This window comes from Synechococcus sp. ROS8604 (genome assembly GCF_014279655.1).
In the GTDB taxonomy this organism is placed as follows: Bacteria; Cyanobacteriota; Cyanobacteriia; order PCC-6307; family Cyanobiaceae; genus Synechococcus_C.
The window spans coordinates 829265-886935 of the sequence record NZ_CP047946.1; the positions used below are offsets into that span (position 1 = coordinate 829265).

Here is a 57671-nt window from a genome sequence, read left to right on the forward strand (position 1 = left end):
ATGGCGATCAGGTGCTGGAGCGTATTTGGTTCACCAAACCCAATTTGCGCCTGCGCAGCACCACGGCGGTTGGTGAGGATGGCCAGCCCAGGCAGGGCAGTTTCTGCTCGGAGATCAGGCGCGTCAGTCGTCCGCAGAACTGAGATCTGATGGCTTCCTATCGCCTCGATGTGATCAGCTTGGCGCCGCAGGCCTTTGCGCCATTGCTGGAGGTTGGGGTGATCGGTCGTGCCTTTGGGGCAGGTATTGCTGAGCTGTACCTTCACAATCCTCGCGACTACGCCATCGACCGTTACCGCAAGGTGGACGATCTGCCTTACGGGGGTGGGGCCGGCATGGTTCTGAAGCCGGAACCGGTGTTTGCCGCTTATGAGGCGGTGCCGGTTTGTCCACGCCGGCGAGTGCTGTTGATGTCGCCCCAGGGGCAACCCTTGCGTCAGGTGGATTTACAGCGCTGGTCGAAGGAGTACGACCAATTGGTGTTTCTGTGCGGCCACTACGAAGGCTTTGATGAACGCATCCGCTCTCTGGCTGATGAGGAAGTATCGATGGGGGATTTCGTGCTCACGGGCGGTGAACTTCCAGCGATGACAATCATTAATGGGGTGGTGCGCTTGCTGCCAGGCACGGTGGGCACGCCGGAATCCTTAGTGGAAGAAAGCCATAGCGATCTGTTGCTTGAGCATTCGCACTACACGCGCCCGGCGGATTTCCGCGGCATGACCGTGCCCGATGTATTGCGCAGCGGTGATCATGGAGCTGTGGCCCTTTGGCGTCAGCAGCAGCGTGAGCAGCGCACCCAGGAACGCCGGCCAGATCTATGGAAGCGTTGGCAGCAGATCCAAAATCCACCTGCGAAACCTTAGTGTTCTGGATCAGAAAAAATCTCTGCAGATGTGGATGCTGAGGTTTTGCAGGTTGAATTCATGTCATTCCATTCTTGTTGAAAAGATTGAATGCAATGAAGGGATGTAGGCCTTCAAGGCTAAAAATATAATTTGTAGGTTTTAACGCTTAAGGGTTTAGTCTTTATCCTCATTTTTACCATATTGATCTAGCTTTATAATCATTGTTGGATTCAGGTTTCTGATGCGTCAGTTGATTGCTGCGCTTGTGTTGATGTCATCGGTTGGTGCACCGGCCGCGCTTGCCCAACGCGAAATTCCTAAAGCCGAAGGACACGATCAATGCCCACTCGGCTACGTCAATACGTTGGGTAGTACCTGCGTGTCTCCGATTTATTACGAGGTGGCTCCAACCTATGGAAAAGCCTGTCTGTCTGGCTGGATGAATATCGGTGCTGGCTACTGCAGGAAAAAGAAAGGGCCCCTAGGGATTTTTTGATGAAGGCCCCTGAAATCTTCGGGTTCAAGCGTGTAGGGATGCTTGAAGTCAGCAAGCCAGACCATGGGCACGTCATTCCTAATTTCGGTGGTTTTCGCTGTGAAGGCAATGCGCCTTTACACCGATGGCAAGGGGGCGCTGCTGGCACAAACTATGGACATCGAGATCGGAGGCGCTTTTGACAGACGACACTCCACCTGAGTTATCAGCAGAAGCAAGCTGACTTCAGGTCCCTGCTCCAACAGTCTCAACAAGACGTGGGTTGTTCCTTTGGTAGGCAATGCCTTGCGCGCCACGCCAATCGATGCTCCAACTGCACCGTCTTAGGTGCCCTACGGAGAAAACGACCCCACACCTAGAGCCCCGGCCCCAGGTGATCCTGCAGACAGTCGCTTCGCACCAATCTTTCAGTTCACTGTTTTCGATACGAGGTTCAGACTTCAGCGATACAGGTTCACTGATTAATGGTTTGCGATATGCATAAACGAGCGAGTTAGGCCGTCTCTTCCATCCGGGAGGGGCGGCCTCTCTTTATGGGCTTGCAACTGGTCAAGGCGAGAACGTCGCTGCACAGCTACGGCAGAAGCGGATGGAAAAGCGCGATGCAATCAAAGAGCTAGAAGTCTGCTGGAAGCAGGTAATCAGACACGCTGTGATGAAGCTATCCGCAGATCAGATACGGAAGCTCTACCCCGCAGTCAGCACCCATTGCGACGAACTGCAAGAGCAGGTGGATTGGATCAGCCAGCACTAGACAGCAGCTGGACCACGCAAACGAGCCAAACTGCACCCATTGGCAGCAACAGCCTGATTACGCCCGATACAAGGAAAAGCTCAACGGTGAAGGCTGGCTGGTCAACAGGCAAGAAGGGATGCTCTTGCAGATCAAGCCCGATACAGCAACGCAACATGCGCAGTTTTTTTTGGTGAGCTACTGGCGCTTGTCAGCACGGCTTGGAAAACCCGTTAGGCAGCAAAGGATGCTCAGACAGCTCGGCATCAAGGTGTGGATCAACCTGCAGAAGATCGGTTGGCAACGCTGCACACCGCCTAACTGACTTCTTGCAAAGCTGAAACTGCATACCGCAGCTCGCAATAGCAGCACAAGCAAGGCATCGTCACGGCATCTAATCAACGCTCCATGCAGCATCGTCTCTCTTTGGGGCTGTTGGCTTCTGCCATCTCTGTTGCTTCCCTGCCTGCCATTGCTCAAGAGGACGGCAGTGCTGATGATCTTGGTGTGATGAGCATCAGTCTTAATGACGTGGTCAAACCAACCCTTGGTTTTCAAGGGGCATTGCAGGGCGCAGGCACACCAAACCAAGCAGGTATAGGCGGGTTCTTGCCTCTCTCTGCTGGAGACAACAGCGTCTGGTTCGTTGATGTCCTCGCTAACGCTAATTTCGCTGATTACGAGAGCTACAGCAGCATTGGACAAACGACCGTTGCTGGCACCACCATCTCGACCTCAACGCGCTTCGGCTACCGCTGGCTGAATGGTGACCGCTCTTGGATGTATGGCATCAATGCTGGCTATGACAGCAGACCGATGTCAACAGGTGCAACAACCAATGGCATCGAAGTCTTTAATTCACAAACACCGTTCTTTCAGCAGGTTGCTGTGAATGCAGAACTACAAAGCAACCAATGGGGTGCGAATGTCTATGGATTAATACCGGTTGGGGAATATGGCTATGGCTCAGACAATGTCGCGTTGATTAATAGTAGCTTTGGAGCAGAGCCGTTAACAACTGTCGGTCTTGATGTTAATTACAACATAAGCAATTCATTGTCTTTATTGGCAGGTTATTACTACCAAACATGTGAGAAAGAGCCAGAAGTATTTGAAAACTATGCTGAAGGATCTGGTGTTAAAGCACGGCTATAATATGACATCAGCAATCAACTACAGGCTGGTGTTGGTTATTCCTATGACGAAAATTTTGAATCCAGGGTGACTGCTGATTTGAAATTACGTTTTGGTGGACCCAAAACAACAGCAATGAGTAAAGAAGTTCAACAACAACCTGTGATTAAGGCTTTAACCGCAACGCCAAGCAACCGAGACGTAAGGGCGGGGAATTCGTTTATATATCTTAACGTTATTCGAATAGGCGAACAAGTTGAGTTTAGAGACAACTTTGGAGATAGGGACAATTGCGGCCCAAACTTCTTGATCCCGTTTGGGGTAACGACATGCCAAGCACAATAGTAGAAATCCTGTCAAGCACAACCGCATTACCTATGGCATTATCTGGCGCTTTCAACCCTTTATTCACGCCTAAATGCCATCCAATACCTGGCACTAATTAATACTTAGTTGAACCACTAGCGGCTTAACTACTGAACCAGTGCTATAACAGCTCCATTAGCTCCATTGGCACTTTTCCCATTTTAGAAGAGCAATTCAAAGCGTTCCTCGAAAAGGTTCAGAGCGACACCAGCCTTCAGGAGAAGCTCAAAGCAGCTGCTGATGCCAATGCTGTTGTTGACATTGTCAAGGAAGCAGGTTTCAGTATTTCTGCTGATGGCTTGAAGAACGCTCAATCAGCGATGACAGAACTTTCAGACGAAGAACTGGATGGCGTGGCTGGTGGAAATAGAATTCGGGCTTTAAATATCATAAGTCTGGACAAATAGTCATATTAAAAAATCCAACATCCCGATGGCGTCGGTAGTGTGATTCGGCGCCTAGGCTCTCATGATTGCAGGGCTTTTTTATTTCTTCAATAAGCCAACTGGTCAAATAAATCAGTTACTAATACCAGGCAGTAATCAAAGCTTTGCATCGCAGAAAGCGGCATAGCTACCAAAGTAGTGTTAGCAGTTACTGAAGTAATGTTAAAATGTTATTAATATTGTATCAACACTTGCCCACGCAGTAAAAAGAGCTACTCAAAACCTTCGAGGAAGCCATCAAAGCTGATACAGCTTTGCAAGAAAAACTCAAAGCTGCAGATGTTCCCAAAGGGAATACTACTTGGGCTGAATAGAAGGAAATGTCAATGGAATATTTAATTTAGGGAAGGCGTTGACTCTTTCCAGGTAATATACAAGTAGTGTAACATCACCATTGGCACGTCTTCCTAATTGAGAAAGTCTCAATGTTTTGCTGTCTATAAAATGAACATATCCTGAACCTCTCGTTCCTGGGGTCTGGCTTGCATAAGGAGCACGACGATCATCGGCTGATTTAGCCTCTTGGTAAGAAAGAATTTTCGGCGTAACTGAAGAAGCTAATGCATATTCTTTTACCCGAATTTTTGACTCTGGGTTCCACCATTCGAAACCAATCTTCCAACCACCTTTCTTGCCTACTTTGTCGAGACTCATGCAAGTATTACCGCTTGAAACGTAGTTCACATTTCCAAGATAGTTGATACTTGCAAGGGAGTTAGCTTTATCAAAAGTGCACCATTTACTTCCATCTAACTGCTCTGAAATATTTACTTGAGACAAAGCTTGATTAGGCCAAGCAGCTGCGATTAAAGCTGCTGAGATCAAAAGCCTGTTCATTAGGAGCTTAAATGATTTAACGGAACCATAGCTCAAGACACATGCCCGGGAAAGCTGTAATGAGCACTCCGGCTATCCCGCCAGAGCGCTCCCGACAACCGCCACTGTGGTGATCAGCCCCCCGCCAATCCGCAGCGCCCAAGGCCGTTCACCCAAGATGGCTTTCACCCCAAGGCGATGTTGCTGAATCACGGCTCCCATCACTTGCAACGGATGCAGTAATTAGCGCAGATTGCAAAGAAGTCTGGTTAAGGCGGCACGCTGAGATCACTAGACAATCGACAGCAACAACGTTTGATCAATTGGTGATGAGGCTGGACATTGTTCGACCCCAATGCCAGGTACCCAAGGCAGCAAAGTTATAGAGCAGCGAAACTAACAACATGGCTGGCATAACATCAATGGCTTGTCCAATACCTCCTATGAAGAGGCTGCCAAAGATTACGCCAATCGCCAGAGAACGACTTAAGATTTTTTTACAGAGCGAGAGCTCGCCATGTTGTTTAAGGGAATCGGTTAGATCTAATTCTATGCGGCTGATCGCAGCGCCTAGGGGAACAAAAACGATGACATCAAGTCAGAGTGGAACGTGTGGTAAAAACGCAATAAAAATCAGCGTAGAACATACAAAATAGAGAGTGACTCGAACTAGCCTAGGGAGAAGTCTGTTTGTGAATATTCGGCCAAGCATGAAAGCACCAACTACGAGGGAATAATCAATTGATGAACCCTTTTTGATACTGATCACCCATAATTGTACTAGAGCAGAAAGCGTGCCAAAGCAGAAGCCTTGCAGTAAGCACCAGCAGTCGATTGGAGGTGCTCGTTTATTCGCTTCAGTTTTTATTGAGAATTGTTCAATTGATTTCTGCATAAGGCTTTTATTCAGCAAAGTCGGTGCAAGTGCCAGCAGAGTTGCGGGCGGCAATCACTTGAAGTAGGGATAGGTAATTCCAGCGGCAATGGTGCCAATTGAGCTCCCAATATCTGAACTTTGCTGGAGAAACCGATTGGTTATATTGTTGCCTTTCAATACAATCTCTGTTATGGGTAATAGGCTGATAGTGGTACCATAAAAGGCCAGTAGAGAGACCCCAAGTTTTAATACAATGAGCAACCGGTTTGGCAGTAGATTAAAATAAAGGAAAACAACAAGCAACTCTAGAAGTATCGTGGCAAAAAAAATTTATTGATACCTTTGTTTGATCTCTGAAGTGGCAGAAAAGCTGGAAAATATTGGGCTGCGAACAACAAGCTATTAATGACTGGTGATAAAGATACTTCAGCCAGTAACCAGGCTGAAGTGATTACCACCGCCCTTCTTGAAGCCATCCAGCTTGCCCAGGTCAACACTTTTTGAGAGTTCAATTCACAGACTCAATCGATACTTTTTATTCTGTTCCTTTTGATGGAATTGTCAGCTGCAGTGCAGCCTTTTGGCTATGATGATTAGAAACTTTTCAGTTAGCTTAAAATGGGTTGCAGGCCCTTGCTCAGTCTTCGATCTTGTGGTTACCTTCGCGCTTGATGTTCTTTTTTTCATCTCGGGCTTGCTGACGTCGCGCTTATCCACGAGGTTCTTGGCGGAAGTACCGCCCTGGATATACGCGAGGATGAGCTTCACCTCCGCTTTGGTGTCGTCGGTGATCAGGCGAGGAGCATTCACGCAATAGACGTACTCGGCAGTGTTGTAGATCGTTTCGCGCATAGCGCAGACTCCCCTACACCATCAATTTCACGATCAGCCTCGCTTCTTCTTGCAGGCACTCGATGTAAGCCAGTTCAGGCTGGTATCCCGCTTCGTCCAGCGTCTCGAAGCCTTCTTTTACAAGCTCGGAGATGCGGCCACAGATCACGGGCTGTTCGCCGAAGAGGTCGGTTTCGGTCTCTTCCTTGAGGTTAGTTTCAAGGATCCCGGCGCGGGTGCCGCTTGTTAAATAGTGATCGCTTTTGGATGTACGAGCTGAATGCTTGCTATGACAGCAGTCCGATGAATAGTGGTGGTAGGGAAATAAGTATTCCTACATACGGAACGGAGCAGAGTGCTTTATTAAAATAGGTGGCAGTCAATGCAGAAAATAGTTCCAATAGCTGGGACTTCAATGCTTATGCCTTAGTTCCTGTTGGTGATACAGAGCAACAGCTGAATAGCGTTTATCAAGGCGGCGCGCTTGATACCTACGGGCTTGATGTTGGTTATTTCATCACTCCAGTGGTGAATGCTTCTGTTGGTTATTACTACCAAAGCGGTGACCTAGGAGAAGCAGATGGTTCTGGCGTGCTCGGACGCTTGGCTTATGAAATGACCAGTGGCGTCACAGCAGGAGTGAATATCTCCTACGACGAGGCATTCGATACAAGAGTTTCAGCTGATCTTAAAGTTCGTTTTGGTGGTGCAAGTACAACAGCGCAGCGACAGTTACAACAACAGCCTGTGATAAATGCCTTAACATCAACACCAAGCAAAAATCGAGACGAATGGAGATGATGTGAGAGTACGCGAAGATGTCGGAGACGACTTATAAACCCTGGATGCAACTTATCACTCAACGCCTCTGCGACCACAGGGGCTTTTTATTTCTTCAACCAACACCATAAACCCTTAAATCAGCCTCCAATACCTGGCACCATTGGAATTCAGAAAGCTGCCTTGATGGCTTATTTGGCAGGAGCCAATAAGAATTATTTTGCGTATTCATGACAAATATACCTCGACTAATTTGCTCTAACTCTATCTATATTCCCTAGTCTAATCACCACAGCTTGAGGATTTGATCGCCATCACGGATGCCATTTGCTCGTCTAAATCTCACCGCAACTTGATGCCAGTCTTCTGGCATTTGATTGAGCCGACAATCAAACGCAAACGGTAGTTGCTGCTGCCCTGGTGAGACCCGGTTCTTCCTGCTTTGACTGCTTCTGCCTTTTTCAACCAGTCGTTTCAGCATGCTTGAGCCCCAATGGCACTTAGGTGTTCCTTTGGCGTGATGGCGATACTTCTGGCAGAACCGTGCATATCGCCTGGAACAGCCTTTCAGGCTTGAAGCCAGTTGCAGAAAGCTGGGGTGCCACTCACTGATGCCATCACATTCCAATCTTCCGTAATGCCCATAATTGGAATAGGGGTCATAAAACCCTTTCCTGATTCTTGCTGCCTTTGGATTGGCGTGGATATACCGCAACGTATTCAGCACTCGCCTGTGGTCTCTAGGCGCAATCGCAATGGCGTAATACCTTGCCTCCCAAAAATGCCCGCAACGTCCAGAAAGACGATTCAGTGCCATCGCTGAGTACCAGCCAACCCAATGCATCAGCTTTGGCAGCTGTGATGCATCATTAGGACGCAGAAGCAGATGCAGGTGATTAGCCATCAGGCACACCGCATACAAGCGATGAGGTACTTTCTGCTTTGCCTTAGCGAGCACAGCAAGAAGCACATCCCTTCTCAAGCCCTTGGCAATCAAGAACTGACGGCTATTGCACCTGAGTGTGATGTGAAAGGAATGACCTGCTGGAAGCTTGCGTTGCGTACGTCCCATTCCATAAACGAACAGGTTCGCTGATTGTGGCTATCAATCTCCCGACTGAATATTCACTAGCCCCGCTACGAGCGGGGTTTGTTATTGCAACGGGGAATGCTTGGCGCTGGCTCTACTGCAGGAGCTACTGATGGCACTAAGGGCAAATGACGTTGATGGAACCAAAGATTGGCTGGCATTGGGCGTAAGGCTCTACCTCGTTAGGGGAATTGTTCATTGATTTGTTCTGTGCAGTTGGCGGTGCGAGTGGAGAGAATGGTTTGATCGACAACGTTGCGTTTTTGGAGTTGGTGATGTCTGGTCTTACATCACCTCAATCCTCCTCTTTGGGACGTTCAACGGGCAGTCTCAACATCACCTCAGCACTGGTTGTATCGGTTAACAGATGAGTAACGGCACCCCACAAACCCCAGTGACCAAAACCTCCTTTCGTATTGGCAACGGCTATGACATCCACCGTTTGGTGCCGGGCAGGCCTCTCATCCTTGGTGGTCAGCAGCTGGAGCATCCAGCAGGGCTAGGTCTTGATGGTCACAGCGATGCGGATGTGTTGGTGCACGCGATCATGGATGCTCTGTTGGGGGCGTTGTCTTTGGGGGACATCGGCAAATACTTTCCTCCCGACGACCCTCAATGGAAAGGTGCCGACAGCCTCGTGCTCTTGGAGCAGGTTGTCGCTTTGGTGAAGGCGCGTGGCTGGGGCGTGGTCAATGTGGATGCGGTGTTGATCGCCGAGCGGCCCAAGCTCAAGCCCCACATTGAGGAGATGCGATCGGCCATTGCCCTCAGGATTGGGATTGCTCCAGACCAGGTGGGTGTGAAAGCCACGACAAACGAACAGTTGGGCCCTGAAGGCCGGGAAGAGGGAATCTCATGTCAGGCCGTGGCCCTTTTGCAGTCGTTTTGATGCCAAGCCTTATGCAGCGATTCCAGCCGTTCATGATTAGGGTCATCAACCTGATATGCGTTTTTTTGGTGCTTGTGGGTCAAACGGCGAATGTGCGGTTTGCTGCGTTTGCGGATCCAGAGGGTGGTTACGACGTTGCGGTGATTGAGCACCTGCGCATTTCTGTTCCCTCCCATGGGCGCGAGGCTTGGCTGGAAGCCGAACGTGGCAGCTGGGAGCCTTGGTTGGCGCAACAGACGGGATTTCTCGGTCGTGATCTGCTTTGGGACCCTGAAACGGAAGAGGGCACCCTTTTGATTCGCTGGTCGAGTCGGCAGGCTTGGAAGGCCATCTCCAGCGGTCAGGTGGAAGAGGTTCAGGCTCGTTTTGAGCAGCTCGCGCGCGACGCCATGGCGCTGCCTCAGGCGATGGATAATCCCTTCCCTCTGGTCTTTGAGGGAGAGCTGTTGCCCCCATGAGCAGCGCTGACGTCCGTCTCGACTGGCAACGGAGCGATCGGCTTGGTATCAGCGAAGCGATCTGGGGTCTGCACAAAACGGTGGACCAGATCGTAGCCATTCTTGAAGCCTTTGTGGCCAGGGATCAGCCAGCACTGGTGACGCGAGTGGATGAGGCCAAGGCCGAGGCGGTTCTCAAGCGCTGCAACACAACGCTTGTCCGTTTTGAGGCCCGGGCCCGATGTTTAACGTCGGGGACTCCTCCGTCGTTGCGACCGGAGCTTGGGACAGTGACGGTGCTCAGTGGCGGCACCAGCGATCTCCCGGTCGCTGCAGAAGCGCAACTGGCCTTGAAGTGGCATGGCATTCAGTCAGAGCTGTTGCTGGATGTTGGAGTTGCTGGCTTGCATCGGCTCTTGGATCAACTCCCGAAACTTCAGCAGTCGTCGGTTTTGATTGCTTGCGCTGGTATGGAAGGAGCCTTGCCCACCGTGCTTGCGGGCCTGTTGCCCCAACCGGTGATCGGCGTTCCCGTGTCGGTGGGCTATGGCGTGAGTGCGGGGGGCCGGGCCGCTCTCGATGGAATGCTTGCGAGCTGTGCTCCAGGTCTTGCGGTGGTCAATATCGATAACGGTTACGGAGCTGCTATGGCGGCGTTGCGAATTTTGCAACGACGGGTCTGATCTAGATCAACTACTTCTGCGCGGGACAACGGTTTAGGGCTGTTGCTTGTGTTTATGCCCTAAGCGTGAAAGCTCATCACTGTGCTGGTCGCATTCCACATTGCGGAGGTGGCAAACCAATTCGATCAGGTCGCCTTGATCGAGCTCACCGTTGGTCTGCCACTGCATGGCCCTGGGATCTAAGCGTGGTGCAGTGGAGGTCAAGGCTCAACAAGGTAAGTAGTGATTTAAACCTATTGAGTTGAAACCCTGACCGCTTGTTTGATGTCGCGAAATGGGCGGAAGATTTTCTTAAATCAGACCTTAGAGGTGCTGAAGGTTTGGATAGGCCATCACCAGCTCATCGGCGCTGAGAACGTCGCCGCTTCCATCCGGTTGCCAAATCACCTCAAGAGCCATCAGGTCTGAGGAGGATGTGGAGCCAAGGATGCGCAGCGTTTCGCGCAGGTCTTCACCGCTATTGGCTTGCTTGAGCTTCACGCTTTGGCGGCTTGCTACGAGCACCGTCACCACGATGAATTCGTTGGTGGCATCGGCATCACCGCTGTTGCTCAATTCCGCGGCATTGCCATTGCGCACCCCGCCCACATTGGTGGTGATTTCAGCGCGCAACTTGCTGCGTTCGGTCATCGACAAACGGTTGAATGTCGACTCTGAAGCGTTGAAGGGAACGCTGCCCGATTCCACGTTGGCGTACACCCAGAGCTCGGGCTGGCGCAGGAGGGCGAGGGTTGTTTCCTGCAGCACCCGTTGCAGACCAGAGGAGGTGCTGGTGTCCGAGGATGCGGCGAGCTGACGCAGGTCGGTTTGCAGAGCTTTGGCACTGGCGAGCAGTCCGATCTGCATTTGCAGCATCGACACGGGTCCGGTGGACAGCTCCCGGGGGGCTCGATAACCCCCTCCGATCGCAGGGCCGCCTCCACCACCGCTGTTGCGCACGGCATTCACCAACACACCCACGATCGCCGCCAGCACTAAGAAGCCAAACAGGCCGCCGCCGCCAAATCCAAAGATCGGGATGATGAACGGAAAGCCCATCCCACCCCCATAGCCGCGACCATATCCACCGCCTCCGTAGCTGCGGCTATATCCCCCGCTTCTGGGCATGGACGGGGCGCGGAAGCTGCCACCCCCGATCCGACCACCGCGGGCGGCTTCGCTGGGTTGGGGATGAAGGACTAAAAGGCCAACAACCAGGACTGGCACCAGCAATCCCGAGAGCCAGCGTCTGATTTGACCAACCTGGGGGCGGAGTTTGGAGGAGGCCAAGACGGCATATCGCACTCCGGTAACTCTAGGAACCACCGCCCACGATGGTGACGATCTCGAGGTTGTCACCGTCTTGGACCTGCTGAGCTTCCCAGCGTTCCGGCGTCAGGATCAAGCCGTTGTATTCCACAACAACCAGCCGTGGGTGATGACCCAGCTGCTGGATCACTTGATCCAGACTTGCGGCGGATGGATCCAGGCTGTGCCGTTCGCCGTTCACCGTGAATTGCATGGCACCAAAGCAAGGGGGGTTACGTGAGGGTTTGGAGCAGGGTCCGGCTGGCTGCTTCCGGATCATTGGAGCCCATGATCGCGCTCACAACAGCGACGCGCTCCGCGCCAGCAGCGCGAACCGAGCGGATCGTTTCAGCATCGATGCCACCGATGGCAAACCAGGGCACGGTTGCGTGACGACTGGCTTCCGTCACCCAGCTCAGGCCTGCTGGGCTGCGATCGCGTTTGGTCTGGGTGGCAAACACGGGGCCAACGCCGAGATAATCAGCGCCCTCTTCTTGGGCCGTGAGCAGGTGCTCGAGGCGGTGGGTGCTGCGTCCCAGCAAGCGCTCTGGGCCGAGCAGCTGTCTCGCTTCTGAGAGGGGGAGGTCGTCCTGGCCGAGATGGACGCCATCGGCATCCACCAAAAGCGCCAGATCGATGCGGTCATTGATGATGAGCAGGGCATCAAAGCGCCTGCAAAGGGCTTTGAGGGCTTGCGCTTCCCGCAGGCGTTGTTGGTCATGGCCCTGTTTGCGGCGGTACTGAACCAGGCTGACGCCGGCCAGCAGAGCGGCTTCAACTCCCTGCAGCAACCGCTCAAGATCGTTGTCTCGATCGGGATCCGTAATCAGGCAAAGCTTGGCGGCCTCGAGGCGTTCCTGCCTGTGTTGACGCCCGCAGGCTTCGAGAATGCGCACCTCGAGGTCATAGAGCCCGTAGCGGATCTCGGCGGCGGTGCTGGCCAGGTCTGGATCGAGATTGCGAGCAAATTCTTCCAACACGCGTAGGGCTTCCTGCACCCGGCTGGCATTGGCTTTGACAATCGCTGGGGCAGAGCAACGACTCGCTTGAGCGGGATGGCCTAGGCCGGCGGCAACGTCTGTGGCGCTGGAGCGGGCCCGGCGGTAACGATCGTGATGCTGTTGCCCGAGGCGCTGCCTCCAGTCTTTCAGCGGCACGACGAGATCGTCCCGATCGAGTCCAAAGCGGCACCAGTCTTCAATGACACGCAGCCCTTCCCGTGCTCGATCGAGGTTGGCATCGATTAGCCGCGCCACTCGCAGGTTGGCGTCTGCTTCGACAACCATCGGCTCCATGGCAGTCTGTGAAGGATCGCATGCTCCCCGGCGGCCATGGACAACAGCGGATCCGAGAGCACCATGCACGTGTTGGTTTGGGGAATCATCCTCCTGGGCGGCATTGGTGTGTTCATCGTCTGGGGACTCTCGAATGCTTACCCCGCCGGGGCCTGAAGCCGTTGACGGGCTGCTTCGGCGTCCTGACCGATTTGTGCACTGAGCTCCTCGAGGCCTGAAAAGCGTTGCTGTCCGCGCAGCCGTTCCACCGGCTCCACGACCAGCTCCTGGCCCATCAGTTCGATGCGCCTATCGAGCAGGTGCACCTCAACGGCGGAAGGCGAGTTGGGGTCCACCGTGGGCTGGGGGCCGAGATTCATGACGGCCGGCAAGGCTTCGCTTTTTCCTTCGCCCTTTCCTTCGCCATCACGCTGTGTCCAGGCGCGGGCGGCATAGACGCCAAGACCTGGCAGAAATTTGCGCCCATCCACTTGCAGATTGGCGGTGGGCCAGCCCAAATCGCGACCCAAGCCGCGACCGCGCACCACCGTTCCCCGGAAGCGGTAGGGACGGCCGAGCAGTTCGCTGGCGCTTTGGAGGTCGCCATTCGAGAGCGCTGCGCGAATGCGGCTGCTGCTCATCCGTCCGCCGGCATCCTCCAAAATCGGCAACACCGACACCTGCACCCCAGCGGCTTCCGCTAGGGCCCGCAAGGTGTTGGTGTCGCCTTCCCGGCCCCGACCAAATCGGAAGTTGGCTCCCACGGCGATTTGGCGCGCCTTGAGGCAACCGAGCAGCACCTGCTCGACAAACTCGGCGGCGCTGAGCTGGGCCAGTTGGCGATTGAAGGGCACCAAGACCAGCTGCTGGATGCCGAGGGGCTCGAGGAGCTCGAGCTTTTCCTCGGGGAGATCGAGGCGCAGGCGGGGTTCACCATGCAGCACTTCGCGTGGATGGGGCCAGAAGCTCACCACCGTGGGAATGGCCTCAAGGTGATCCGTTTCGGTCACAGACGCGATCACCCGCCGATGGCCCGCATGCAGGCCATCGAAGCTCCCCAACGCCAGGGTGGTGGGGGTTTTGGCCTGCTGTGGGGAGCAGAGAGGAATCAACGGCGTTGTGCACGGATCTGTGGTTAATGGCAAGTTTGGACGACAGACCTCCTACATCGCATGGCCGATCGGCTCGATCTCCAACTGCTTGCCCTTGGCTTGCGCCGTTCCGCCTGGATCCGCTTTTGGACCCAAACCGGGCTTGGGATTGTGATTTTGGGAGTGTTGACGTTCAACAACATCGGCGGAAGTTTGAGCAGAAACGCCGATAAAGCCTTGGGATTGGGTCCGGGGCTGTCGCTGACCACGCTGTCGTTTTTGGTGTTGCTGTTCAGCCTTTGGCAGGGCTGGTTAGTGGTGCGGCTCGGTCGCGCTCTTGATAGTGGTGCGCGACCAAGTCGGGGGGAGGCGAGCCGCACGATCAAGCGCAGTTTGTTGGCGGATCTGTTGGGCTTGGTGCTCGCGGCTGTGGGGTATCAATCCCTCGCCGGGGCCTTGTTTGTGCAGGCGTCGCAGCAGACGCCAGGCATTGCCATTGGTGCCAGAGGGGCGAGTGAAAACATGGCGATCACCTCCCTGGAAATGCTCTCGGTGCTGAGCAACACGCAGGTGTTATTTGCCCACGTGATTGGCTTGATTTTTTCGCTGTGGATGCTGCAGAGGATTTATCGTACGTCTTGATAATTCATAAGGGATTGTCTCTGAAATCAAAACTATCAGCTTGCAGTTTTTAGGTATAATAATAGAGATCCCTGGCGTCATTTGATAAAAGGTTGGCAACATTTATGATGGTACGATTTGAATCCATCAATGACGGCATTTTTGTTGTAACTCAATCAATTTGGGCTTGTACATTGTGCAATAATAGTGATTTCTTGTTGACAATGAATAGATTCTTTTTGGGGAGAGTATATCGATTTTGCTGATTAGCCCTGCAGCTGGTACCTCCTAATTCGCCGCGCTTGTGTTTGGAGTAATGTTTCTCGCGTCTTAGTAAGAAAATTTGTGGCTGCCCGCTAATGAATCACTGAAGAATTGGTATATTTGTTGGATAGATTTAGTATATACTGGAGCATCAACCAATAATAAGAATCGACCAATCAATTTTTTTAGAAGCTAGCAGTACTTTTAAGCTACTAGTAATAGCCTTTTTAAGCTAAGTTGGAATACTGCCAAAAACTTGAGACGGCAGACGTAGCATGTTCCATTAGACCCTAATTGTAAGTTGTTGCGCGTTTAAAACTTTTATATTTGTAAAATCATCTCTCTAAATAATTTAAATCTATGGCCTGTACAGGCTTATCTATTTGCTGTTAGATATCGTATGAACGCAATCTTCAACGAAATTTTAAAAACGTTGATAAGACCAAAGCAGGAGTTAAAGGATTCCGTAAATATAAATAATCAAATGTTGGCTTTTGTTAGCTCTAAGAATAATATCTTTCGTGTTTTTGTCCAAGGCCAATAAGGAGCTCCTAAGTCGTCTTTGAGATAGCGAAGGGTTGAAGGTTCAATGTCACAATCGTAATTTTTCGCAAGAAGGCAAATTTCTTTAAAATTTTGACATATTTTTACTTTTCGTTGTATTGATGGTGATGTTGATATTAATTCGGTAAATGTACTTAAATTTTGAACCTGGCTTGATTCTAACATTGAATAAGGTATTCTGTTGTATATAATAAACTTATTTTTTCAATGGACTGTGAGACGTTTGTGTGAAGCTTGTGAGAATCCCCTGAGTGCTTCTGCCCGGCTGTTTGTAAAATAAATATTTCCTAGCAAGGAAAGCGGTTTGATCGAAAAGATCTCATAGGTAATTGAGGAGGCTGTTGAAAACTCATCCTGTCAATACTGGTTTAAGTGATGGTAAATTGTGAACTGTGGTTATGTGTGGCAAATAGGGGGGATTCCTGATTTTCCTGACCATGGCCACTAGCAACGTAGAGTATCCTGCGTGACAAGTTTCTATGTGAGGTGGAGGCGTAGTCACGTGGTGGGCGCTCCTCGATTTGATTGAGCCCCACCGCTTCAAAACGAGTAAGAAAACAGCCTGCCACCACTACCATTCGCATTAATGATGAGTACTCACTTTCTGCAAAAGTGTTATTCGCTCAGTGATCGAGCCGAGGAGGCGGTGTAAGGCGATGCCTGTTACAAGGGCATCGCCTAAACCTCCGAGATGAAAGCCAAGGAAATGGAATTGATGGTCGCGGTGCGACCTTGCAAACGCTGGGATCTACCGGGTATGCCAGAAGGCGGGCTGCTAGATCTGATCGAAACGGCCATAACCAAAATTCGTCCAGGGTTGAGCATCATTTCCAGCTTATCTAGACCCAGTCGAACAGAGGCAATAGCAGCAGTTCGGCTTTCAGAAGACCCGACATGAGCGTTCTGGCCAAATTGGCTACATCCGAACAAGTTTCTGGTGTGCTTAAACTTTTACACACATCCTTATAGCAAGCACAGAGAAGCTAAACGTAACAGCAAAAGTGATCAAAAAAGCCACAGAAGTAATTCAGAGAAAAAACAACTTTTCTTGCTCACAGCTGCTGCTCATCCCCAATTTCTCCAGATTTTCTGAGGCAAATGTATGTCATTTTTGTCTGGAGCGGGTCATTGGCCATGGTGATAGAGGGTAATGATATTTAATTGATAAAATTAATATTTTTTGGGTTGATCGTTGAAGGTTAAAGTTTATTGGTACGTGATGGATTATGGATGATTAGGCTTTAGTTCGTAAAATGCACTAGTGATCCCAACTCAATTAAAGAGTTGAGATGGCTGGAATATGTTACGCCTGCTAGTCAAAAAATCGTTTTTTCGTAAGTATCAACTAATTGATGGGTTCTAAAGATGGCAAGGAGGCTAAGCCTCCCCGCCAGAAGAGCTCAGGTTGAATCGGTGTGAGCGACGGTGCGTTCGCTTGGATTTGGGCCACATCCGTGGGCCAGTCGCGGGGGCCATCACCGCCCGACTCGAAATCTTCGACGGCTTCACCGGCCAACCAGTAATAGGTGCGGCCACGGGGGTCGACCCGAGGACTGAACTGTTCGTCGTAGCGTCGGATCGACAGGCGGGTCCAGCTCAGTTTCCCCATGGCCTCCGGCTTGCAGGGGGGGACGTTGAGATTGAGCAAGAGATTCTCTGGCCATCGATCGGCCAGGGCTGCTTCCGCCACCTCGATGGCCAAGTTGGCGGCGGCTTGGAATTCTCTCCACTGAAAACAGGCGCTGCTCACGGCCATCGCCGGCAGGCCCTCCAGCGTGCCCTCCATGGCCGCTGCCACGGTTCCGGAGCAAAACACATCGGTGCCGAGGTTGGGGCCGTGGTTGATCCCCGAAAGCACCAGATCGGGCTTTTCAGGCAACAGCTCAAACAGGGCCAATTTCATGCAATCGGCTGGGGTGCCGCTGCAGGCCCAGGCTTGGATTCCAGGCTCAAACAGTTCATCGGCGCGTTCGGCACGGATGGGGGTCTGAAGGGTTAATCCATGGCCCGTGGCGGAGCGCTCCTGGTCGGGGCAAACCACTGTGACCTGATGGCCAGCGGCGGCTGCCGCTGCCGCCAGGCTGCGGATGCCGTCGGCAAATACGCCGTCGTCGTTGCTGATCAGTATCCGCAGGGGAGCCATCCGAAGGGTTGGTAAGCGTTGGTTGGAACCTAGTCGTGATGGCTGCCTACAGTCATGGCCGCGAAACCAATGCCTTGAGCGCCACGATCTCCCTGCAGCAGCTCACTGATCAGCTCGATGCCCTCGAGGCGGAGGCGGCGGTTGAAATCCAGGCGGCCGCCGATGCCGCTGCCCTCGAGCAGCTTCGGGTGGGCCTGTTGGGCAAGAAGGGGCGGCTGTCAGCCGTGCTCGGGGCGATGGGCAAGCTGCCGGGAGATGAACGGCCGTTGGTGGGCCAGCGCGCCAATGTGCTGAAAACGTTGGTGCAGCAGCTGCTGTCTGAGCGCCTTGAGGCGGTGAACAGTGCTGCGATGGCCGCAAGAATGGCAGCGGAAACCCTGGATGTCACAGCGGCTCCGCTGGGCGTGCCGATGGGGCACCGGCATCCGTTGATCACCACCACGGAGGAGATTGTTGATCTGTTCTGTGGCCTTGGGTATCAGGTGGAGGAAGGTCCTGAGGTGGAGACGGATCACCACAACTTCACGGCCTTGAATATTCCTCCTGAGCACCCTGCTCGAGACATGCAGGACACGTTTTATCTGCAAGACAACTTGTTGTTGCGCACCCACACCTCGCCGGTGCAGATCCGACACCTGGAAATCAATCCACCACCGGTGCGGATTGTGGCTCCAGGCCGGGTGTATCGGCGGGATGCGGTGGATGCCACCCATTCGCCTGTGTTTCATCAGGTGGAGGTGCTGGCGATTGATGAGGGCTTGGATTTCAGCCACCTGCGCGGAACGGTGATGCAGTTCCTCAAGGCGTTCTTTGGCGACCTACCGGTGCGCTTTCGCGCCAGTTACTTCCCGTTCACAGAACCCTCTGCGGAGGTGGACGTCCAATGGCGAGGGCGTTGGTTGGAAGTGATGGGGTGCGGAATGGTGGATCCGGCGGTGCTGGAGGGGTTAGGCCTGGACCCCGATCGATGGAGCGGTTTTGCGGCCGGTTTGGGCGTGGAACGGTTCTGCATGGTGCGTCATGGCATTGACGACATCCGCCGCCTGTACACCAGTGATCTGCGCTTTCTCGATCAGTTTTGATGCAAATCATTCATTTTGTTGATCTGCAGATCACCCGTATCAAAACAAGAGTTGATCTCGATACCAATTGCAGAATTTGACCAAGATTTTTAAGCTAAGTATCTGTAAGTCCAGAAATATTGAATTTGCAATCTTAAATGGTTGAAGGGCATAGGAAGTTGATTAAGCCATCTGAGATGCCAATGCTTTTCGTGATTCAGAGGTGTTGCTGTTCCATACTCATAAAGCTGACAGTACTGATTTCTTGTGTGACGAGCATCGATGTTTTTTCTTTTGCGCGTTGACTCAAGGGCTTGATGAATATTCAGACTTTAAGGTGATTGAAAATAATAATTTTTTGCAAACCTGCTTGATTGCATGAACATTGAGCATCACTCAGCATTTGATTTATTACTCCATCAGACTGTCATGTAGTATTCGGATAAGCAATCTAATTCCATCGTCTTTTTTTAAATGATCGAATGAAGGGATGCCGCTTTCTTTGAATTCTCTCAGATCATCTCTTAATTCTGGATGGAATTGACAAGTAAACGATCTGCGTGTCTGCCGAGTGTCGTAGTCTCTGTAGTTGATGCATGTAGCGGCAACTTCTGTGCATAGCCTCCCTTCAGCAGTTGTTGAACACAGTATCTCAATACTGCTTGGAAGGTTGAACAGCCAAGATAGTTCAGATATTACAAGCTGGTTCCTAGCTGGCAGAAGCGTTTGATAGAGATTGCGATAGGCCCAATTAGCAAATAATATAGCTTCTTCGTTAACTTCATCGGTATGGAACATAACAATGTTTAGGTCCTTTTCGTGAGAGATTGATTCTTCAATTACGCCATCATATTCTTCTGCTGTTATTGCTTGAGCGGTCAGTAATTCGGATAGTTCAAGGTCAGGATGGGGATTGGATTTTTCATAGTGAACGATTTCACAGTGACCCGCCTCCGGAACCTCATTAATCCCTACGGCAAATTCTGGATGATCCCAGCCCTCCGCGACGATTTTGTCGTCTTTTACTATTCTAAGTTTTGCGCCTAGGGTCTGAATTCTATTGCAGACTTGCTTTAAAGCATTTCTAGAATTAGGTTGATTGATTAGGATTTCATCAATCGTTTCCATGATTTCATAAGTTGCTTTTTTGATTAACCGTATGTGTGCTTGAGCGGCAAGCTGATGCCCAAGGCATATGAATATAGAGGGAGCACTTCTAAGTCGCCTGGATAAAATAAGTTCTTCACTTAAATAGAGGAGATCGCTATGTGAGCAATTGGTATTTTTAAATGATTTGCTGTCGCGTACTGTTGGATGTCCGCCTTCAAATACAACAGCTAGAGAAGAAGTAAGAACATGAGCAAGTTTTTTTTATCCATTAGACCTGATTTCCACAAAGGGAAAACGATTGAGTCACAATCGGCAATTCTCTGAGCAAGCCATGCAACATTGATAGAAGCTCTCACGGGTTCGCCAATCGTGTTGAATCCAACATGATCAGCAGGTTCGACAATGCAAATGGATTGATTGAATGAGAATGGAGTATTGATTAGAGTATCAAGATCTTCTTGGGATGCAATCTCTTTTTCTAGTGGAGCAGAATCACCCCATCCATATTTTATTGAATCAGATGTATCATTGCTATAATGAGTTTGTAATAAGCTTGGAGAATGCCTATCTCTTAAGAATTCAGACAATAGGATCTGAATGGATTTGAAGCTTGACTTTCCAGGTCGGTAAAATCCAGGAAGCACTCGCCAGGATATTTTTTTATCCATCATCAAGTCAGCAATTTATATATCTAAATTCTATACCATTAGTTCATTCGCTTGCCTTGCAGAACTTGCCGCTATTTTCTTTGTATCTGTAGTTTTTGCTACATTCTTGCGAATAGGTTGGACGAATTCGTATTGAATCAGTGAGGTTCGACCTTTTGAATTGAGAAAAAGATGGAGTGATTCTGTTTTTCATGTACTCGCCCTTGTAATGCTTTTGTGATTGTCAGGTCTTTAGTATTTGTTTAGTGGCGCCAGCGAAGCAGCTCGCTGTCGATATTTTTTTATTAATAATGTGTACGTTTGCAGTATGTGCTTATTAGCTTGAGTCTGCATCTCTGTCTAGGTTCTGGTATTGAATTGAATTTATATCATCTATTTCTTGTTGCTGAGATTAAATGTGTTTAGGAACTGGATTGAATTGGAGCTCTTGGCTGAGATTGCTGAAAAGTCCGTTGATTTCAAGGTTGTGGTGGTTCAGACTTGCTTTGCCTATCAAGACTCCTCCAATGCAGGCTATGTCGATTCTTTGGGGGTATGGGGACCGCTTTTGCAAGTGTCGCTTGAGTGAAGGTCAATTGAAGTCTTCATACCCTCTGATGACTGCTCCAGTCCATTGATGCACCCAAGACTTTTGTTGTTTACCGCTGCTTAAATGTCAGTCCTCAGTGTGTTCGATGGTTCCTCACGAGCCTTGGAGATCGTTCGGATCGTCTCCCGCCATGAGTGGTCGTTTCTCTCTCAGCTCCTCAACCGAGGCGATGCTTCTGAAACGCGGCTGCCCCTGCCCTCGGTGCTGTGCAACATCCTCACGGAATTGGGCCCCGTTTACGTGAAGCTGGGCCAGCTGTTGAGCACACGCCCCGATCTCCTGGGGGACGACTACATCGCGGCGTTGAGCCAATTGCAGGCGGATGTTCCGGCTGTGCCCTGGGAGCAATTGAAACCCCAATTGGAGCAAGAGCTGGGCTGCTCGGTTGACGAGGCCTTCTCAACCTTCGATGAAACGCCGATTGCGGCTGGAAGTGTGGGGCAGGTATATAGGGCGAGCTTGCCTGAGCTGGGTGCCGTGGCGGTGAAGGCCTTGCGGCCCGGGATTGCTGCCCAGGTGGAAGAAGACGGTCGCTTGCTGCGCAAGATTGCCGCCCTTGCTGCAGCCACGTCTCTCGGCAGTTTGTATGACTTTGTCGGTCTTGCCGACCAGGTGCTGGAGGCCTTGGTGCGCGAGCTGGATTTCAGAATTGAGGCCTCCAACACGCTGCGGTTGCAGCGCAGTTTGGAGGAATCGAACTTTGTTCCAAACGGACAGATTCGCCTTCCTCAGGTGGTGAAGTCCTTGTCGGGCCGTAGCGTTTTGGTGCTCGAGTGGATCGAGGGCGCATCGATCCTCAGCCCTGCAGGTCGGGAGGCCCTCGAGGCTGGGCCGGGCTTGGTGGCCACCACCACGGCCCTGCTTGGCGCTTTTGTGCAGCAATACTTCGTGGATGGGTTCTTTCATGCCGATCCCCATCCCGGCAATCTCAAAGTGCTCGCCGATGGCAAGGTGATCCTGCTGGATGCGGGCATGGTGGGTCAGTTTGATCCGCGCACGCGCAGCAACCTGCTGGATCTTGTCTTGGCGCTGATCAATCAGGACGGTGCCCGTGCAACCGATGTGTTGGAGCAAATTGCGCCACCGGCACGGGGGGGGAAAGTGGATCGTCAGCATTTGCAGCGCCAGCTGGATCAGCTGATTGCTCTCAGTTTTTCCAAGCCGTTGGAGGAATTGAATTTCGCCCTGTTCCTCGCTTCCTTGCTGCAGCTGGCGAACCGCTCTGGGTTAAGGGTGCCGGGAACCCTGGGCCTGTTTGTGAAGTCCGTCACCAATTTGGAAGGGGTGGGCAATTCTTTGAACCCGGCCTTCAGTTTCACCGGGGAGATGCAGCCGTTGGTGGCCCAGCTCCTGGCCCGTGCCGTGATGCTGCCTCAAGAACGGCTGATGCAGTTTGGCCTCGATTTACGCAATCTCACGATTGATTCTCCGCGGCAGTTGAGTCAGCTGTTGCGGCGCTTTAGCAGTGATGAATTGGTGTTTGCCATTCAGCTGGAGGGGCTTGATGCCATGCGCGCCAGCTTGGACCGGATGTCGCAACGGGTGTCGTTGGCGATTCTTGTGGCATCGCTGCTGCTGAGTGCCACGGTGATGGCCACCTTGGCCCAACAACCTCTGCTGAGGGATGTCAGCGAGGGGTTATTTGTTGGGGCCACTCTGTTTGGCCTCTGGTTGATCGTCTCGTTGCTGCGCTCGAGTCGTCGATGAGTGCGATCAGGACAAGCCCATCAGCCAGGGGTATTTGAGTCCAAACAGATCCAGTTGATCCATCACGCGTTTGTTGATGCTGCGCCCGAGCACAACCTGTGGTTCGTCGGCGCGAATCGGGATCACAGGGTGTGGAAGGGCCTGAGATGGCGTTGTTCCGGAGATGATCTCGCGTCTGAGCAGTGAATTTCCGGCTTCTAAACCACAGACATAGGCACGCTCCTGGCAGAGCCCTTTGGCGCCGAATTCCCGATCTCCCATTCGCACCCAGTCGCCCGCGCAGACGATCGAGGCCACGGAGGTTTCCAGCGGTGGGCGCTGCTGGAAACTTCCCGGGGAAAACAGCGACACCGACCCCGGATAACGCTGCACCTCCTGATCCACCACCTGGGCTGTGCGGAAGGCCGGCTGCACCATCGGCAACAACTCCTGCATCAGGGAATCGACAATCCCCTGATCGCTGAGTTCAGCTATCGCTGTGGCGTTATAGAAGTCGCTTGCGACCACAGACCCTTGCACGGGATCAGCACCCCAGAGCTCCTGCTGACTGTCCGCTTGCAGCTGATCCAGCATGAAGAAGGTGGCGCCGGATCCTTGCAGGGCCGGACAACGCGACAACACATTGGCGGGATCGGCAACCGGCACCTTGCGATCAAGCCACAAGCGCACGGACACCACGTCAATGGCGTTGAGATGGCCGGCTTGCACCAGCTCCGGGGATAGAGCCGCACACTCCGGTGAGTTGGCCATCAGGGCCCCCATCCCCTTGGCGCCCACCGCCAGCACCACGGCATCCACAGCCTTGATCACAGCGCTGCGGCCGCTGCTGACCGAGAGGGTCTCCACCGAGCTCACCGATCTGCCATTGGGGGAGACGTTCAGGCGTGATGCCAACGTTCCGCCGAGGACTTCCAGATGATGTTGGTGGCGCAAGCGCTGACTGAGTGGAGCCAACAGTTGCTCTGCGATGCTCTTGCGCTTGATCCAGCGCACATCAAAAGAATCCTGATGGGCCAAGGCGTAGTAGTACAGCAACTCCATCGTCACCGCCGCTGAGAGCTCTTCCGGTGGCTTGAACAGCCCCACCAGCAGGATTGGCCGCAGGAACTCATTGATCATCCGATCGCTGATCCGCAACTGCTTGAACAGCGTGAGGGCATCGATGCCGTCGTACTGCTGGTACACCGCGTCGTTGCGGTTTAAATCGAGCATGGCGACCAGCAGCCCGGCGATGCTGAGTCGATCGGAGACCGGCAACCGCTTGAAGTTGTTGAAGGTGGCGAAGGCCTGGCCCAGAGGGCTGGGTAGCTGAGGGCCATCACCAAACACCGGCGCTGTGGCTTCTAAGCCATCGGGAGACCAGAAGGCGCTGGTGGTGAACTCGGTGAAAATCTCGCCGAGCTGGAGCTCTTCCGTGAGGGCGTTGATGTTGGGATAGTCCTTCCAAAATCCCCGCGTCCCGGCCTCGAAGGGTTTGCCGCTTGGGGTGGTGAGCGGCGTGCTGCCGGTGGGATCACTGATCCCGTCGATCAAGGTCACGCGCACCCCGGCCTGGCAGAGGGATTTGGCGGCACCCCAGCCGGCCCATCCCGCTCCGATCACAACCACATGGGACGGGGTGTTGCTTGGCATCGCTTGGGTTCGCCTCAGGGGGTGACTGAAACGCTACGCAGGGCCGGCTCTTAGGGGAGGGGCTGAGGGGAGGGGCTGGATTCAAAAAACAACCCGACGCTGCTGGGCGCCGATTTTTCTCATAAAGTGGTGCCGTTCTTTTGAAGCGCGATCGGTGCCCAGGGTCGGACTGATCGTGAATGACGGGAAGTCACTTGCCGTTGAGACCGCTCAAACGATTCAGGAGCGGCTGGAACTCGCCGGCCATGAGGTGGTGCGGGCAAGCAGTTCTGGAGGAATGGTGGGTTTCGCCAACCCAGACCAGCACCTGCGCATGCTCGGGTACAACGCCTGTGTGCCCGAGGGATTTGATCCTTCGATGGTGCTGGCGATTGTGTTGGGAGGCGATGGCACCGTGCTGTCAGCAGCCCGCCAAACAGCACCGATTGGGGTGCCGATTTTAACGATCAACACCGGTCATCTCGGCTTTCTTGCGGAGGCTTACCTCGGTGATCTCGACAAGGCTCTCGAGCAGATTCTCACCGAGCGCTGGACGATCGAAGAGCGCGCCAACATGGTGGTGAGCGTGATGCGCGGAGATCAAAGGCGCTGGGAAGCCTTGTCTCTCAACGAGATGGCGTTGCACCGAGAGCCGCTCACCAGCATGTGCCATTTCGAAATTGCGATTGGCCGGCATGCACCTGTTGATATTTCTGCTGATGGAGTGATCCTGTCGACCCCGACAGGATCGACGGCCTATGCCCTTAGCGCTGGCGGCCCTGTGATCACCCCCGAATGCCCGGTGTTGCAACTCACGCCGATTGCGGCCCATTCCTTGGCATCGCGTGCGCTCGTTTTTAGCGATCAGGAACCCGTCACCGTCTTTCCAGCCACGCCGGAGCGCCTGATGATGGTGGTGGATGGAAGCGCAGGTTGTTACGTGTGGCCTGAGGACAGGGTTTTGATCCGGCGAAGTGACCATCCCGTGCGTTTTGTGCGCCTGTCGGACCATGAGTTTTTCCAGGTGTTGCGCAACAAGCTGGGCTGGGGCTTGCCCCATGTGGCGAAGCCTGATCGTCCATGAACGATCAGGGGGTGTTGTTGTTGGTTGGTTCTGAGGCCTTGCAGCTCAAAGATCGCCTAGAAGCCTCGGGCTACACAGCTTTGGAGTGGAGGGCTGGGGATCGAGCCATTGCCTCTGATGGCCAGCAGCCGATGGCTGCGCTTGTATCGCCGGGCCAGCTGCCTCAAGTGGGGCAGCTCCGCCAGTGGTTTGGAGCGCTGCCGATTTTGTTTGGTGTGAGCGAAGACAGCATTGAGGCGCGAGAGCTCTGCTTCAGTTCCGGGGCGGATGATTTCTGGTTGTCCAGAAGTGCACCAAGCGATCTCTTGCAACGCTTGCGCCTCCATCTGTCTCTTCAGAAACGCAGGGAAGAGCACTGTTCTGTGGTGGTGGTGGGTGATTTGCAGCTTGAAACCGCTAGCGGCCTCGTGCGTCGTGGCACGCGGCTGATTGGCCTAACGGAGCGCGAATCGTCGTTGCTGCTGTTGCTGTTCAAGCAGCGGGGCAAGGTGGTGAGTCGTGAGCAAATCCTGCGCGAGGTTTGGAACGATGAGCAGGGGATGTCGAGCAATGTGGTGGAGGTGTACATCCGCTATCTCCGCCAAAAGCTTGAGGAGGGTGGTGACACCCGCTTGATTCACACCATTCGTGGCCGTGGTTATTGCCTGAACCATGGCGTTCCTTTCCTGAAGAGCTCCTGATGGATGTATCTCCCCCGCAGCAATTGCCCCTTGAGGCGCAATGGTGCGTTCGCCCCGACACCTGTGTGCTCTTGGAAGTGGCAGATCAGCCCAACGAGCAACGGTTGGGTTTGATGCAGCGCCCGGCCTTGCCACCGCTGAGGGGAATGTGGTTTCCGTTTAAGCCGGCACGGCCGTTGCGCTTTTGGATGCTGAACACGCTTGCGCCACTCGACATGGTGTTTGTGCACCAGGATGAGGTGATTGCGATCGAGGCTGAGGTGCCGACCTGTCCGGCGTTGCCTTGCAAGAGCTTTGGACCGATGGCTGATGCGGACAGCGTGATTGAGCTAGGGGCAGGAGAGGCCAAGCGCCTGGGGCTTGCGATCGGAGACGCGGTGGTGATCGAAACGATCCAACCGGCAATGTCAGCCAATGAAGCAGAGATGGTACGTCCTAGAGACTAAAGTGTTACGTATAGGTAACACAAAAGTGTCTAGCTGAAGAATCCTTTGGATTGGAGCCACAGCCCAACAGCGAGTAGGGGGCCAACCCCTGCAATGAAAAGGGTGATCTTGAGGCGCAGGGGTGACACCTGCGGTTTGCTTTCTCGAATCGACATCCTGACCACCTTCAAAGGGCATGATTCTGCTCCTTTTTCGTTCGATCGCGTCAGGCTCAGTCCTGCCGAGGGGCGCTTCCCTTGAGGATCAACACCGGATTCATCGGAGCAAGCCGGGTGCCATCGGCCAGCGGTTGGCCGCGCCAGGCCTGCTGCTGACTCACCTTCACCGAGTACTTGGCGGCCTCGAGCACTGGCCTCAGCTCCGCTAAGGCTTCCAAGGTGGCAAGAGGAATCACCACGTCACCCTCGGGGGCCATGCACTGGATCACCTGCTCCAGCAGGGCCCTGCGTTTGCGGCCACCGCCACCAATCAGCACCCGGTCGGGGGCAGCTAAGGCAGCGGGAAGGTTGGGGAGTTCTTCCATGGCATCCCCCTCCAGCACTGCTGCTGGTTGAACCCCGAGGCGTTTGGCATTGGCGGCGATGAGCGAAGAACCACCGCTGCGCTGTTCAATGCAAAGCAACTGCAACTGCGGCCGCAGCCGCAGCGCTTCCAGGCCCACGCTGCCGGTGCCAGCACCAAGATCCCAGAGCACGCCGCTTGCAGGAAGGTTGAGCTCAGCGAGCAATTGGATCCGCACCTCCCGTTTGGTCATCAAGCCGGGGCGGTCGCTGTGTTGGAGAAACACACCATCCTCCAGGCCAAACAGAGGAAGTTGATCGGCGGGTGGAGCCGCTTGAGCTTCCGCGAGCAACACCACCAAATGCAGGGGGTGCAAATCGCTAGGCGTGGCTTGGCAGGGGGCCAGCCGTTGCACGCGCTCACTGCTGTGACCAAGCGATTCGCAGAGCCAGAGGGCATAGGCCGATTCCAGGCCGCTGCTGCGCAAGCTTTGGCGCACCTCGTCTACGCCACCGCGACTGGGATCGGTGAGCACGGCCAAGGCGCTGGGGCGTTGTTGCAAGCGCTGAGCGAGGGGTGCTGGGTCACGGCCATGCAGGCTGAGCCATTGCGCGTCCTGCCAGGGCCTGCCCAGTCGGGAAAATGCCAGTTGCAAGGACGAGGGGCCTGGATGAAAGCGCAGACGTTCGCGTCCCAGACGCTCGATCAAGATCCGGCCGATACCGAACCACAACGGATCACCGCTGGCCAGCACCACCGCGCGCTGATCCCTCCCGAGGGCCAACAACTCCTCGCTTAGAGCGATTGGATTGTCACTGGCGATGCAACGCTGGCCTGCTGGGCACGCAGACCATTGCTGCAGTGCAGGGAGCATCCGTTTTGGGGCTGCCAGCAGGTGGGCTTGCTCCACCAAGCGTTGAGCTCCGGGTTGGAGCGAGCCAGGGGCACCGGCGTCGGTGCCGATCACATCGATCATGATGCAATTTCTCCAGATATACACCAGCTAAAAAGCAGTGGTTGCAATGGTTTTGCGCTTGTCATACAGATGGTGTGCACCTTGATTTCACGTTGTGAAGCCACTAATTCGGGAACAGCCAACAGAGCCCCTGGCGGTTCGCGCTGCCCCCAGTTTGATCCGCGAGCTAAATCGTGCCTCTGAGCAAACAGGCGCAAGCCGCAGCCGTCTTGTCCGCGAGTTCATCGAGATCGGGCTTAAGCGCCTGCCGAAGGACTGCGCCTGAGAAAAAAAATTCCCCCTGCCTTGCCGGGCCGGAGGGATCGTTCATGCAAATTTCACCCCCTTAATTCTAATGAGCAACGGCATAGAAGACTTCTGGTCAGCACTTGAAATTGGTGCTCAAGAGGTGATTGAAGCTGATAAGGATTGGATTGAATCAGATGTCGAAATTCGTCTGATACGTGATCAGTTACGTGCTGAGTATCGACAGCGTTTTAAACGCAAACAGTTCGACTGACATGACCCTGCCCGGGTTCATAGGGCGCTTACTTAATCAACCTCAATAAATGACATGCGCTCTCAGACACTTGCGAGGCAAGACTTATGGACCACAAGTTCGACCAGCTACAGGCACAAGAGTTCTTAGGTGCTCTTGGTAAAGAGCCCGAGACCACAAGGATTCGAGGTTTCTATGAAAAAACTGATCTTCGAAAAGGTGGTCGCAAAGGGAATCTATGCCCGAATCTAATAAATGAATGGCAGGAGGATGGTCGCGGTGTTTATGTCGTTATCAATGAAGGAGGTGATAGGGATGAAGACATCACCCACTGCAATGCATTGTTCAACGAATGGGATGATCAGCCCAAGGAATGGCAGAAAACAGTATGGAAAGCCCTAGGCCTGCCTGAACCATCAATACAGGCCGATTCAGGTAATAAAAGCATCCACTCCTATTGGGTCTTAAGTGATTCGATATCAGCAAAGCAATTCAGAGAGCTACAAACGCGCCTAGCTGAATTCTGCAACTCTGACAGCACCCTTTTCAATCCATCACGAGTGATGCGCCTTCCTGGCACCTGTCGTGGTGATGGCAAACCTGTTCGGCTGATTAGCAATACGGGGTATCAATATGACCACGCATTTTTTGATCAACTGCTGCCACTACTCGAACAGGTTGAAAAGGAGAAGAAGGCACGCCGGTATAAATACGAACCAAGATCATTAGAAGAGATTCGCGATGCCCTAAGCACAATTCCCCCACGGGTGCCTGGTACTGGCACTTACATCCAATACCGCAACATCCTGTGGGGCTTGATCAAAGCTGTTGGAGAAGCAGGTGGAACAAAGGACGATGCAATTGCACTGATGAAGCAACACAGTCCGCAGTGGACTCACATCGACCAAGTTGCAAACTCTGGTGGTGATTTAGTGAATGCAGGATCGTTTTGGTTTCACGCAAAGGAAAACGGCTATCAGCTGAAGAACAACGGCACCTCATTTGGGTATCGGAAACAAGACCCCACACGCAAAGAAGTAGAGCAGCGCACCTACTTAGAGCTGCTTAATGATCTTTTGGATGACACTGTGCGGAATCGAACTGATGAGGCAATGCCACTTCGAGCGGAATTGATCTCCAGATTTCGCGTGACAGGAGCCCAAGTCGAGGCTGCTCTATTCAAGATGCAGTTGCAGAAGGAGACAGGCAGTAAGACCAAGGCACCTCCTGACTCTCTTGATCTGAGTCGTATCACAGGTCTGGATTATCAGGTTGATGGATTCATCGTCGAAAACGACCAAACCCAGATCTGGGGCAACGCTGGTAGCGGCAAAACCACGGTTGCCATCGGCATATCCATAAGCGTGATTTACAGCGAAGGTTTCCTTGACCACGAACATCCGGCAAGGCGTGGCGCTGTTCTATTCATTGCTTCTGACAGCGGTCCTGCACCACTTAAAGGAGCGATCCAAGATTTCGGTGTAGCCGAGCGACCTGAATTCAATGAAGGGCCAGGCAAACGATTTCATGTCTGGGCATCAGATCAAGATCAAGGCATGAGTGCTTGGTCTGCAGATCTACAGGGATGCATAAAGCTCCTCCATTTCGTTAAGGAATACTCCATTGACCTGGTGATCATCGACAGCTGTAAGGCCGCTCTTGCAGCTACTGATCTCGAATACACCGACAACAAAGGTGTAACAGCCCTTCTGACGTTCTTTAAGGAGGTGATCTGTCCGCACACCACGGTGATCTGGCTCAACCATGACGGTGCAAAGTCACGAGGTGGTGACTGTCCTGCTGGTGCAAAGGCGTGGAAGGAAATTCCATCCACTGTGCATCACATCACGGTGCCGTTTGATGAGGAGACAAAAAGACCAGCCAAGACTTATCGCCAATGGTTTGTTCAGAAGAACAGGCTTGGCGGCACGAGAGATTTTCTCTATAAATTTGCCGATGGCGAATTATCGGTCTTGAAAGGGCAAACAACTCATGGCAATTGCCATTCAGAGTTGGTGGAGGGGATGAGGCAGAAATATCTGAATTCGGACCTTGAGACATTTACTAAGCAAGATCTTTATAAGGTCTGCCCCACACATGGAGCAAAGACGGTCGCAAACACCCTGACCACAGCCACTAGGGCGAAGCACCCTGAGATATGCCGACGGGGTCGCGGTCTGTATGCATTGGCGCCCCGCCTTTTAGATGCACTTAAAAACGTGAGGTCTGAATCGGGAGGAACTTCTTCTAAATCAAGTTCTGAAAGGGCTTCTTCCAATATCCCGTCAACTTCCCGACCACCTGAATCGGGAAGTTCTCCAGGGTCGAGTGTTATTCCCGAGCCTGACCCTTGGGAAGATGTCGGGAAGAAGGCAAATCCCAGTCACACCAATGGATCTAATGGAAAGTCCTCCCACTCAAGTCCGCATGTAAAAGGGCTTTCGGGAACTGCTGGTGCATTGATGCCCAAGCCAAATCCCGCTCCAGTAAAGGGGTCTTGCGCGCCGGGCCAAACTGCGGACCTAAAAACAGCCACTAAAACGCCGCTTTGTGAAACAAAATCGGCAGCTCAAGGCGCTTTTACGATTGACATTGAGCCAGTTGTTAACTCCTCGTCAACCAAAAAGAAGGCCAAACCGGTTCATAAGACGGCTGCGTTGTTAACACCGCCTCCAGCTGTCATTGCACCAGTGCCGCGGCCATATTTAGGAAAGCCACTCCCTGGGATCGATTACATCCACCGCGCGCAGGATCTACCGAATCCCGATGGCCTGCCGATGTTGTGTGGCTTCGACTTAGAGACCTGGAACAAGCGCACTGATGTCTGGCGGCACAAAGCTTCGTTGTTCCCATCCCTGGGCGGTGAGATCCGTTTAGCCCAGGTGTTCGATGGCACCAACACCCTGGTAATCGATGTGGCATTGATCGGCCAGAAAGCAATCGATTGGCTCCGCGTACTTGCCCGGGATTGCGAGCGCACCTTGGTTGGCCACAACTTGTTATTCGAGGCAACCCATTTGATCGGCGCTGGGATTCGTCCGCTGTGCAATTGGTGGGACACGATGCTTGCGAGCCAGACCATTGGTGGCTTGAAGGAGGCCAACCTGCAGGCGGTGGCAAAGCACTACATCAGAGAGGACCTCAGCAAGATCGAACAGGCTGGTGATTGGGGCAATGCAATCACCGAGTCGAAACTGCGTTACGCGGCTATCGATGCGCAGGTTGTCTTACCTCTGCGTGAAGCGTTGTTAGCGGAGCTGGAAGCAACCAAGCAGGTGGAAGTGCACAGGCTGGACTGTTGCCGGATCAGCCCTGCTGCCGATGGGCAGGATCGTGGCTTGGCGATTGACTCTGCTGCTCTCGATGAGATTGAGGCGGCGGCCACAGCGGAATGGGATCCAAAGCGGACGCAACTCCACGCAATGCTCGGGCTGCCGAACCCTGAACCCACAGAGAGCCAGCCTTATGCCTCAACGGAGCAGGTGCACCCACGCCTTGTTGAAGCACTAGATGGTGAGCAACTCACCAAGGGAGTGAAGAACAAGGAAACCGGCGAGTGGGAGGATCGTCCCTCTACAGAGAAAAAAGTTCTCCAGAAGTTTGCTGGCGTTCCTGTTGTGGATTTACTGCTGGAGGTAAGAGACCTGGACCGCACGCTGTTGGAGGTGAATCAGTTGCGCCGTGATTTGGAGTTTGCAGGTGGTCGTACTCGCCCCGATTACAGGCTGCTGGGGGCCAACACCGGCAGGATCACCACAAGCGGTCAGATCGGCGCAAAAGACCTGGGCACTACAGGCCGAGTGATTAATGGGAAGAAGGAGCGGATCACATCCGACTCTGAGGTTTACAAGACAGGTAAACGGAAGGGCTTGCCTCGGGAAATCAAGCTACCCAGCCAGATCGGTTCCAATTTCCAAGGTCTATCTTCCAGAGTTAAGCGCGCGCTGTGGACTGGCAACCCTGACTCTTTGCTGCTGGATATCGACTGGGGCAGCCAGGAGATCCGGTTGCAGGCAAGCCCGCGCCTCTACAACGACAGAGGCTTCCGCCGCATGATCCTCGACGGGATCGATCCCCACGCCTTGATGGCGTGCACACTGTTCGACTTGGAATTGCCAGAAGACGGCATCGTGAAAAAGGATTGGGTGGAACCCCACCAACGCTCCGCAGCGAAGCCAGCCAACTTTTCGTTGCCCTACGGCTGCTTTGTTGCCTCTCTGCGCAGAGCACTCTCGGCAGCACAAGCCGTTGCAGTGAGCTGGGAGAAAGCTCAGGCCGTTTACGACACCTGGCACGAATTTCACCGCGAGACATCACTGCAGATGGACCGCTTCGATCCCAAGAAGCCTGGTGGGGGGAACATCTACGAATGCCGCTCTCTGGCTGGTCGCAGGGTTTGCCACTGGGGTCAAGCACCCAAGCCTGATGGCACAGTGCCTCAGTTTCGTATCGGCAGGACCAATGGCGTTAATTGGCCGATCCAAAGCAGTGGTGCAGACATGATGTCCGAGACCCTGGCAGAAATCTGGCCAGCCCTGGATCGATTCCCTGGCACACGCATCATCGGCTTGGTGCACGATGCTCTGCTTCTTGAAGTTCCTCGCTCTATGGCTGAGGAGGTGAAGGCGGTTGTTGTCGGTGCAATGACCAGTGACCGCTTGCGTGATCGCTATTACGGCGACATCCCTTTGGTGGCTGATGCCAACTTCGGGGAGAACTGGGAGGTGGCTCACAACCCACTTTCAAAGCCGAATTCAGAGGAGGTAGGCAATCTGATGGGACATCGATGTTGCCCATGCCCGTCCGCCTAATCACCCCAAGCCAGCTGTCGCTGTTTTCGATCAGCCCGGTGATCGGGGCATGGTGGCAGGAGCTGGAAGCGCGCAAACTATTCGAGGGCAATAAACCAGCGGTAAGCGAGCTGGTTCAACAGTTGCGTGACGATGGCTTGCGTCATGAAGAGGTGTTGCTCGAGAAGCTGGAGAAAGAGGGGCATCGCATCGCTCGTTTGCCTGGCAAGCAAACGGAGGCTGATTACGCCGCCACGAAGCAAGCGATGGCTGAGGGGTATGACTTCATCCATCAAGCCTCGTTTTGTGATGGCGGAATGCGGGGCAGCGCCGATCTGCTCAGGAAGATTGAGCAACCGTCAGCTTTAGGTGAGTGGAGCTACATCCCTATTGAGTGCAAGCTCGCCAGTAAGCCAAAAACCACGTTTCTGGTGCAGGCTTCTGCCTATTGCGAACTGCTGCTCCCGCTTCTAGGTAGTCGGCCGGATCAGTTCGATCTGTATCTAGGTGGCGGCAGGTTTCAGCGATACAACACGGATCAGTTCTGGGCTTGGTATCAGCATCTACGCCAACGCTTCTCAGCCTTTCAGGAACGTTTTGACCCCAGCCAATCGCCTGAGGATGCACCGGGTGATCACAGCAACTGGACAGCGTTCATTGAGGAACGGCTAGAGCAGCAGCGCGATTTAATCCTGGTGGCGGGGATGCGCCAAAGCCAACGCAAGAAGCTGCGTGCAAAAGGCATCACCACGATCGAGGAGTTGGCTGTACTGCCAGGTGGCAGCAGCGTGAAAGGACTGTCAGGCGAGGCGTTGCATGAGTTGCGCCAACAAGCTGAACTGCAGCTCACTCCAGTTGGTCCTGATGGCCGTCCGGCCTATCGACTGCGACCTGCCATCACTGGCAAAGGGTTGAGTGCCTTGCCTGCAGCTGATCCCGGCGACATCTGGTTTGACATGGAGGGAATCCAGGATTCGGTGGCTGGCACCAAGCTCGAATATCTGTTCGGCGCTTGTTACCGCGATACGCCTGATACCTGTCCAGTGTTCAAGGCTTGGTGGGCCCACACCCCAGACGAAGAAAAGGCCGCCTTTGCTGCTTGGGTGGATTGGGTAGAGGACCGGCGCAGGAGCCATCCAGGGCTGCACATCTACCACTATGCGGCCTATGAAAAAACAGCGATGCGGCGGCTCGCGCAGCAGCACGCCACACGGGAGGCGGAGATCGACGATTGGCTGCGCACCGGTTTGCTGGTGGATCTGTTGCCAGTGGTGACTAGTTCGATCGTGCTGGGTGAACCGAGCTACTCGATCAAGAAAGTGGAGCACCTTTATATGGAGCAGCGCGAGGCAGGGGTCACCAACGCTGGTGATTCAGTGGTGGCCTATCTGCACTGGCAACTCTCTGACGAGCCACAGGTTCCAGGCGAGGCTCCTACTTACAGCCCAAAGCTGAAAGCAATTGAGGACTACAACCGGGAGGATTGCGAAAGCACTGCGCTTTTGCACGACTGGCTGCGTCAACGCAAAGAGGAACTGGGTCTGCCGGAATACCCACTGCAGCAATCAAGCGAAGACGAGCAGGAGCTACGGGAGCCGCAACCGCTGGAGCTGCTTAGCCAACAACTCCTTGTTGAGATTCCTGACCCACTTGCTGATGACAATGCGACCGGACCGCTTGGCTTGAGCTGGAGAGCCCACAAGCTTCTCGCTCAATTGCTGCCCTTCCATCACCGGGAAGCCAAGGTGGGCTGGTGGGCCTATTTCGATCGCAGGAGCAAAGCTGAACTGAGCCCGGATGAGCTGATTGACGACGGAGAAGCAATCGCGGAAGTTAAGTGGGTAGGGATGGACGAGCGTCCCAGCGCCAGGACAGGCGCAGACATTCATCACTTCCGTTTTGACCCCAGCCAGCCACTAAAACTGCATGCCGGGAATGGCGACGGGCGGCTGACCGTGGAGCTACCAGCCACCGGCCTGAAACTGGATGTCGATGCCCTCGATAGCAAGCAGGGCAGCGTGAGCTTGAAGTTGCCTTGGCGGAAACGCGATCAACGCCTCGCCAATGGCGAAGGAGAGGGCATCCCTAAAGAGCCCACTTCGGTGATCAAGGTGCCTGCGGACATCAGCAAACCGTTGCGAGAACGGCTTGAAGAGCAGGCCATGGAGTGGGTCCACGAGAACAAACCAATTCCCAAAGCAATCGTGCAGCTGCTTGAACGGAAGCCGCTGAAGGAACTCAATGACCTGAATGCAGCGATTGCTGGAGATCCCAATGCTGTAGCGGGTGCACTGGCGAACTACCTGCAGGAGCATTCCGGCATCAGCCTGGCGCTGCAGGGTCCACCGGGCACCGGCAAAACCACAGTCACCGGCCAGGTCATCGCTCAATTAGTGAAAGATGGCCAGCGAGTAGCGATCAGCTCAAACAGCCATCCGGCGATCAACAACCTGCTCAGGAAAGCCAAGAGCACATGCACTGCCGCAGGCGTGGCGAGCGAGGTGGTGAAGTGCAGCAATGCCAAGGAGGATCCACTGGCGGCTGAAGGCTTCTCTGTTGTCAGGCCGGACCAGCTCTCAGAAGAGATGGCAGTGGTGGGCGGCACCACCTGGATGTTCTGCAAAGAAGAACTTGATGATCAGTTCGATCTTTTGGTGGTGGATGAGGCCGGGCAGATGTCGCTCGCCAATCTTCTGGTGATGGCACGCTGTGCTCGCTCAATCCTTCTAGTCGGCGATCAACAGCAACTAGCTCAGCCGTCTCAGGCCGATCATCCCGGCGATTCAGGCCAAAGCTGCTTGGAGTATTGGATGGAGGGAGCATCTGTGGTGCCCTCCGATCGTGGCGTGTTTCTAGGCACTAGCTGGCGGATGGAACCCAGCCTCACGGCAATGGTGAGTGAGCTGTTTTATGAGGGCCGGCTCAAGGCCAATCCAGGAAATTGCGCAAACCGCATTGAATGGGCAAAACCATGCCAAAGCAAAGCGGGATTGCTATTGCCTCAGCAGGGCCTCGTGTTTGAAGCAGTGGACCACAGCGGTAATAGCGTCTGCAGCGAGGAAGAAATCAATCGCATCGAAGAACTGGTGGATGCCCTGCTGGGAGGCCACTACCAACACGCCAAAGCTGGAGAACTTGATAAAGGCCCGCTGACTGCGAGCAAGATCTTGGTGACAGCGCCATACAACGTGCAGGTGAACCGGCTGAAGCAACGGCTGGCTGGCAAAGCCCGGGTGGGAACAGTGGACAAGTTCCAGGGCCAGGAGGCTCCGGTTGCCATTCATTCGCTTACGGCAAGCAGCGGTGATGACGCACCCAGAGGGTTGAGTTTCTTGTTGGAGCCGAATCGATTGAACGTGGCAATCAGTAGGGCTCAGTGCCTTTCGATTGTTGTGGGCTCCACCAACTTGGCCAGTGGTATCGCAAACACGGTGGCGGAAGCTGAGCAGATCAATCGGTTATGCAGGCTTCAATCGCACCAATGGTCAAGTAATAAATGAGGTTAAAGAGCCTCTCGTATAACCCAATTAATAGAGGACGATTTATGAAGGCTGCGATGCCCATGAAAACTTCCACGCCTTGATTGATAAGGTATTGATCACCTGGGACACTCCCTGCAGCATGAAAGCTAATAAAAGATCATTGTTCCCAGTGCTCAACACATAAATAGTCGAATGAGGTTGCGACAAGGAGAGTGAAGCCTTAGTCTGCTGGCGTTGTATAGAAAAATGTATGAACTACAGCAAAGAATTGCTTATTAAGTGCTTGACAAATGAATATGCGCACTTGCTCCATGACAGCGAAGAGCCAGGAGACATGACTGTCGAAGAGCGTAGAGAATGGTTCAATACTCTCTCTGTTGAGCAGCTCATTGGAGAGACAGGTTGGGATGATGAAGAAGACCTAAAAGAGTTTATCGAAAATTGGAAGGGTGAGGAATAGAGAGGACTAGCTTATAAGTGCATATGCATAAACTCATCAGGAGGATGGAAACGAATGGGAGGAGGATGATCTTTATGTTTCTACAAGAGGATTTCACAAAGATGATAAATCAATGCATTCTCTTTATATGAAATTCCCAAACGACAATCCTGGCTTCGACTTTTGAGCAAGAGTGTGACTAAACTATAATTTAATCATGCCAAGTACGGGGCAACTATTTTAAGAAAAGCAAAAACAATCTTTCGACGTCATCTCAAAACCAGTACAAGCAATCAAAGCAAAGTATGATTCTAATCAACTGAAGATCTCGATGCTTATCAATTCTCCTCTATTAAACTTGTGCTGCCATCTTCGTTCTTGGTGTAAATTAATTCTGCATAATTTGATCTTGCTCCCCAAATATTCACGTACTCCTCAAGAGTCATATCATAAGGATTGTCTGATGGTTCATCAACATTGACACTGCTCTCTTGCATCAACTCCTCCCATGACATTTCCGAAACAGACTTTTTATAATCATCTAAAGACATCTCATCAGATTCTGTACCTCCGTCGTCAGCGCAGATGTATGCATAATCATTAATTACTGATTGTCTGAGTTGTTCAATTGTTATTTCATTTGACGATAGAGTTGAAGATTCTTTATTCCGTACAAACTCAGAGCAGTCAAGATCTATAATATTATGACTACTGGCATAGTCTAATAGCAAAAGAGCATTCTCATGTCTCTCAACGCTAATAAGATCAAGGTCATTAAAAATCGCAAGAGCGTATAAAATAGAGAAATTTCCTCCATTGCTAAATTCATTCTCCCATCGATTAAATAGATCTACTGCATCGCCTGCCACTGAGACTGCATTTATAACAGGGAAGATATCTTTATAGGTCTCCTGGATATGTCTTTTTACCTCATCAGGATCTTGCCCAGACTCCTTACTAAAAGAGTTCAATGACTCAGACATAATTCGACTAAAACCATCAAAACCATTTTACATCAAAATTCATGCTTTCCACATTTCCATGTACTCATCGAACAAAATCTTGTCCTCATCTTCTTTGCAGCAGTTTTCTGTAAGAATACTCTCCTCAATCGCCTTCTTTAACTCCGCAACAGAAAGTAAATTTATACCCTTCAAGTGATCCTCAGAACTCATATCCTCTTCTGGGTCAAATTCGTCATGTATGAGGTATTCATACTCTTTCTGAAGAGCAGTAATGAGTTGCTGCCTAGAATACTCTGAATTAGTCACAATAAGATTTCATTGCGCTTAATCATTATACTTGCCTAATTAACACATGTCAAAGTCATAACCATCTATTCATATAATCGGCAACTGTGACACTGTCGCCTTCGTCTTGATTACTGTCATCTGCTTCAACCATTTCAGCAACCTCCGCCATAAGAGTATGAAGCGAAAGAGATTGCAACCATTCTACATTTTCATCTGGAGACTTATCAACATCTGGATCAAAGTCATCATGTATTAAGATACTCATACTCGTTCTGAAGAGCAGTAATCAATTGTTGCTGAGAGTACTGAGAGACAGAATCCATATTGATGTAGCAATACAGGAGTAATCTAATCCACCAATGATAGAGTTAACAAGTGTTGAACAAACATCGAACCATTAAAGAAAAGGACAATGGAATTTGATTTTGCATCGCGCTCCAAACAAGAGAAATTAAAGATATTCAAGTATTGGTTGCATCTCAAAGACTTCAAGAAAGGTGTGAACGCCTCTTGGGAGTCAGATAAAGATTATTCTGAAGAATTCATTGTTGAATTCATGAACAGTACTTTCATGACCTTAGTCAACACAATTGAAAAGTTCTGGGAGTGGGATGAAGATCATAATTTATTTGCTTATGTGAAGGACGAATACATAGAAAAAATGAAAGACTCAGGTTATGAGCAGAGTGAGTTAAGAGAAGGAATATCAGAAGTAGAGTTTGATGAAGACGATGACGAAGATGAAGACGAACCAGGATTAATTTATCCAGAGAAGTTCTATGTTGCCGGTGCGCCTTACTTCTGGATGTCTGAAATCCCATTACCATTCAAGAAGCAATGGTTCTTTCAAAAGTATCCAACGATAAAAGAAGAGTGGTTGCGGTTTGACAACAACTTTGAACAAAGCATTGGTTGTTAATCACTCCTATCCCTTGACTCATCGCATATTAAGGCACCATGAACCATTTTCACTGCTTAAGTATTGGATAGTTGCTTTATGATCAAGAGACGCTGCTTTTTTGAAGTCGGCACATGCTCCATGAGAATCTTTTAATCCAATCTTGGCATTAGCGCGATTCGAATAGGCGGGGGCAAACTGAGGATTAATTACAATTGCCTTGTTAGAATCAGCAATTGCTCCTTGATAATCCCCCAAATAATCCTTGGCAATCCCACGGTTTGAATAATAGTCAGGAGAAGATGAATCAATCTTTATCGCATTGCTGTAATCAATAATTGACCCTTTAATATCCTTTAACGCAAACTTGGCATTACCTCGCTTAAAATAATTATCAGAGTCATGCGGATCAATATCAATCGATTTATTGTAATCGAGAATTGCTCCTTGCAAATCATTTAACTTATGCTTAGCGAGACCTCGATTATTATAAGCGTATGCATTGTTTGGATCAAGCAATAGTGCTTTATTGAAATCAACAATTGCCCCTTGCGGATCATTCTTGAATTCCAACTTGGCACTAGCAAGATTTACATGAGCAGCAGCAAACTGTGGATTAATTGCAATTGCGTTGCTTAAATCAGAGATTGCGCCTTCAGCATCCTTGATCTTAAACTTAGCATTACCACGATTGTATAGGGCATTGGCATTATTCGGATTGATCTCTATTGCTATACTATAGTCTGAGATTGCTCCTTGAATATCATTCAACTCCAACCTAGCATTACCTCGATTAGAGTAGAAAGCGGAATAACTAGGATTGATCTCTATTGCCCTATTGAAATCAAGAATTGAACCCTGAATATCCTTTAATTTGAACTTTGCGACACCACGATCATTGTAAGCATTGGCATCTTGAGGGTTAGTATCTATTGACAATGAGAGTTCAGCAATCTCATTCTTAATAGCAAGAATATCATCACTGTTTGAATCTGCAGAAATATTAGAAACTTCCCCAGCAACATTCGATTGAGCACGACACCCAGCAATCAAAGGTGCCCCAAGCGCAACCAGCGAAAGGACAGCAGCAATGGCAGAAGTCCTGCGAGACATATATGGGGTGCCTACTTCCGTCAAGGTAGTCAAAGCAGACTGTGAGGGCAATCAGCAACTAATGCAAAGACGCCTTCATCTTGAGTTTTGCAATCAATTTTCGTGGAAATCATCGAATTGCTCAACCATGGCAGAGTCCTAGTTGAGATCATTCATCCCAATATCTAAAATCACGAACAAGCAAGTAGTCGATCAGATAAATTGCCTTATCGCTTTCGTATATTGTCAACTGTGAGTCTTCATAGTCCTCTTCATCAAAACGTGCCAAATCAACTCGTGGACCGACATCAAGAGGATCGAAAGAGGGGGATAAAATATTATCTTGAATTAATGCGATACGCCCTGAATCAATCAATAATTGATCCAAGGGTTCATCATCTGCAAAATACGATTTACAATCAAGAAGAACTGAGTCAGGGTCGTGCAAATCGTCTGCCTCATAAAACGGGTAAACACCATCACCATGAGCAGTACCAAACAATGCAAAATAAATGCCATTATGCTCAAACACGCCATCCGTCAGACATGACTCTGGAGACAAATCACCTAGACCTCCATTATTGTCAAAAGCAATACCAATATCACAAAACAGATAGCGACCACTAGAGTCGATCTTCATTGAATGCTCGATATAACCAGAGCATAGATTGGATTGGATTAATTTCATTTGGATCTAGTTATACGAATTTATAGCAATAACCATAAAACATACTTGAGTGATTTGCAATAACTGCTATGATTCCATCAAGGTAGTCAGAGCAAACTGTGAAGGCAATCAGGTATGCCTGAAAGAAGACCTGATGGACCTCTTCTATCCATAAAAACAGTTCCGAACTGTTGTTCATTTATTATGTTGTTTTATCAACATGCCAATAGAATGCAATATTGGAATATCGAGGGACTGCTTCTAAGCACTCCTAGACAATTTGAGTCTATCAAGATAAAATGAATATATCGTAGAAATTGTCGTGACAACTCCAAGGCATAATAAGAGACTTACACTGATCAAAAGCATTGCCCATTGCTGAGACACCAATGGACTACAAACGCCTGGCAATTACCCTCGGTGCTGGCATGGCAGGTGCAGTGGTCGTGTCTGCAATAGGTGCTCAAAAGTCTTATGTACTTACTGCTGCCTTAGCGGGAGGTTCTGGAAGCGCAATTGTATTAAAGATCAAAGAAGATGCAGAAAGTGAAGATATTATTGAAAAGGAAATGAAAAAATACGATGCTGCGGTGGAATTGGCAATATTCCTAGGAGATTCAGGAATATTTGAAAAAACTGACAACATTAATGATCCAAAGGAATACCTAAAAGAGACTGAAGAAACAACCATAGACTTTCTTCAAAACTGGAAGAGTTATAGCAAAGAAACATACGATCAAATTTGTACTTTTGATCCAGTTATCGAAGTACTATTTGGATATTCTCAACTACTGAACAGCAATTATTCCTGTCATAGTGAATCACATCCACCACTACAAGAATGGGTGAGGAAGGCACTATGTGCAAGTGCCATGGCAATCCATTTCAAAACTTCTAGAACTGATGAATGGTTCAAGGAAGAAGTGAGAGAAAAGGTCAGATATTTCGTATTAAATATTAGAAGAGAGTGGGCAGAATTTCTTATACAACTTTTAGTATTCCTTGATGCTACGGAGCAAACTCTCAAGGGAATTGAGAAATCGGATGCGTACAACAAGTCTCTACAAAAATTTGTAAGCAATTCTCTTCGCGAGATCTATGAAGAAATCAATAATGACTGCACACTTGTGGCGCAGGGAATGGACTCATGGGTAAAAAAATTGATTACAAAGACTAGTTTTACCGAAAGTGATCCGCCGCAATTACATATTAACGATATTGAGGATGGTCGTCAGGAAGTTTTTTGGGGCAACAAGGACTCAACATGGAAGCATGGCAGATCTTGCACTTATTTGGTTGACTGGAATGGAGGTGCATGTGTTAAGGAGACAAATGAATTTGTTGTATTCAAAGATTGGAAACAATTTCCATTTATTGCCGCCACCATAATTCAAGATGTTTTTGGTCCCTATGATCATGAAGGCGCTACTAAAGCACTTGGAGTGGACATTGAAATGTATTTAATTGATAAAAAGGGGGAGAAGCAGGTTGATGAAGGGGAAAGTATCTAATTAGGATTTGCTTGGTTTCTCTGAGCATTCCAGGCACCACCAAACCGTTTTAAGACGGGAAGGTGAGTGGGCGAAGATTGAGGTTGATTCCCTTGCAGAGGCATTTCAGAAAAGATATTGCTAATGAAAATTATTTCCATTTAAAGATTGATCACTCTTATTCCCAACTTGCCTTTGATCTACTATTATGATTATCATTAGAATTTCATAGCAACCTGAGGAGTAATGAATAGATCTTTTCTGAAGAATGCATTAATATATTTGCTATAGGAATGGGTCTTGTCAGATGCAGTAATTACATAAAAGATGATGCTAGTAAAAATGGTTTAAAAAGGTTTAATTCCGGTGATTACTCAGGTGCTGTTAGTGCTTACAATAAAGCGTTATTCTTTGATTTTGGATGAGAAAAAATTTTCCAAATGCTGGTGATGCAGCAATATACGCAAGTCTTTGTGGCGCCAAGGTGCAGACTGGACAGTACAAAGATGCAATAAAAGATTGCGATAGAGGGATTTCTATCGATGCTTCGCTGCCTACAAGTTACCTTAATCGGTGCACAGCAAATCAGAAACTAGGAAATTATCAGCAAGCAATTAAGGACTGCCAGCAAGTAATCTCTTTGGATCCATCCAACGCGAAAATCCATACCGGTATTTGCCAACTGAAAAATGTTATTGGTGAAAACAAAAGTGCGCTTGTTGCATGTAATAAAGCACTTGAAATCGATCCAGAAAGTGGAATGGCGTATCGAAACCGTTGCTTCGTAAATGGAGATCTAGGTAATTACCAGAATACGCTGAACGACTGCAGAAAAGCAGTAGACATAAATCCGAAAGATAAACTTCCATTTCTTGCGCTTTGCCAAGTAAATCTTACGAACGATCGCTATGATATTGCATTGAACTAATGCAATATAGCAGTGAAATATTTGCTGAATAATCCTGGATTAAATGCCCTTCCAACTGCTTATTTGTACAGAGGTGTTGCTTACGCATCTGTTAATAAGACTGAATTATCGTGTAATGACTGGAAGAAAGCAAAAGAACTTGGAGTTGAAGATGTTCAGGATCTTCTAGACAAGCATTGTCAGTAATTTTTTAATACTTTTACCACAATAACATACTAAAAATTAGAAACTTAGTATTCAGTTCTACTGCCAGTGCTCATCCCACTCTTGTTGCAACTCAGTAGGAGACAATGAATTATAGAACCCGCGCCACTTCTTGTCTGAATTTGCATCAGACGCCACTAGAGACACGAGGAGGTCAATTGCCTGTTGCTCGCTGAAGACCCGCCCTGACGAAGATTTGAGTTCCATATGCGGTCAAGTTCGCTATCTAGGTCTTGGAGTAATCAAATTCATTTTGCTACTTACTGAGCAGTCAAATCAGATTCGCGAAGAAGCTCTAATGGGCAATCGTTTAGCCATGCAAGAAACTCTCCGGAATATATATTTCCGTGGATTGTCTCTTCTGTACATTCCTCGGGATTGTCTCTATCTTCTTTTGACATGGTCACATGAGTGCAGAATTGAATATAAATATAGTGACTGAATTCACATAGCCTATTGACTTCACTATCGTAATCCTCCCCTTCACCCCAGTCCCAAAGCTTTTCTTCTAAGTGCTCTTCTTTGGTGAACAGATTTTTTAAATCTAATGAATATCTCTTTATCATCTCGGGAGTAACCCATATCTTGTCGTCATGCTCCTCATCAATCCAGTAAAACCCACTTTCGTATTGCATATATCCGAGGCATTCATAGCCCTCCTCTGGAATATACTTGTCTTCGATCTTGTCCATAAGCATTAAGCTTCCTGATGTCCATATTTTTCAATCTTATCAGAAAATCTTCAATTGCCTAATCCTCTATAAAAATGCAAACAGGTAACTTCATTGCTTACTCTCCAGATTGAATTTCTCTGACGACGGTATCTATATCATCATCTTTCTTGTCTTTTCTCTTCGAGTATCTGCTTGTCGTATTCGGCAATGCTTTCTCTTGCTCTTTTGGCATCTTGATCATTTGCGAACCAGTAATGCCAGCCGTCGAAGTTTTGAGCTTTCATGTTGAACTTGCTTTCAATTGCGCGCATGTTTTCGAACGTGTAGTTCTTGAACCATTCGGAATTCTCGTTCACGCTGACAAGGCTAGAGCTGAAATGGTCTGCGGTGAAAATCCCTAGCTCTGCAAGAACTTCGATAAATTCTTCAAGATCTTCTTCATCAACAGGAGTTGAATCTAAAATCGCCTCGATCAGGTTGCTTGTTTCGTCGTCGCTAATAATGCTCATTATCCTCCCTGAATTTCTCTGACGACGTTATCTATACCATCATCAATCCTTGTTTCACTGTTCTGACCCGCAAGCTCAGCAAATCGTCTCCCCTGCGGTAACAAGCGACTCTGCGCAGAGCCAACTGCCTCGTTGTAGCTCTTGTTGAGTCTTGCCAAATTGCTCCCCACAGCATTGAACTTGTCGACAAACATCAAAAACCGCTTGTGCAGCTCAACAGCATTGTTCTGGATCTCCTCAATATTTGCAGCGATTTCACCTTGCTGAATTGTCATCGATAAGCCCTTGAGAATCGCGAGGAGACTTGTCGGGAAAGTCAGGATGATCTTCTTGCTAAACGCATACTCCAGAAGGTCAGGATCGCGTTCCAAAGCCATTGATAGGGCTCCTTCAACAGGGATGAACAGAACGACTCCGTCAACAACCTGACCTAAGGAACTCAGCTTTCCTGCGTAATCCTTCTTACTAAGGAGATCAATATGACTACGGACCTTTTTGAGGTGCTCCTTTAAGGCTGCCTCACGCTGTGTTTCGTCTGTGGCCTGCAAGGCATCCAGATAACTCTCGATCGGTGCCTTGGAATCCACGATGAGCCTGCGCGAACCAGGAATCGTGATCACGCAGTCCGGGCGATAGGCACCTTCATCTGTATCGACATGCACTTGCTCGTCGAAATCGCAGTAGCTGATCAGTCCAACGAACTCCAAGATTCGGTGAAGGTTCACCTCTCCCCATCGGCCTTTCACGTTGGGAGAACGCAAAGCAGATGTGAGTTGCTGGGCTGCGCCTTGAACGTCTTCGCTGCGTTGACGCAGATCCATGGTGGTCTGGGCCAATGCCCCAAGCTTCTCTACTGACTCCTTCTGTAGGACCTGCATCTGCTGCCGTAGCTGCTCCATTTGCTTGGCAAAAGGCTCACTAACGCTTTCTTTGGTGGATTTGAGCAAGGCATCTCTAGAGCCATCCAGCATCTGACCACTAAGGGAGCGAAATTGGGTCAAGAGATCAGCTCTGGCTTGCTCCAGAAATTGGGTTTGAGTCTCTTGTGAGCGGAGCTTCTCCGCAATCTCTGCTGCCTGCTTACTGAGGGTCTCTTTCTCTGACCTGATCTGCTCAAGAGCGTTAGTTGTCGTCGACTGCGAAGACCTCAGTTCATCTCGCTCGCGGCTGACTGCCTCAAGCTGAGTACGGCTGACAGCAGCAGCCTCTTTGGCTTCTTGCAGCTGCAACTGCTGCTGTTTGAACTCCGCGTTCTGTGCCTCAAGCTGATCCCCAAACTTGCCCAACCCCTCATTGGCTTGCCCTAGGCGCTCTTCTAGACGCCCTAAGTCCCCAGTACCACTTGCTGGCCTAGAGCGCCCAAACATCTTGCTGACAATGAAGCCAACGATCACGCCGGTTAAAATACCTGTGATGAAGAGAAGGGCTGCTGGCAACGACTTTTCGTTTAGATCACTAGCGACTTATAACCCGAAGTACTTGAAATAGGCAAACCAATGCAAAGAATGCATAGGGTCGATTAGTAGTATTTGCAATTAAGCCATATGTTCTGATTAAACCTGGGAGTAATAAGCATTTTCTTCGGGCTCATCGTAAAGTGCAACAGGAAAGTTATTGAAATAAGCTTCAAAGGTTTTACTCCAAACTTCTCCCCATGGAGTCATTGTTGTTGACTCATGGTCGTCCTTAGTCTTCCGATATGCAATAACGTCATCAATTAAAATCTCGTGGGTGTAGTTCACGGATTCGTTTTCTAACTCTTCTTTCATTTCTTCCAGTTCGTCATCGTCCATCTTGGTTGCAACTTCATGCAAGCTGTACTTTTCAACCATCTCTGATGTTAAGTAGAATCTGTGCATATGCTCATCAAAGTCATAAAATATTCCATCATCATTCTCTACAAACTCAGTACCGCGATCAACTTCTTGTTGATGTGAAACTGCTATGCAAACCTCAACATAGGCATGGTTGTCCTTATCCCAATTCCAGGCAGGTGTTTGAATTTGTGCTGTTTTACCGTTCGATCTCCATTTCTGAGCTTCCTTCTTGGCTAATTCAACAGAAGGAAACCACTTCCAGTCGCCGTCTTGATTGAATACCTCAAACCAAGTACTAAGTCCTTGTGGTGGCAGTTCAGTCACTTGGGTAGAAAGTGATGTTGCTTTCGATCTAGACATTAATTCTAGCAGCAATATCTCTATTGTTGAATCTCTCTAAAGAGTTGGTGTTTGAATCTAGCCTTGTAAACATACTTGCAACATGTTTTCGATTACTCCTGTGACTCTTCTGAATCTCTCTTGAGTGCTCGTTGTCCATCCTTTGTGACGAGATGTATGCAATACCTTACGATGGGTATGTTTCCGACGGCAGCTATAAACATGAACGTCCATTCTAAGACTGGGTCAATACTTTCGTCTAGCAAGTCAATGCCAATCAATCTAAAAAATAACATGATAAATAATACCCAAGGAATGCATAAGAATAAATAAATACCAAATTTCCACGTCCTTCTGGTAATCATGTAGATGATTACGGCAATATTTCCGATAAATGGAAGAACCATTGCGACAGAGAGTGACCATGCAATCAACCCTTTATCACTCAGTCGACGTTGTAATGGTTTCTTTTTCATGCCATGACTTTGATTGTCTATCTATTATAAGTTGTCTTTTGCTGAAATCTTCAAGTAGGTTATCTCCCACAGCAAGCCTCCAGTTCAGTTGATTCTCCCGAGACTTCTTAATTTCTTAATCTCATCTTCTATCCGGTTAACAATTCGTGCGCCTCGTCGCCTGAAGGGAAGTTTCTCGAAGATTGCCTTGAAGATCTCATCGTCGGAATGAAGGACCCCGTCAGAACAGAACCAGACAATGTATTCAGCCAACTCACTCCCGTAGTCGTCTATTGATCCGAGTTCGGGGATCAGGGGTTCGGCTCCTTTCTTTTCAGGTGCAATTGGGGTGGGTTCTTTTGGCTCTAGGGAGCGAGTTGGCTCAGCAGGTTTTGGGTTTGCCTCGAAGGTATTGAGAGCTTCTTCAACGGCTTGCTTTACCAAAAATACTTCGTTCTCCTTGTTACGGAACCACTCGGTCGACCAAATGCGGTGAAACTTCCAACCCAGCCGTTCCAGGTGAGCTTGGCGAATCCGGTCTCGATCTCTCGCTGTTTCTGAAGAGTGGTACGAGGCTCCATCGGCCTCGATCGCGAGGATGAAGCGTCCAGGGCTATCCGGGTGCTGAACCGCGAAATCCAGCCGATACCCAGAGACGCCGTACTGGGGCACCATCCCAATTCCTTGCTTGCGAAGCGAGTCATAGATGTCTTGTTCGAACGGATTCATCGGCACCGTCTCCGCTGATAAATCCCCGAGGTCTTCGCCTCCGCTTTGCACGAAGCGCAGGTATTGGATTAACCCTTTCGCACCGATGCTGTTCAGTTTGTTGTCGTCGTATTGATAGGGATTGATTGTTGAGACGACCTCTACCCGCTTGCGGGCCCGTGTGACAGCGACATTGAGGCGTCGTAAGCCAGACAGGTTCTTGTCTCTGTTGATGGGTCCAAAGTCGTAGCGGAGCTTTCCGATCTCTCTTGGGCCATATCCGGTTGAAATGATGACGACGTCACGCTCATCGCCCTGGATCGATTCCAGGTGGCGAATGATGAATTTCTCGTCTGGTCTGCCTTCAGGGAACAGCTGGATCGATGGGTCTTCACCAACCTGACGGTCAAATTCGTTTTGGATATTGCGGGCGTGGTCAGAGCCAAGAGCGATCACCGCAAGGCTCAAGTCCGGGCGAAGGGTGAGATTTGTGATCGCTACCTGAACGGTGCGTTGAATTTCTGCACGGGGTGACTTGCCTGTGACATCGCTGAGCTGCCCTTCGACGAGGTGGTATTCGAATGGTGGTTCCAGGCTTGTAGAGGGAGCCGTGACCAACCGCCGTCCGTATAGCTCCGGGTGTTGGTTAGAGAAGGCAATGAGGCGTTCATCCTCTGAGCGGTAATGCCATGAAAGGGTCCTTACACCTTGGCTAGGCAAGACCGCTTTTACGGCTTCGAGAAGCGACTCCGCTTCATCGACGGCGTCAAAGACATCGTCCTCTGGGTCATCGCTCGTTGCGATCTCGTCTTCGTCCTCTTTTGTTGCGAAGAACGAGGTGCTCGTCGGTGAAAGTTGTTTGGAGTCACCGGCGACGATCGTCTGCTTTCCGCGGAGGATTGAGATGATTGCCTCAAAAGGGACGATCTGACTGGCTTCATCAAAGATGACGACATCGAAGAAAGCCTTATCAGGGGGGAGTAACTCGGAGACCACAAGAGGACTCATGGCCCAGCAAGGCTTGAGTGCTTTGAGCAATTCCGGTGTCTCAGCGAAGAGTCGACGAGCAGATTTCCGATTACGCCTCCTCCTGTGCTGGGTTTCGATTACATCGGCCTGCTCAGGGTTCGCGATCCGCACGGCATGAGCTCGCTCAGCGCAGAGACGGCGTATGCGCTGACCATTTGTTCGTATGTGATCGGCATCCCGTTCCCGAAAGTCCTCGATGTTGCGATCGAGGTACTGACGCCCGGAGTTACGTAAGGCTGGTGACTGGATGCGAATGGCTTCTTCGACGTAGTTCGACCACTCCTTCTTCAAGCCATCGCAAACTGCCTTCGCTGATTCACCAGCACAAAGTTGGGTGATCAACTGATCGAATAACTCTTTTGAGCTAGCGATCAGTTGCTGGAGGTTCTCGAGCTCTCGATGCAAGTCAGGGGCATAAGGCAATTGGGTTCGAATCCCTTCAAACCGGCTGATCACTGCGTCGACTTCTTCGATTGAGCAGCTATCAGGTGACAAGTCCTCGACCAAAGAGTTGAGTCGCGATAACGCCTCAAAGAAATTCGTCAGGGTGTCTCTGAGATCTTGTGGATATGTCCTCGCTTCTGCAGGCACACCCACTGCATGAAGTGAGCTGAGAGCAGTCATCGATCGGCAAGCAGCCCGAAGAGTTTTTGCTGATGCCTGCACGCCTTCTTGCAAGGCCGACTTCATGCCAGCCAGTGAATCTCGATAACTCTTATCGAAGAGGTATTTGAAGCACCGCAGTAGAAACGGTTGAGCCAAGTCTGTTTTTAGGCGCTTTAGCTGAGCAACGGCAGGAAGCTTGCGAAGGTCAGGAGCCATCAGCTCCAGGTTTTCACTGACGACGTCCAAATTGTCGAGGATTGGCTGGATTTGATGAGGGCTCTGGATCGACACCTCTTCGCCTGTTAAGCGAGCTTTGGCTTCAACCTTTTCAAGCCAGCTTTTGATTGAGCGTTGTGCTCCTTTTAGCTTGTCCAGAGTCTCGAGAGTACTGCGGATTGCTTGGGGTGTTTGAAGTTGTCCATTTTTGATCGCCTTCGCGACAGGTGAATGGCTTGCAAGTAGGTCTTGCGCTGCAAGAGAAATCAGCTCTGCCAGGCACGTCTCGGTGTCTCTGATCTGGTCAAGGGTGATCGCATCCATGCATGACGTACCGACTTCGAAGACTTGAGACGGCTTATGACCAGCCTCCATCGCTAGATCCAAAACCTCTAGGTAGGAGCAGTTCCATGGTTCCTGCTTTGCCTGAATTGCTGCGCTTCGGTCGACAAGCTTTTGGCGAACCTCCCCGAGCTCAAGTTGTTCTGCGCTGAAGTCCCTATCGGGGATTGACTTGATTTCTTCGAGAGCTGAAACGAAGGGCCCTGTAGGCCTTTTTCGAACTGCCTCTGAGGAGTGCAAATCGAAGAAGCAATCCCCTAGCCCAACATTGTCGATCCGCTTTTTAACTGCATCGATTGCTGCTCGCTTTTCCGCGACAAACAGAACACTTTTCCCGACTGCGATGTAGCTCGCGATCAAGTTCGCGATCGTTTGGCTTTTCCCTGTGCCAGGTGGCCCCTCAATGACAAGGTTTTGTCCCTGCAGAGCGGTGTTAATCGCCCACTGCTGACTGGAGTCCGCATCAAGTACCAGGAACTCCTGTTTGGGGGTGATGAAATTTGGTGCGTCCTGCCTCGCATTACTGATGTCCTCCCTTAGGGCGTCCTTGCTTTCGGCGTCTCCGGCAAGTGCAGCAATCAGCGTGTTCTCTTCAAGCGAAACAGTCGCGTTTTGTAGATCCGCAACCATTGGCAGGTTGGGGTACTTGAGGTTTTTTATTGCATGTCCATCAAGCCTTTGAATTTCGAGGTCTGCAGGACATTGCGCTGCAAACAGCTCCCAGAGGTTCTCCTCAGTGGGGTCTTCCAGCTCTTCGAAGCTCTCATCCTTAATACCTATTGCCATTCGGCGTTGCAGGTGGAGGATTAAGACGGGGTTGATCTCCGGTTCGGTGTCGACAAGCCTGAGCTTGGTATTGATAAAGGCCCCCCCTTCGTTCTCGAGTTCGACTGAGTAGAGAAACAAAGGTGCGTTGGCGTTGCTGATCTTGTCGGTCTTCCAGGTGGCGAAGCCAGAAGCAAGCTTGAGCACTTCGATGCCGCGCTGCTCTTTGAACTCGATGGCTGTTTTGATTGCCCCCTTTGCGGGCTTCATTTGATCGGGATCAGTCAGGTCGCATAGATCCGTGATCGCGACTGTGTCTCCGTTTAGAAGCGCGGAGAGTCCCTTTGGATCCGGAAGGATCGTTGAGGTTTTTGTGACCTTGAAGTTGATCAGCTCATTTCTAGCTGTGAGGTCAACCAGCTCGTCAGCCCATCTTTGAAATCGCTCTTGTAAAGTCACTTTAATGACTCTCTAATGCTTAACCACTCTTGAGCAAGTTTCCCCTTAGATGAACCTAAGATTTTGCCCTTAAGCTCGGGGTAACGCTCATAAAAGATTACATCAGTACGGCGATCTAGATCTTTTTCTCTTTCAGCTGAATCAGGTAAAACAAATGCAAATACTCCACCATTAACTTTGACGCGCACATCACCATCAGAATCAGTCCACCATCTTCCCTGATAAACCTGACCCTTCAAAATAACTTCAGCTTTCTCGTCCTCCCATAGCGCTATTGTTCTCTTTAATCCACTCACGGTTTCGGTTAGGTCATAAACCAAGTGACCATTATTATTCTTACGTGTGCCAACAAAACAGTTAGCCGCTTCAAGATCTCCCCCATCATCTTGCTGAAACCAGCATTTTGGTTTTTCCTCCATGATCATATTCGGACTAGGGTAAGTAGTGCGATTAGCTAATGCAGGGCTATCGGACATTGTTCCTTCGTCACTTACAAGAAAATTCTGAAGCTGGCTCGACGAAATTGCAAATGCAAGGCCCTCACTATCTCTGCGGATAAATGTTGCGACTCCTACAACGCAACCTGTCTTGTCCAGGATTGCCCCGCCTGAGTTACCAGGATTAATAGGAGCATCAATCTGAATGACGCGGCCATTATCTCGATGAGCACTGACAATTCCCCTGGTAATGGTGAACTCCAAGCCACGCGGAGCGCCTATAGCAACAATATCTGCACCGGTGTTTACCTTACCTTGCTTAATCTTTAGGACTTTGCCTATATTTCCTGAAAGCTCAAGCAATGCTAAATCATTGTCCAGGCTTTGAACATCTCCAATTTTTACTACAGCAGCCTGATCCTTTGAATCATCGGACCACTTAAGCGTCACCACACTGTTTCCCTGCACAACATGTGCGTTGGTTACAAGCAGCGTTGAATTGTTCTCATGCTTCACAACAAAAGCACTACCAACCCCCGAATCAGTCAATACAACAGCAATACCGCTTTTGGATTTATCAAATAATTCTTCAGCTGAATATTCTTGAATAGTACATTCACTTGGAAGGTTTCTTATGATTTTTTTAGAAGTTAACTCTTTGACTTGTCCTGCCGAAATTGCTGACTTATTGGATGTGATTTTTTTGCAGCCTGCTAATCCTGCTGCAAGCGTCAAAAACAGTAAAAGCAGGCATCTCGCAAATCTGTACTTCATATTCGAATTATCTCCTGCCAGCCTTGGTTTGAACAATACCTGTTTGGGTGATTGTTACTTTGCCGCTATCCCCCAATCGGGTTAGAGGCTCACACCCAGCTGCCAAGCCATCAGCCTGTCCCTCTCCTCTTCCACTAATAAGGGCACCATCCAGTCGCCCTCAACCTCACCAGCTACATCCCTTCCAAGCTGTTCAATGCCAAGTGTGAGCCAAGACTTGTAGCCATCAGCGTCATTTGCCCTCAGTGCCATCAGCAGCTCCTGCAGCAGAGCCAGCGTCATTTGAGTATCGATGGTCATTGGTTTGGGGCAACTGCTTGAAGAATTCCTTACTGAAACAAAAAAACTTTGCTCGTGGAGTATTCATTCACGCCAAGTGCAGCAAGAGTCTGACCGTACTGGCCTTCGCTGATCCTCCCTTCCCTGAGTTCAGAAACTCATCAACGTTGGGAGAGACTATTGGTATTTACCGTCAGAACCAGACACCATGTCACCGGCAGACAAAAGCTGATTCCTCTCCTCAACGAAGTCCGATCACATGCATGATCCTGTTGGTGTATTCAGTCGTACCCGTGAGCTCTATCTGAGCTATCTAGACACCGCCTTTCGTATTGAAGACCCAGGGCTTGCCGAGGAAAGACAACAGTTGTTGCGGGAAGCTGGCCGAATGTGCACTGACCCTTTCCTGGAACCCCAACCAGAGTGGGCTCAGGATGGCCGCAGGTTCGAAGACCTCCTCAAAGAGCAGGGTCCTGAGGCTGCTCTAGGGGAAATGAGCCCAAAAGCTCGTCATTTGTTCCTTCAACTGATTGGTTGTGGTCTCATTGGCCGTGGGAACAATGGTGAATTATTCAAGCCTTATCGCCACCAACTGCAAATGTTGCAGAGAGGTGTAAGCGATGGTCAGGCTGGAATCGTGACTTCCGGTACTGGATCGGGCAAGACCGAGGCGTTTTTACTCCCCGTGCTGGCGACGATTATTGAGGAGGCCACACGGGAACGAGGTGGATGGTCTGCTCCTCATCCTGGGTATTTGCAGAACCGCTGGTGGTGCGATGCCCGTGGCATTCCGTTAGCGAAACGGGACAGCACAGGGAACTACGGGTTGCGCGAAGACGTGCAAGTGAAAGGGTTGCAGTGGGATGGATTTAAGGATCGCCATCACCGCAATGGTGAGTCCCGCACTGCTGCGGTCCGGGCATTGATCCTCTATCCGATGAATGCTCTGGTGGAAGACCAGATGGCGCGACTTCGGGCGGCCATCGATTCACAAGATGCTCGCGATCTGTTTGCTCAAGAGCTCAACGGCAACCGCATTTTCTTTGGGCGTTACACAGGGCAAACACCAGGAGGTCCTTGCTATTGGCGTCCTCACGAGAGGGCCCTCGGCTCAGGTGTTGCGTCTTCAGTAAGTACCCCAGTACACGAGCTGATCCCTGGCCTTCCTGCTGATCCAGATCAAGAGCGACCCTTCACTCTGACCCGGTGGAAGCAACAGGTCGCCAGTTCGCGCAAGCGACGCATTGAAGAGATGCTTCAGACGTATGCACGCATGGAGGATTTGCAGCAGGCAGTACGCACAGAGTTGCAGTTGCCGCCAAATCAACAGGCTGGTTGGCAGCAAACAGACGAGCAACGGGAAACGGCCTTCTCGTTCTCAAGCATTGATGGCGGTGAGCTGGTGTCTCGTTGGGATATGCAACTCACCCCACCCGACATCCTCATTACCAACATCAGCATGCTCAATGCAATGTTGAGCCGCTCCAGTGAAAGGCAAATGCTGGAGCAAACGCGCCACTGGTTGGAAGCCGATCCAAGAAATCGTTTCACCTTGGTGATTGATGAACTCCACCTTCAACGCGGTAGTGAAGGGACTGAGTTCATGTATCTGCTGCGTTTGCTTTTAGTGAGGCTGGGCCTGGATCAACCTGATCGCCATCATCAGCTTCGATTGCTTGCCTCTAGTGCCTCGCTTCCTGCTACAGGAACGGAAGGAGAGCAAAGCTTGAATTTCTTGCGTGATGCCTTCGCTGATTTTGGCCTGCCCTTAGGTTCCGAGCGCGAAGCCTGGCGAGATGCAATAGTTCCGGGAAATCAAGAGCTGACTGAACCCAGCCCGGAATCCTGGCGGTTACCTCGCAACGCCAACCAAGTTCTGAAAGCTTGTAAGGCCTTTTGGGAGAGCGATCAAGGTCCATCTGATAACGATGCGCTCCTCGTTTCAAACCACCTGGATGGCTCAAACCTTGGAACTCATCAGCTTGAGTTGCTTGATGCGCTGACCGTACCGGCCGCTGCCAATGCGTTGGAGCGCTGGCTGACGTTAGCCACTGCGATCGGTAGCGAATTGGAGAGCGCTTGCCACAACCGCGCTAGCGGCCTTCATGCCATCGCGACTGCGATTTGGATCAACCATGCCTGGACGGATACCGAGCTGGAAATCGTCCTTCGACTGTTCGCCGCCATTGTTGGGTCTGTCGGTGAAGGGCATTTCAAAGAGCAGGCGGTACTACCTCGATTCCGGCTCCACACCTTTTTCAAGAACCCAGAAGGTCTATTCACCACGGTGTTGCCTCCCTCAGAACGAACGGCAAAGGACCCTGACCGCTGGCAAGGCCCTCTTTCTCTAAACCTCAGTGGTCGACAGCTTTCAGAGGGCGCAGATGGCAGTTCTGAGCTGCGGCGCCAATTTGAGTTGCTCCACTGTGAATGTTGCGGCGAAACCTTTTTGGGTGGCATCCGTTCGAGACAAGATGCCTCAGGCAAAGAGGCCACCCTTCAGGAGCTGTTGCCCCATGAAGCCGACACGGAGCGGTTGCCTGATCTACCAATGGCCAATCGATTCGAACAGCTCTCGTATGAGGACTACGCAATCCTTTGGCCGGTAGGCGATAACAGCGAACCCCAAGCTGACGAGGACAACAAAGAGAGGTGGGAGCCCATTTGGCTCGATCCAGTTAGCGGTGTTCTCCGGCATAGCGACAACGGTCAAGGCGATTGGCAGCCGGCCTATTTGTTTCAACGACAAGGCGATGAAAAGGTTCACAGGTTGACCAAAACCAGCCCTAGTAGTCATCGCCCCTGCCGCTGCCCCCGCTGCAAAAGCGACTACAGCCAAAGGCGCAAGCGGGGGACGAATTCCAACCCGTTTACCTATTCCCCCATCCAAAGCCTTAGGCCTTCCTATGGGCGCACAACTCAACTGCTAGCCACCGAATTATTCGATGCCCTAGCGCGTGGTCGCCACGACGGGCAAGGATCACCGCGGTTGGTCAGTTTTTCAGACAGTCGGCAGGGCGCGGCTCGGGCGGCTCTCGATGTGGAGAACTTGCATTACCGCGATCTCCTCCGAGAGGTGTTGATGGTGTCGCTCATGGATGTTGACGCCAGAAGGCGGCGAATGGCCGATGGCGAAGACGGCAACCATCCACTTGAAGTTCAGCTTCGAGAGATTGAGAAAGGCCTTGCTTCCCTGCGGCAGGTCGGACTGGCCGATGACAATCAAGCTGTCCAGGAATTACTGAGAAAAAGGCAAGAGTTGCTTGTGCCTTTAAGGCAGGAGCAATTGGGTGTGATTCCCTTGAGCTCCGTTATTGAAATTGAGGACCCTCGCAGCGGAGATGAGGTGGGTCCGCTGCTCAGAAATCTCTTAAAACTTGGAGTCCACCCCTTTGATGATCGTGGTCTGCAGCGGGTGAAGGCAGGTCGCAACATCTCCATGCAATGGTGGGAGCTCTTTATCCAAGATCCCGATAACAAGAGCATTTATCGCTGGCATAACCCCCCGGCCCGAGGACTAAGACCAGATGTTTTCAGTAAGGCCGCTGGAGAAATGGTGCGTGAGCGCGTCCTCAAGGCGCTTGCGGATGTGGTGTTCCACAAAAGCTATTTCGCCATCGAATCCATTGGACTGGCTATTCCTGTGCCCTTGCCAACGCCAGAACAGCTGGCTGCGGATGACTTCAATTCCGATGATCTTCTTCAAGCGGCGGCATGGATGCGGATCTACGCCGACGACTATCGCTATGCCCCTTGCCAGTGGGACCCCAAAATACTCTCTATCACTCCAGAGCAGTTAGAGCGAGGGGCTGCAAATATCGCTCGTGTATTGCAACGCTTTGCCGATCAACAAGGCGGAGAAGCTATCGACTTCTTGTTGCGAGGACAAGACCTGCTCCGCAGATTTGGCGGACACTCCGGCCCTGGACGTGACTACGTGGAGCTGAAAGACATCGGTTTTCAGCTTCCATCTGAAGATGCACCATTTTGGCGTTGTGAAAATTGCCGGCGTGTCCATCTCCATAGAGGAATTGGTGGATGCACGCGTTGCGGAGCACCTCTATCTGAAAAGCCCAGTGGTCGGCGCGGGGATCTCATCCGCGAGCATGTTTATGGGCGTCGTCTGCGCCGCACCCTTGACAACTACACAGCAGGTCAGAGCTCTGACTCTGAACTGTTTCGCTTGCGTTGTGAAGAACTCACGGGACAGACAGTAGATCCTGCAAGCCGCCAGCGGGAGTTTCGTGGCATCCGACTTGCCGAAGAGCAAAGCCATCCCCTTCAGCCCTATGGCATCGAGATGCTGGCCGTTACGACAACCATGGAGGTGGGGATAGATATCGGTCCGCTGGAAGCGGTGATGCAGGCCAACATGCCGCCTCAGCGTTTCAACTATCAGCAACGGGTGGGGCGTGCCGGCCGCCGCGGCCAAACCTTT

General features: G+C 50.9%; 49 protein-coding genes and 2 pseudogenes (2 of these 51 running past the window's edge). 26 read left to right on the top strand and 25 right to left on the bottom strand.

What is annotated here, in order from left to right; translation table 11 throughout:
- The 6 genes from SynROS8604_RS04400 to SynROS8604_RS04425 form a co-directional block, all read left to right on the top strand.
- Nucleotides 1-143: the end of a phycobiliprotein lyase gene (locus tag SynROS8604_RS04400; RefSeq protein ID WP_186545275.1), read on the top strand. The gene continues 334 nt to the left of window position 1, outside the view; the window shows 143 of its 477 coding nt (coding positions 335-477); its start codon lies off the left edge, out of view; its stop codon occupies nucleotides 141-143.
- Between the two features lie 6 nt (nucleotides 144-149).
- Entirely contained in the window at nucleotides 150-866 is a 717-nt protein-coding gene (trmD, locus tag SynROS8604_RS04405) for a tRNA (guanosine(37)-N1)-methyltransferase TrmD (protein ID WP_186545276.1), read from the top strand.
- A gap of 223 nt (nucleotides 867-1089) precedes the next feature.
- Nucleotides 1090-1344, top strand: a complete 255-nt coding sequence (locus tag SynROS8604_RS04410; protein WP_186545277.1) for a hypothetical protein — start codon at nucleotides 1090-1092, stop codon at nucleotides 1342-1344.
- Between the two features lie 851 nt (nucleotides 1345-2195).
- Nucleotides 2196-2402 (top strand): DUF1651 domain-containing protein, encoded by a 207-nt coding sequence (locus tag SynROS8604_RS04415; protein WP_255445281.1) that lies wholly within the window; start codon nucleotides 2196-2198, stop codon nucleotides 2400-2402.
- An 83-nt stretch (nucleotides 2403-2485) separates the two neighbouring features.
- A complete protein-coding gene (locus SynROS8604_RS04420; RefSeq protein ID WP_186545278.1) occupies nucleotides 2486-3232 on the top strand; it encodes a carbamoyl-phosphate synthase subunit L in 747 nt (248 codons plus the stop codon).
- Nucleotides 3233-3735: 503 nt separating this feature from the next.
- Nucleotides 3736-3984, top strand: a complete 249-nt coding sequence (locus tag SynROS8604_RS04425; RefSeq protein WP_186545801.1) for a Nif11-like leader peptide family natural product precursor — start codon at nucleotides 3736-3738, stop codon at nucleotides 3982-3984.
- A gap of 336 nt (nucleotides 3985-4320) precedes the next feature.
- Here the strand turns inward: SynROS8604_RS04425 and SynROS8604_RS04430 are convergent, their stop codons facing one another.
- Together SynROS8604_RS04430 and SynROS8604_RS04435 are read right to left on the bottom strand one after the other, a co-directional pair.
- Nucleotides 4321-4896, bottom strand: a complete 576-nt coding sequence (locus tag SynROS8604_RS04430; protein ID WP_222930129.1) for a hypothetical protein — start codon at nucleotides 4894-4896, stop codon at nucleotides 4321-4323.
- Between the two features lie 1498 nt (nucleotides 4897-6394).
- Nucleotides 6395-6788 (bottom strand): annotated as a pseudogene (locus SynROS8604_RS04435) (ketol-acid reductoisomerase); the annotation flags it as partial.
- On the opposite strand from SynROS8604_RS04435, the pseudogene SynROS8604_RS04440 reads away from it, so the two are divergent.
- Nucleotides 6773-7348: pseudogene (locus SynROS8604_RS04440) on the top strand (carbamoyl-phosphate synthase); the annotation flags it as partial. The pseudogenes SynROS8604_RS04435 and SynROS8604_RS04440 overlap by 16 nt on opposite strands.
- A 265-nt stretch (nucleotides 7349-7613) precedes the next feature.
- Here SynROS8604_RS04440 and SynROS8604_RS04445 read toward each other — a convergent pair.
- Nucleotides 7614-8399 (bottom strand): transposase, encoded by a 786-nt coding sequence (locus tag SynROS8604_RS04445; RefSeq protein ID WP_186545280.1) that lies wholly within the window; start codon nucleotides 8397-8399, stop codon nucleotides 7614-7616.
- 385 nt (nucleotides 8400-8784) lie between these two features.
- Between SynROS8604_RS04445 and ispF the strand changes: the two genes are divergently transcribed.
- From ispF to larB, 3 genes are read left to right on the top strand one after another with little or no spacing between them, the layout of a single operon-like run.
- Nucleotides 8785-9306, top strand: coding sequence for a 2-C-methyl-D-erythritol 2,4-cyclodiphosphate synthase (gene ispF, locus SynROS8604_RS04450; RefSeq protein WP_186545281.1), 522 nt, complete (start codon nucleotides 8785-8787; stop codon nucleotides 9304-9306).
- On the top strand, nucleotides 9306-9764 hold the full coding sequence (locus tag SynROS8604_RS04455; protein ID WP_186545282.1) for a TIGR03792 family protein: 459 nt from the start codon (nucleotides 9306-9308) through the stop codon (nucleotides 9762-9764). Before ispF ends, SynROS8604_RS04455 begins: the two co-directional genes overlap by 1 nt.
- Nucleotides 9761-10426: a nickel pincer cofactor biosynthesis protein LarB gene (gene larB / locus SynROS8604_RS04460; protein ID WP_186545283.1), complete on the top strand. Its 666-nt coding sequence runs from the start codon at nucleotides 9761-9763 to the stop codon at nucleotides 10424-10426. The genes SynROS8604_RS04455 and larB overlap by 4 nt, the downstream gene beginning before the upstream one ends.
- Nucleotides 10427-10459: 33 nt before the next feature.
- Here larB and SynROS8604_RS04465 read toward each other — a convergent pair whose 3' ends face one another.
- The 5 genes from SynROS8604_RS04465 to SynROS8604_RS04485 all read right to left on the bottom strand — a co-directional run bounded on the left by SynROS8604_RS04465 (nucleotide 10460) and on the right by SynROS8604_RS04485 (nucleotide 14099).
- On the bottom strand, nucleotides 10460-10630 hold the full coding sequence (locus SynROS8604_RS04465; RefSeq protein WP_186546120.1) for a hypothetical protein: 171 nt from the start codon (nucleotides 10628-10630) through the stop codon (nucleotides 10460-10462).
- 99 nt (nucleotides 10631-10729) lie between these two features.
- Nucleotides 10730-11695 carry a DUF1517 domain-containing protein gene (locus SynROS8604_RS04470; protein WP_186545284.1) on the bottom strand — a complete coding sequence of 322 codons (966 nt, stop codon included), beginning with the start codon at nucleotides 11693-11695 and terminating at the stop codon, nucleotides 10730-10732.
- 25 nt (nucleotides 11696-11720) lie between these two features.
- Complete coding sequence (gene thiS / locus SynROS8604_RS04475) at nucleotides 11721-11927, bottom strand: sulfur carrier protein ThiS (RefSeq protein ID WP_186545285.1); 207 nt, start codon at nucleotides 11925-11927, stop codon at nucleotides 11721-11723.
- A gap of 19 nt (nucleotides 11928-11946) precedes the next feature.
- Nucleotides 11947-13008, bottom strand: coding sequence for a thiamine phosphate synthase (locus tag SynROS8604_RS04480; protein WP_186545286.1), 1062 nt, complete (start codon nucleotides 13006-13008; stop codon nucleotides 11947-11949).
- A gap of 137 nt (nucleotides 13009-13145) precedes the next feature.
- Nucleotides 13146-14099 carry a bifunctional riboflavin kinase/FAD synthetase gene (locus SynROS8604_RS04485; protein WP_186545802.1) on the bottom strand — a complete coding sequence of 318 codons (954 nt, stop codon included), beginning with the start codon at nucleotides 14097-14099 and terminating at the stop codon, nucleotides 13146-13148.
- Between the two features lie 60 nt (nucleotides 14100-14159).
- Here SynROS8604_RS04485 and SynROS8604_RS04490 point away from each other — a divergent pair, with 60 nt between their 5' ends.
- Entirely contained in the window at nucleotides 14160-14720 is a 561-nt protein-coding gene (locus SynROS8604_RS04490; protein WP_115071031.1) for a DUF3611 family protein, read from the top strand.
- 2152 nt (nucleotides 14721-16872) lie between these two features.
- Here the strand turns inward: SynROS8604_RS04490 and surE are convergent.
- On the bottom strand, nucleotides 16873-17670 hold the full coding sequence (gene surE / locus SynROS8604_RS04495) for a 5'/3'-nucleotidase SurE (RefSeq protein WP_186545287.1): 798 nt from the start codon (nucleotides 17668-17670) through the stop codon (nucleotides 16873-16875).
- 74 nt (nucleotides 17671-17744) lie between these two features.
- Here surE and pheS point away from each other — a divergent pair, with 74 nt between their 5' ends.
- A complete protein-coding gene (gene pheS / locus SynROS8604_RS04500; protein WP_186545803.1) occupies nucleotides 17745-18752 on the top strand; it encodes a phenylalanine--tRNA ligase subunit alpha in 1008 nt (335 codons plus the stop codon).
- 390 nt (nucleotides 18753-19142) lie between these two features.
- On the opposite strand, the gene SynROS8604_RS15670 is transcribed toward pheS, so the two are convergent.
- A complete protein-coding gene (locus SynROS8604_RS15670; RefSeq protein WP_255445183.1) occupies nucleotides 19143-19859 on the bottom strand; it encodes a hypothetical protein in 717 nt (238 codons plus the stop codon).
- Between the two features lie 209 nt (nucleotides 19860-20068).
- On the bottom strand, nucleotides 20069-20515 hold the full coding sequence (locus SynROS8604_RS15675; protein WP_255445184.1) for a hypothetical protein: 447 nt from the start codon (nucleotides 20513-20515) through the stop codon (nucleotides 20069-20071).
- A gap of 421 nt (nucleotides 20516-20936) precedes the next feature.
- Here SynROS8604_RS15675 and SynROS8604_RS04510 point away from each other — a divergent pair, with 421 nt between their 5' ends.
- Together SynROS8604_RS04510 and SynROS8604_RS04515 are read left to right on the top strand one after the other, a co-directional pair.
- Entirely contained in the window at nucleotides 20937-21077 is a 141-nt protein-coding gene (locus SynROS8604_RS04510; RefSeq protein WP_186545288.1) for a hypothetical protein, read from the top strand.
- Nucleotides 21078-21161: 84 nt separating this feature from the next.
- Nucleotides 21162-22805, top strand: coding sequence for an AarF/ABC1/UbiB kinase family protein (locus SynROS8604_RS04515; RefSeq protein ID WP_186545289.1), 1644 nt, complete (start codon nucleotides 21162-21164; stop codon nucleotides 22803-22805).
- Nucleotides 22806-22811: 6 nt separating this feature from the next.
- On the opposite strand, the gene SynROS8604_RS04520 is transcribed toward SynROS8604_RS04515, so the two are convergent.
- Nucleotides 22812-24437, bottom strand: coding sequence for an FAD-dependent oxidoreductase (locus SynROS8604_RS04520; protein ID WP_186545290.1), 1626 nt, complete (start codon nucleotides 24435-24437; stop codon nucleotides 22812-22814).
- A gap of 154 nt (nucleotides 24438-24591) precedes the next feature.
- Between SynROS8604_RS04520 and SynROS8604_RS04525 the strand changes: the two genes are divergently transcribed.
- From SynROS8604_RS04525 to SynROS8604_RS04535, 3 genes are read left to right on the top strand one after another with little or no spacing between them, the layout of a single operon-like run.
- Nucleotides 24592-25500: an NAD(+) kinase gene (locus SynROS8604_RS04525; protein ID WP_186545291.1), complete on the top strand. Its 909-nt coding sequence runs from the start codon at nucleotides 24592-24594 to the stop codon at nucleotides 25498-25500.
- A complete protein-coding gene (locus SynROS8604_RS04530; RefSeq protein WP_186545292.1) occupies nucleotides 25497-26180 on the top strand; it encodes a response regulator transcription factor in 684 nt (227 codons plus the stop codon). The genes SynROS8604_RS04525 and SynROS8604_RS04530 overlap by 4 nt, the downstream gene beginning before the upstream one ends.
- Nucleotides 26180-26626 (top strand): DUF192 domain-containing protein, encoded by a 447-nt coding sequence (locus tag SynROS8604_RS04535; protein WP_186545293.1) that lies wholly within the window; start codon nucleotides 26180-26182, stop codon nucleotides 26624-26626. Before SynROS8604_RS04530 ends, SynROS8604_RS04535 begins: the two co-directional genes overlap by 1 nt.
- A 211-nt stretch (nucleotides 26627-26837) precedes the next feature.
- Here SynROS8604_RS04535 and cbiE read toward each other — a convergent pair whose 3' ends face one another.
- The gene (gene cbiE / locus SynROS8604_RS04540) at nucleotides 26838-28103 is read right to left on the bottom strand and encodes a precorrin-6y C5,15-methyltransferase (decarboxylating) subunit CbiE (RefSeq protein ID WP_186545294.1); all 1266 of its coding nucleotides are present in this window, start codon (nucleotides 28101-28103) and stop codon (nucleotides 26838-26840) included.
- A 94-nt stretch (nucleotides 28104-28197) separates the two neighbouring features.
- On the opposite strand from cbiE, the gene SynROS8604_RS04545 reads away from it, so the two are divergent.
- The 5 genes from SynROS8604_RS04545 (at nucleotide 28198) to SynROS8604_RS04565 (ending at nucleotide 37313) form a co-directional block, all read left to right on the top strand.
- Complete coding sequence (locus tag SynROS8604_RS04545) at nucleotides 28198-28368, top strand: hypothetical protein (RefSeq protein ID WP_186545295.1); 171 nt, start codon at nucleotides 28198-28200, stop codon at nucleotides 28366-28368.
- 69 nt (nucleotides 28369-28437) lie between these two features.
- The gene (locus SynROS8604_RS04550) at nucleotides 28438-28602 is read left to right on the top strand and encodes a hypothetical protein (RefSeq protein WP_186545296.1); all 165 of its coding nucleotides are present in this window, start codon (nucleotides 28438-28440) and stop codon (nucleotides 28600-28602) included.
- 542 nt (nucleotides 28603-29144) lie between these two features.
- Entirely contained in the window at nucleotides 29145-33392 is a 4248-nt protein-coding gene (locus SynROS8604_RS04555) for a DNA polymerase (protein ID WP_186545297.1), read from the top strand.
- Complete coding sequence (locus SynROS8604_RS04560; protein WP_186545298.1) at nucleotides 33377-36871, top strand: TM0106 family RecB-like putative nuclease; 3495 nt, start codon at nucleotides 33377-33379, stop codon at nucleotides 36869-36871. Before SynROS8604_RS04555 ends, SynROS8604_RS04560 begins: the two co-directional genes overlap by 16 nt.
- Before the next feature lie 232 nt (nucleotides 36872-37103).
- The gene (locus SynROS8604_RS04565; protein WP_186545299.1) at nucleotides 37104-37313 is read left to right on the top strand and encodes a hypothetical protein; all 210 of its coding nucleotides are present in this window, start codon (nucleotides 37104-37106) and stop codon (nucleotides 37311-37313) included.
- Between the two features lie 317 nt (nucleotides 37314-37630).
- Here SynROS8604_RS04565 and SynROS8604_RS04570 read toward each other — a convergent pair whose 3' ends face one another.
- Genes SynROS8604_RS04570 through SynROS8604_RS04580 form a run of 3 tightly spaced genes read right to left on the bottom strand, consistent with a single transcriptional unit; the run spans nucleotide 37631 to nucleotide 38810 of the window.
- Nucleotides 37631-38275 (bottom strand): hypothetical protein, encoded by a 645-nt coding sequence (locus SynROS8604_RS04570; RefSeq protein WP_186545300.1) that lies wholly within the window; start codon nucleotides 38273-38275, stop codon nucleotides 37631-37633.
- Between the two features lie 39 nt (nucleotides 38276-38314).
- The gene (locus SynROS8604_RS04575) at nucleotides 38315-38563 is read right to left on the bottom strand and encodes a hypothetical protein (RefSeq protein WP_186545301.1); all 249 of its coding nucleotides are present in this window, start codon (nucleotides 38561-38563) and stop codon (nucleotides 38315-38317) included.
- A 55-nt stretch (nucleotides 38564-38618) separates the two neighbouring features.
- The gene (locus tag SynROS8604_RS04580; protein WP_186545302.1) at nucleotides 38619-38810 is read right to left on the bottom strand and encodes a hypothetical protein; all 192 of its coding nucleotides are present in this window, start codon (nucleotides 38808-38810) and stop codon (nucleotides 38619-38621) included.
- A gap of 147 nt (nucleotides 38811-38957) precedes the next feature.
- On the opposite strand from SynROS8604_RS04580, the gene SynROS8604_RS04585 reads away from it, so the two are divergent.
- Entirely contained in the window at nucleotides 38958-39464 is a 507-nt protein-coding gene (locus SynROS8604_RS04585; protein WP_186545303.1) for a hypothetical protein, read from the top strand.
- A gap of 18 nt (nucleotides 39465-39482) precedes the next feature.
- Here the strand turns inward: SynROS8604_RS04585 and SynROS8604_RS04590 are convergent, their stop codons facing one another.
- Nucleotides 39483-40580, bottom strand: a complete 1098-nt coding sequence (locus tag SynROS8604_RS04590; RefSeq protein WP_186545304.1) for a tetratricopeptide repeat protein — start codon at nucleotides 40578-40580, stop codon at nucleotides 39483-39485.
- 124 nt (nucleotides 40581-40704) lie between these two features.
- Nucleotides 40705-41175, bottom strand: a complete 471-nt coding sequence (locus tag SynROS8604_RS04595; protein WP_186545305.1) for a hypothetical protein — start codon at nucleotides 41173-41175, stop codon at nucleotides 40705-40707.
- A 416-nt stretch (nucleotides 41176-41591) separates the two neighbouring features.
- Here SynROS8604_RS04595 and SynROS8604_RS04600 point away from each other — a divergent pair, with 416 nt between their 5' ends.
- Nucleotides 41592-42713 (top strand): hypothetical protein, encoded by a 1122-nt coding sequence (locus SynROS8604_RS04600; RefSeq protein ID WP_186545306.1) that lies wholly within the window; start codon nucleotides 41592-41594, stop codon nucleotides 42711-42713.
- A 400-nt stretch (nucleotides 42714-43113) separates the two neighbouring features.
- Complete coding sequence (locus SynROS8604_RS04605; protein WP_186545307.1) at nucleotides 43114-43620, top strand: tetratricopeptide repeat protein; 507 nt, start codon at nucleotides 43114-43116, stop codon at nucleotides 43618-43620.
- A gap of 464 nt (nucleotides 43621-44084) precedes the next feature.
- Here the strand turns inward: SynROS8604_RS04605 and SynROS8604_RS04610 are convergent, their stop codons facing one another.
- From SynROS8604_RS04610 to SynROS8604_RS04640, 7 genes are all read right to left on the bottom strand, one after another.
- The gene (locus tag SynROS8604_RS04610; RefSeq protein ID WP_186545308.1) at nucleotides 44085-44516 is read right to left on the bottom strand and encodes a hypothetical protein; all 432 of its coding nucleotides are present in this window, start codon (nucleotides 44514-44516) and stop codon (nucleotides 44085-44087) included.
- 140 nt (nucleotides 44517-44656) lie between these two features.
- The gene (locus SynROS8604_RS04615) at nucleotides 44657-45007 is read right to left on the bottom strand and encodes a hypothetical protein (RefSeq protein ID WP_186545309.1); all 351 of its coding nucleotides are present in this window, start codon (nucleotides 45005-45007) and stop codon (nucleotides 44657-44659) included.
- The gene (rmuC, locus tag SynROS8604_RS04620) at nucleotides 45007-46443 is read right to left on the bottom strand and encodes a DNA recombination protein RmuC (protein WP_255445185.1); all 1437 of its coding nucleotides are present in this window, start codon (nucleotides 46441-46443) and stop codon (nucleotides 45007-45009) included. Before rmuC ends, SynROS8604_RS04615 begins: the two co-directional genes overlap by 1 nt.
- Nucleotides 46444-46560: 117 nt before the next feature.
- Nucleotides 46561-47148 carry a hypothetical protein gene (locus SynROS8604_RS04625; RefSeq protein ID WP_186545310.1) on the bottom strand — a complete coding sequence of 196 codons (588 nt, stop codon included), beginning with the start codon at nucleotides 47146-47148 and terminating at the stop codon, nucleotides 46561-46563.
- A 575-nt stretch (nucleotides 47149-47723) separates the two neighbouring features.
- Nucleotides 47724-51743: an AAA domain-containing protein gene (locus SynROS8604_RS04630; RefSeq protein ID WP_186545311.1), complete on the bottom strand. Its 4020-nt coding sequence runs from the start codon at nucleotides 51741-51743 to the stop codon at nucleotides 47724-47726.
- On the bottom strand, nucleotides 51740-52915 hold the full coding sequence (locus SynROS8604_RS04635; protein WP_186545312.1) for a S1C family serine protease: 1176 nt from the start codon (nucleotides 52913-52915) through the stop codon (nucleotides 51740-51742). The genes SynROS8604_RS04630 and SynROS8604_RS04635 overlap by 4 nt, the downstream gene beginning before the upstream one ends.
- A gap of 120 nt (nucleotides 52916-53035) precedes the next feature.
- Nucleotides 53036-53254, bottom strand: coding sequence for a hypothetical protein (locus tag SynROS8604_RS04640; RefSeq protein ID WP_186545313.1), 219 nt, complete (start codon nucleotides 53252-53254; stop codon nucleotides 53036-53038).
- 238 nt (nucleotides 53255-53492) lie between these two features.
- On the opposite strand from SynROS8604_RS04640, the gene SynROS8604_RS04645 reads away from it, so the two are divergent.
- A protein-coding gene (locus SynROS8604_RS04645) for a DEAD/DEAH box helicase (protein ID WP_186545314.1) crosses the window boundary here: on the top strand, nucleotides 53493-57671 show its 5' portion. It continues 2280 nt past the right edge of the window; only the first 4179 of its 6459 coding nucleotides appear in the window; it begins with the start codon at nucleotides 53493-53495; the stop codon falls past the right edge of the window.

Coding starts and splice junctions, on each gene's coding strand:
- surE (WP_186545287.1), bottom strand. CDS start 17,670: ATGGCTCCCCTGCGGATACTGATCAGCAACGACGACGGCGTATTTGCC.
- SynROS8604_RS04550 (WP_186545296.1), top strand. CDS start 28,438: ATGAGCAACGGCATAGAAGACTTCTGGTCAGCACTTGAAATTGGTGCT.
- SynROS8604_RS04580 (WP_186545302.1), bottom strand. CDS start 38,810: ATGAGTATCTTAATACATGATGACTTTGATCCAGATGTTGATAAGTCT.
- SynROS8604_RS04570 (WP_186545300.1), bottom strand. CDS start 38,275: ATGTCTGAGTCATTGAACTCTTTTAGTAAGGAGTCTGGGCAAGATCCT.
- SynROS8604_RS04555 (WP_186545297.1), top strand. CDS start 29,145: ATGCGCCTTCCTGGCACCTGTCGTGGTGATGGCAAACCTGTTCGGCTG.
- SynROS8604_RS04585 (WP_186545303.1), top strand. CDS start 38,958: ATGGAATTTGATTTTGCATCGCGCTCCAAACAAGAGAAATTAAAGATA.
- SynROS8604_RS04410 (WP_186545277.1), top strand. CDS start 1,090: ATGCGTCAGTTGATTGCTGCGCTTGTGTTGATGTCATCGGTTGGTGCA.
- SynROS8604_RS04445 (WP_186545280.1), bottom strand. CDS start 8,399: ATGGGACGTACGCAACGCAAGCTTCCAGCAGGTCATTCCTTTCACATC.
- SynROS8604_RS04600 (WP_186545306.1), top strand. CDS start 41,592: ATGGACTACAAACGCCTGGCAATTACCCTCGGTGCTGGCATGGCAGGT.
- SynROS8604_RS04595 (WP_186545305.1), bottom strand. CDS start 41,175: ATGAAGATCGACTCTAGTGGTCGCTATCTGTTTTGTGATATTGGTATT.
- trmD (WP_186545276.1), top strand. CDS start 150: ATGGCTTCCTATCGCCTCGATGTGATCAGCTTGGCGCCGCAGGCCTTT.
- SynROS8604_RS04535 (WP_186545293.1), top strand. CDS start 26,180: ATGGATGTATCTCCCCCGCAGCAATTGCCCCTTGAGGCGCAATGGTGC.
- ispF (WP_186545281.1), top strand. CDS start 8,785: ATGAGTAACGGCACCCCACAAACCCCAGTGACCAAAACCTCCTTTCGT.
- SynROS8604_RS04520 (WP_186545290.1), bottom strand. CDS start 24,437: ATGCCAAGCAACACCCCGTCCCATGTGGTTGTGATCGGAGCGGGATGG.
- SynROS8604_RS04560 (WP_186545298.1), top strand. CDS start 33,377: ATGCCCGTCCGCCTAATCACCCCAAGCCAGCTGTCGCTGTTTTCGATC.
- SynROS8604_RS04455 (WP_186545282.1), top strand. CDS start 9,306: ATGCCAAGCCTTATGCAGCGATTCCAGCCGTTCATGATTAGGGTCATC.
- SynROS8604_RS04515 (WP_186545289.1), top strand. CDS start 21,162: ATGTCAGTCCTCAGTGTGTTCGATGGTTCCTCACGAGCCTTGGAGATC.
- SynROS8604_RS04610 (WP_186545308.1), bottom strand. CDS start 44,516: ATGGACAAGATCGAAGACAAGTATATTCCAGAGGAGGGCTATGAATGC.
- SynROS8604_RS04615 (WP_186545309.1), bottom strand. CDS start 45,007: ATGAGCATTATTAGCGACGACGAAACAAGCAACCTGATCGAGGCGATT.
- SynROS8604_RS04420 (WP_186545278.1), top strand. CDS start 2,486: ATGCAGCATCGTCTCTCTTTGGGGCTGTTGGCTTCTGCCATCTCTGTT.
- SynROS8604_RS15670 (WP_255445183.1), bottom strand. CDS start 19,859: ATGGAAACGATTGATGAAATCCTAATCAATCAACCTAATTCTAGAAAT.
- SynROS8604_RS04490 (WP_115071031.1), top strand. CDS start 14,160: ATGGCCGATCGGCTCGATCTCCAACTGCTTGCCCTTGGCTTGCGCCGT.
- SynROS8604_RS04565 (WP_186545299.1), top strand. CDS start 37,104: ATGAACTACAGCAAAGAATTGCTTATTAAGTGCTTGACAAATGAATAT.
- SynROS8604_RS04605 (WP_186545307.1), top strand. CDS start 43,114: ATGAGAAAAAATTTTCCAAATGCTGGTGATGCAGCAATATACGCAAGT.
- cbiE (WP_186545294.1), bottom strand. CDS start 28,103: ATGATCGATGTGATCGGCACCGACGCCGGTGCCCCTGGCTCGCTCCAA.
- SynROS8604_RS04640 (WP_186545313.1), bottom strand. CDS start 53,254: ATGACCATCGATACTCAAATGACGCTGGCTCTGCTGCAGGAGCTGCTG.
- SynROS8604_RS04480 (WP_186545286.1), bottom strand. CDS start 13,008: ATGGAGCCGATGGTTGTCGAAGCAGACGCCAACCTGCGAGTGGCGCGG.
- SynROS8604_RS04530 (WP_186545292.1), top strand. CDS start 25,497: ATGAACGATCAGGGGGTGTTGTTGTTGGTTGGTTCTGAGGCCTTGCAG.
- larB (WP_186545283.1), top strand. CDS start 9,761: ATGAGCAGCGCTGACGTCCGTCTCGACTGGCAACGGAGCGATCGGCTT.
- thiS (WP_186545285.1), bottom strand. CDS start 11,927: ATGCAATTCACGGTGAACGGCGAACGGCACAGCCTGGATCCATCCGCC.